Raw genomic sequence first — 57,671 nt, forward strand, 5'->3', positions numbered from 1 at the left:
CTGCCATCAATCGTATTCGATGCTGGGTAAGAGCTATGCGCTCCGCCCCAGTCTGATGCGGATTGAATGTTCAGTGTTTCAGCCGATACGCCATAAGTAGCCATCGCTAAAAGAACCGCACACGACAATTGTTTGTAAGGTTTAAATTGGTGAGTTCGAGGTTTGCAAGAAGTGAGTTTGCAAGGTTTAAAAGTCATACAAGTCTCCATGATATATTTCACGTATAATATTTATTCCATATTTTGTAGGGTGTTACCGAAGTAACGAGAAGCACTATAGGACAATATTTGTACGACAAGTTGAACAAACATCACGATTATGAATTATTATATTACAAATAAATAACTATGTGACATGAACCATTCTTATACCAAACACATCATCTAATAAGACAGCAATATAACGAGAAGCTTTAAACCAAATTACACTTGAGCTTCTCTTCCAACGCTTGGATACACAGCTTGATGGCGATAGGCGTATTAGAAGCGAATGGGTTTAGCGCATAAACCGTGTTAGTCGGTAGTTGGAAGCTTGGCATTATGTCGACCACTTCATTGGATAACTGAGAGAGGTAGAAGTCTGGAATCACACCGATACCAACGCCAGATTTGATCAAGGCAAGACAGCTGTGAAAAGAGTTAGTGGTGCAGCTTGCTTGTTGTTGGTAAACGAAGTCTGGTTCAGTTTGAGACGTAAAGTAATGAGAGATCTGCTTCCCCTGCCACGAGTTAGCGATATAAGGGATAGAATCAAGTTCGCGTTCACGCATGCTTTCAACGCCACACAACACATCTTTAAATTCACCCAAGCGTTTCTGTTTAAGGTTACTGTCACGAGAACTGCCCACTCGTACCGCGAGATCAATATCGTGCTCCATGAAGTCTAAATGCTGATCGTCGCTTATCAGTTCTGGCTTTAACTTCGGATATTGTTTCATCAGATCGGCAATAACAGGCGCAACCAATAAATCCATCAACGCATTCGGAGCTGTGATACGAATCCGGCCTTGTGGCTGTTCTAGCTCGGCTTTTGCCATATCCCAAGCCGATTCAGCGAGCACATTGATGTCTTTGCAACTCAAATAAAAGCGCTCACCCATGCTTGTCAGAGTTTGTCTTCGTGTTGTGCGTTTAAGGAGAGAGGCGCCTAACTCTTGTTCTAGAATTTTGAGATGTTGACTGACGACAGATTTAGACAACTCTAACTTTTCAGCCGCAGCCGAGACTGAACCCTGCTCTACGATATGAGCGAAAATCGACATCTGCTTTAGCTTACTCATCTTATTGTTCTCTTTTTACAAACAGTATTTTCTATTATCTCTGTTTTTCAAATCAATTTCCAAGACTAAACTCAATTCAACTTATCGAGATACCAAATCAAAAAGACAGTGCTTGAAACAAAACTGTTATGGAGAGAGACAATGTTAAATAACCAAATTTTAGAAGCATGTAAGCAAGGCATTAACGCGTGGCAGAAAGCATTCAACAGCCAAGATGCAAAAGGTTGTGCCGATCAATATACTGAAAGCTGTGTAATGGAAGCGCGTCCATTTGGTACTTTTGAAGGTCGTGAAGCGATTCAAGCATTTTGGCAAAACATCATCGACCAAGGCTTCAAAGACGTTGATTACACCGATGTAAAATGGGAAGAGCACCCAGAAGGCGGTTACATTCTTACCGCTAGCTGGACAATGAACAAAGCGTTTGGTGTTGTTCATCGTGAACACTGGGCACTTGAAGCCGATGGCTGCGCTCGCTTAGTCAGCGACGACTTCGAAGTTCAAGGCGAACGCTAGGAGCTATAATTAGAAGCTAGAAGCTCACAGCTCACAGCTCAAAAATAGAAACAGAAAACAAAAAGCCAGCAATCCAAATGGACTGCTGGCTTTTTAATGTTTGACTCTGTCGCCTAATCACTTGATTTGAAGGTGATTCAGTGACTCTATACAATCACTCAACACGCTCATCATTTCAAATCAAAATGCCTGGTAAGACAGAGCACATACAAGTCAAAGTTACAGTGCTGCTTTCTTCGCTTCTGTAATCCAACCATCGAACGTGCTTTGGTTCGCTTTGATCCAACCATTTACGTGCGCTTCGATATCCGCAGAGCTGTTCTTGCCTTTACTCATCATCATGTTCTGAGCACTTACATCATTGATGTTAAGTTTGATGATCTCGAAAAGCTTCGCTGCTGATGGGTTGTTCTTAGCAAACTCTTTATTCGCGATAATGCGCATTGAGTTCATTTGGAAGCCGTAGTTCTTGCCATTAGACAAAGTAGTATCAACATTCGCACGCTCACCAGGTAATGAAGAGAATGGCACTTCTAGCCATACTACGTCTTCGTTAGGAACCAATACGCCACTCACCCAGTATGGTGTCCACGTGTAGTAAAGGATTGATTCACCCTTTTGGTAACGTGAAATTGTGTCGGCAATGATAGCCGCATAGTTACCTTGATTATGAGTTACCGTATCGCCCAGTTTGAATGCCGACAGTTGGTGTTCGATAACCATTTCACAGCCCCAACCTGGGTTACAGCCTGTTAGATCTGCTTTGCCATCACCGTCTGCATCAAACAACTTCGCGATTTTTGGATCAGTTAACTGGCCAATATTAGTGATGTTGTATTTCTCAGCCGTTTTCTTATCAATTAGGTAACCTTGAGCGGCACCACTTACATATTGGCCTTCGCGGTAGAATTTCTCATCACCACCAGCCATTGTGTATTTGTCAGCATGAAGCGGGAACCAACCTACTGTTAGGAACGTTGCATCACCCTTTGCAATTGAAGTGTAACCTACGTTGTAATCCACTTCTTGAGTTGATTTCACGTCATAACCCAGTTCTTCTAGAGCACGGTTAACGATCAATGTTTGGAACGTCTCTTCCGCTACAGACGATTGAACCGGCTGAACTGATACGCCCTCACCCGGTAGGCTTGCTGCCCACACGTTAGTCGATACCGCTAATGTAGAAACAATGCTTACTGCGAGTTTACTCTTCCATGAATTATTCATTGGTGTTTTTCCTTAATTGAAGTTCTGATTTGTTACCGCGATTAAGTACATTCAGTACAAGGGAAACAGGTCCCATGCGATACCAGCGTAATTTTGTATTACCAGCGTTGACACCCAGTACTTGGGTGATGCGATCTAATAAGATGGCTAAGATAACGATGCCCAAACCACCAACAGCGGCCAACCCCATATCTAAACGGCCAATACCTCTCAGTACCATTTGACCTAAACCACCTACCGCAATCATTGATGCGATAACCACCATCGACAACGACAACATCAGTGTTTGGTTCACGCCGGCCATGATGGTTGGCAATGCAAGTGGCAGTTGAATTCGGTAAAGCATCTGTTTTTTGCTTGCACCGAATGAGTGACCCGCTTCGATCAATTCTTCCGGAACTTGCTGAATACCTAAGATGGTCAAACGTACAACAGGAGGAAGTGCGAATATGATGGTCACCACGACACCCGGAACGTTACCGATACCAAACAGCATTACGATCGGTACTAAATAAACGAAGGCTGGTGTGGTTTGCATGGCATCCAAAATTGGGCGCACGAATTTAGCCGCCGTGTTACTTCGGGCGAGCCATATCCCCATGGGTAAGCCAATCAACAGACAGAAGAATACGGATGTCATGACCAGTGACAATGTGGTCATTGCTTCAGACCAAGCGCCAATCAAGCCGATGAAAGTCAAAGACACGGCCGTTGCAACGCCAAGCTTCAAGTTTGAAAACTGCCACGCCACAAGAAACAAGATGATCAACATGAAGGGGGCTGGTGTAGACACTAACGCCGTTTCAAATGAACTTAGAATAAAATCGATAGGCACACGGATCGCTTGGAATAATGGGCGACCGTGCTCAACTAACCAATTCAGTCCAGACTCTACCCAAGTGTCCACAGGCAAAACGGCCTCTGCAAAAGGGTTTAGTGGATCAAAAGGTGTCGTTTCAACGGTTTCGCTGCTTAACCAATCCGCTGATGGTGAGGTATCAGTGGCTTGACCCCAAGGATCACTTGCAGGTTGAGCTGCAGGAGCCGATTGAGACCATGGGTCATTATTTGTTTGTTCAGACGACATGATCTACCCCTTATCCAATGTTTGTAACAGTCGTGACTTAGTCACCACGCCAAAGTAATTACCTTGCTCATCCACAACAGGCACTGAGTAAGGAACACCACCAACTAGGCCAAGCACATCATTGATTGGTAAATCAGGGTTCAGCGTTAATCCATCATCGAGCTGCGCGCTGACGAGTGATTTGTTCTCTTTGTGAGCTTTACGAAGCGAGTCGATAGAGACAATGCCGGAGTAACGGCTGCTCTTCTCAACTACGATGCCGTACTCGCGGTCGTTATCCATCAAAATTTGTAGAGCGGACGCTGGGCCATCGTGTTCTGATTTTTTAAATACCGCAGCTGGCTTCTTACGCGCAATGTCTTTCACAGTAAGCACGCTTGCCACGTTCACACCGCGGAAGAAAGCTTCGACATAATCGTTGGCTGGGTTATTAAGAATATCGTCTGGAGTACCGACTTGAACCACTTCGCCATTTTGCATAATCGCAATTCGGTCACCGATACGCATCGCTTCATCCAAATCATGCGAGATAAAAACAATGGTTCGTTTATCGTCATTTTGAAGGCGAATAAGCTCATCTTGCATTTCAGTACGAATCAAAGGATCGAGCGCCGAGAACGCTTCATCCATCAACAAGATATCTGGGTCACATGCTAGTGCACGAGCCAATCCAACACGCTGCTTCATACCACCAGATAGTTCATCTGGGTAAGATTCTGAATATGCGCCAAGGCCAACACGTTCAAGTGCTTCTAGTGCTGACTGCTTTCGTTGTTCAACTTCAACACCCGCAAGCTCTAGACCAAACGCGGCATTCTCGATGACCGTCATATGCGGCATCAAAGCGAAATTTTGAAAAACCATGGAGATGTTGTTGCGGCGGACTTCGCGGAGTTCATCTTCTGAGATGTGGGCAATATCTTTGCCTCGAAGAAGCACATTGCCTTTGGTAGGTTCGATCAAGCGGTTAAGAAGGCGTACTAGGGTTGATTTGCCAGATCCTGACAGTCCCATTATGACGAAAATCTCGCCTTCTTGAATACTAAGAGAAACATCGTTAACGCCGATCGTTAGCCCTGTTTCTTCGAAAACTTTATCTTTGTTCGCGCCTTCATTAATCATTGTAAAAGCACGATCGGTGTCTTCACCAAACACCTTGTACAGTCCCTTAACTTCCAGTATGGGATCCATGTAATCTAATCCTTTCTCAGTTATTTAAACTTAAAAATGGTTATTTAAACCCGAAAAACAATTAGCACTCTAAGTAATTGACACGTGTAAATCAAGGTTCTTCGTTTGGTAAAAAAAGGCAGAAGACCGAAATCAGACCAGCAACAACAAGACCAAAAAATAAGAAAAAACAAAGCAAGCCACTGATAATAAAAGGGATAAATTGGACAAGCGTACGGCCAATATTATGTATTACGCAGTCGTAGATTATTGAATATTAATTTTACATTAGAGCAATTAATAGGCTGAATGAACCAACAAAAGCCACAATTAGTTCGTGCACAAATAATTCGAATACGAACTATTTATTAAGCTTTCATGATGTTTCAAAGGCGAAAACGTGCTCGGTAAAAAAATAAGATCAACTCTCAATCTCTACCTAAAAACCAAAGGTCAACCGGCTAAAGCCAGCGAGTCTAAATCAACTTTTTCAACCAAGAATTTTAATACACCACACCAACTGTGATACTTGCTGCAAACTCTCAATTGGTGATTACCTAAGCTGGACATCAACTTGTAGAGTGCTCATTGCTGAGCCATTCTTTATACAAGAAATAAACATTTTTCCGTGACGAAATAGAGAAAAGACAAGGAATTCGAATGATAAAAATGTTGGTGTGTGACTTTGACGGTACGCTTGATGGTGGTTCATCTCACGGTGTTAACCAGTTGTTTGATTACCTCTCAGAGCAACCTGATATCCGCTTTATCATCGCGACGGGAAGAACATTACCTTCGATTCGAGTGGGTTTAGAATCGAATAACTACCCGAAACCACACAGTATTATTAGCGATGTGGGCACGAAAATTCATCATGTTCATTCCCAAAAACCAGACCATATTTGGCATAACCAACTGGAAGCTTCTTGGAACAAATCAAAGGTAGAGACGGCTCTCGCACCCCTTGATTTTATGGGTGAGCGCATAGAAAATCATCAAGGCGATTACAAGATCACCTTTGAAGGGAAGCTATCGGAGCCTCAACACGAACTGATTGAATCTAGCTTGGAGATGCACGGTTTAGATGTTCACCTTACTTACTCTCATGATTGGTACTTAGATATCACACCAAAAGGCGTTAACAAGGCGACTGCGATTCACCACCTACTCGAACAACACGATTTGAGCGTTGCGGAAGTGTGCGTCGCAGGTGATTCAGCTAACGACACCTCAATGCTCACCATTGAGGGCGTAAACTCGATACTGGTCGCTAACCATTACCCAGAGGTTGCTCACCTATCGGATAGAGACAACGTATACACGAGTAGAGCAACACATGCTGAAGGTGTGTTAGAAGGCCTTAAATACTGGCAAGGGCGTGCAGCAGCGGGTAATTAGAAATAAGTAGAGGTGACCGACTGCTCCCTACTTCCTATCCTTATTTCCAACCGGGAAGCCAATGATCCTTGTCGGTGAGATCCCGCCAGTTGATGTCTTCCTCTCTTTTTGTCATCACCGCTTCGATCAAACAACGAATAACCTCCCCTTCTTCAAACTCGACCTCTGTGACCATAAAGTGTTTTTCTTTCTTTACAGGGCTAACGGCCGTCCATTTACTGCGAAGTAGTTTTTTTGGATTGATTCGATTCATGAGCTTATTTCTCGCTTAGATGTCATTGATTATTATGGGTTGTCTAGCCGACATTGAGTAATAGTCTTCATCGCAAGAAAAGGATCAAAAAAAGCCAGCGATTAGGCTGGCTTCATTCAGTTAGCTATTTCTTGTTAAAGATTAGCCGTTTTTAGGTGGATCAAATGCCGTGAGTTCTAATACTGGACCTGTGTATTTTTCAATCTTCACAAGCGCAGAGTTTGCAGCACAGCCATTCGCCAAACGAGAAGTCGGGATATCCAACGTAAGCACGTTACAGCCACCGTTTTTACATAGACCTGTATCTTTATCTAAATCAGGCCAACCGCCTTCATGGATACATACAGCGCCTTGTTTGATGCCATCAGTCACTAATGCACCAGCCAGTACTTGTCCACGATCGTTGTATGCACGAACCAAGTCACCCGTTTTGATGCCTCGAGCTTTCGCATCTTCAGGGTGAATTGAAATCGGCTCACGGTCTGCAATCGCATACTCTTCGCGGATCTTCGCGTAGTTAAATTGACTGTGTAGACGGTGCGCAGCGTGCGCTGTCATCAACTGAAGTTCATCACTTTTCGCTTTACCGAAGAACTCAGTCGGCTCAATCCACGTTGGGTGAGCTGGACAATCATCAAGCTTGTAGCCTTCGATGGTTTTAGAGAAGATCTCAATCTTACCACTTGGCGTACCTAGCGGGTTCATCACAGGGTCTTTACGGAAATCAGCATGACGAACGAACTGCGCTGCCTTCTTGTTGTACTTCATTTCAATAAGCTGATTATCATCCCAGAACTTACCAAACTTAGGCATACGTACACGTGCAGATTTTCCCGCTTTTTGTGCTGCATCGTAGAAGCCTTTCAACCAAGCCATTTCGTCTTTGCCTTCGGTAAAGACATCACGACCACCCGCTTTGATCATCTCAGACATATCTGCGAATACATCGAAATCGTTACGAGCTTCACCTTGAGGCTCAACCGCTTTCTTCATCGGCACTAAGTGTTGGTTACTGTAATCACCTGTCATCGTCATATCATTACGTTCAAACGATGTAGTAATTGGCAGAACAATATCCGCGTGCTTAGCCGCAGCAGTCCAATAGATTTCAGAGATAACCACAAGTTCCGGTTTCTGCCACGCTTTGATCAAACGGTTGGTGTCTTGGTGGTGAGTGAAGTTACCACCGCCCGCCCACCAAATCATTTTCAGATCTGGGAATGTCAGTTCATGGCCGTTATGCATGTATTTTTTGCCTGGATTTTCCAATGCTTCTGTAATGCGAGCAACAGGGAAGCTATTCACCGCGCCCGAAACTGCCCAGTCATTACCAGCTGAAGAACCGCCGCCAATTGAAGCTGAAATCGCAGGTAACACACCAGCATCGCGTGTTGGGTTACCACCATTAGAGTAGTGATAAGACAAACCAAAACCACCACCAGGCAAGCCGATTTGACCTAGCATTGCCGCTAGCGTTACTACCATCCAGTGACGTTGCTCACCGTATTGTTGACGCTGAATGCCCCAACCCGCCATAAGCATAGTGCGGTTCTGGCTAAAGATATCTGCTAGAAGCTCAAGTTGTTTCGCAGGTACGCCTGTGATCTCTTCAGCCCATGCAGGAGTCTTTTCAACACCGTCTTCTTTACCCATTAGGTACGCTTCAAACTTATCGTAACCACTGGTGTACTTATTTAGGAACTCTACGTCATGCTTACCCTTCTTAACTAAAGAGTGCGCGATACCCATCATCATTGCGACGTCGGTCATTGGGCGCGGTGCAATCCACTGAACTGCGTCACCAAAGAAGTCGATAGTTTCAGAGCGCATTGGGTCGATAGCGATGATTGTCTTGCCTGACTTCTTAAGTTTGTGGAAGAACTCTAGGCCTGAACAGTCGGTTGAACTCCATGCAATCTTAAGCGTGTTCATTGGGTTCATACCCCACAACACAACAACGTCTGAGCTCTCTAGCACCACAGGGTGAGTGGTTTGCTGTTCATAAACTTCGATAGATCCCATTACGTGCGGCATGATCACTTGAGCAGCACCGGTTGAGTAGTCACCTAAGTGACCTGAGTAACCACCAGCCAAGCTCATGTAACGTTGTAGTAGCGTTTGTGCTTTGTGCAATACACCACTTGAACGCCAACCGTAAGAACCCGCGAATACAGATTCAGGGCCACTCTCTTTACGGATACGCATGTGTTGTTCGTGGATCAGCTTATAAGCTTCATCCCAAGACACTCGAACGTATTCATCTGAGCCACGAGTTCCTGTTGGATCGGATGGGTTATCTAAGAATCCTTTACGTACCATTGGGTATTTAATACGAGCTTTGGTATGAACCTGATCAGGACCTGTCGTTTGTAAACTATTTGGCACTGTTTGTGCGAGAGCATTCGTCGTTGAAACTAGCTTGCCATCTTTCACTTCACATAACATCGGCCCCATACGACCTGCTGTTAATATACCTTTACCACGCTTATTCGCAGCCGATGCTGTCATTGGCGTCAATGATGTGAATGCCAGCGCACCAGCAGCCATGCTTGTTCCTTTGAGGAATCCGCGACGAGTAATATCTGTCATAATTATTTCCCTTTTGTTTCTTAGTGGCCAACCACATCTTTTGCGTGGTTCTGGAAGTATTTAGTAAGAAGTTCTAAATCTTGGTCTGAAATGTCAGTTCTTTCGCCCATGCCCTTCGCAACGGGGCCCCAAGCATTAACGGTGAAGTGGTTCGCGCCAATTTTTGCATGACACGTTGAGCAGTAAACGTTGTCGAGTTCTTCAGCGTAATCCCAGATTGGCTCGAGTGAATCCAGTACAGGCGCATCAACGTTCGCGGTTAGCACCGCCGTTCGCCATTCATTGCCGTACGCATCCGTTTTAAAATCACCAACTTCAAGGCTCTGTTGCCCTTGATCTGTCAGCATCGCAACGATTGAGCGTTGACCTTCGCCGTAGTAAAGCACCTGTTCTGCACCCTTCATTTGGTAAGCATGCAACTCGATTTTGCGCTCAGTACCTTCAACACTTTTCACATCTAGGCGTGCCGTTGGATTGATAGTGCCAAGGTCACCAATACTGATGGTTTCTGCTGAGTAAACGACTTTCGCATTCGGGTCTGTTTTCTCAGTGAATGCCATCAAGTTGTCGAAAGCTTCGCTGTCCATTTCTGGCTCAGGAGCAAAGTGAGCAACACCTTTGTGGCAGTCGATACAAGTCTGATTATTCTCTTGCCCGTATTCATGCATTTTCGCCGCATCTTCAGATTGCTCGTAGCTATCCATCGCGTCGAAAGTATGGCAAGAACGACAAGTAGCAGAATCACTTTCACGTAGTTGAGCCCAAACGGTTTCGGCCATCGCCATACGGTGCTCTTCGTATTTGTCTTCGGTATCAATTTTGCCAGTCACAAACTCGTGATAAATGTCTTTAGACGCACGAATCTTGGTGATTACGTAGTCAATTGGGTCGGAAGGAATATGACAGTCAGAACACTCAGCTCGAATGCCTTTTGCATTGCTGAAGTGGATTGAACCTTCATATTCTTCATAAGGAATTTGCATTGTGTGGCAAGAAGTACAGAACTCAGTACTCGATGTGTAGTGCATAACGGCAGCAGTACCGCCCAGCGTTAACCAGCCAATACCTATACCGACAGCAGCAATAAGAGCGATATATCGTTTTTTAATAGACATATTTAGAAATCATCTTCAACAATTAGTAACAATTGCGATCAGAATAATACTTTAGGGTTAGTCACTATTGATTCACGTCATAAATTGTCTTTATTGATAATAAAGAAAGTGAGCAATGAGACTTCATACAACTCACTTATAACCATGACTGCGCAGTCAATTGATTTAATATTCAGAAAACAAATAAAGACAATCTCATTTATAAAATTTAACTAAGAATAACTACACGCCTTTCTACTTAAATCGCACTAAAATCAAGATAAGGAGTAATGAACACGCCTATAATATTTGCAAACTTACGGCATTGAATTAGGTATGAACCAAACAGAATTCCAACAAAAAATGGCGAGTTTCACCTCGATTGAACAAGCGCTTGATTACTTTGAAATTGGGTTTGATAGTAAGTTCATCGAGCAAAACAGAATCGAACTCGTTAAACGATTTAATGGTTATCTGATTCTTGCTAAACCCGATGATTGGTTCTCAGGAAGAAGAGCGCTGAAAAATGCTTATTGTAAGGTTCAACGCAGCAAGTTAGATCGCCACACGCGTTCTGCCTGTCGTGGGTGTACAACTTGCCAACGTCGATAGGTTGGAAGTACTGTTCAAAATAGAGAACTAAAAAGTAGATAGTTGAAATAACATCTCATTACGATTTAGTTAGTGGTTTGCTCGAAAAAAAGTGTGCTAGTCTTACGGCAACTCAACTACGAGATAAAAACTACAATGAAAATTTTCAGCAATTTCGAAAGCGGCAACATTCACGTCGTTTCAGCAGATTCACCACAAAACATTCAACTGACTATCCCAGCAGACAACCATACTGAAATCTCTCAGTGGTTTCACTTCCGCTTAGAAAGTGAAACCCAACAAGCTCACCACTTTGAAATCGGTCAATTGACAACATCTGCCTACCCTGAAGGCTGGAAAGACTACGATGTGGTTGCATCGTATGACCGTGAAGAGTGGTTCCGTATCCCATCTCAGTTCGATGGCGATACATTAAGCTTTGATATCATCCCTGAACACGATTCAATGTACTTCGCGTACTTCGCACCATACTCATACGATCGTCACCAAGATCTTTTGCATAGTGCTCAAACGCACCCGGCTTGTAAGCTTGAAACTCTGGGTCATACGCTAGACAACAACGACATCACTTTGCTAACTATCGGTGAGCCAAGTGAAGAGAAGAAAAATATCTGGGTTATTGGTCGCCAACACCCAGGCGAGACTATGGCTGAATGGCTAATCGAAGGCCTACTACAACGCCTGCTTGATGAAACAGATACGGTCGGTCGCTCTCTTCTAGACAGCGTTGTGTTCCGCGTTGTACCTAACATGAACCCAGACGGCAGCATCCGCGGTCACCTGCGTACTAACGCGATTGGCGTTAACCTGAACCGCGAATGGCAATCACCTTCTATGGAACGCAGTCCTGAAGTTTTCCTAGTTCGCGAGCGCATGCTACAAACGGGTGTTGATATGTGCCTTGATATTCACGGCGACGAAGCGATTCCATATAACTTTGTTGCTGGTAGCGAAGGCACACCTTCATACAATGAGCGTATTGCTAAATTAGAGAGCCACTTCAAGCAAGCGCTACTGACGATCACGCCAGAGTTCCAAGATGAGTTTGGTTACGACAAAGACGAACCAGGCAAAGCAAACATGACAGTTGGCACAAACTGGATTGGTGAGCAGTTCAAGTGTTTGGCTTACACGGTTGAGATGCCATTTAAAGATCACATCAGTCACGCTGACGAACTTTACGGCTGGTCTCCAGAGCGAAGTGTCGCGTTTGGTCACGACATGCTAGCCGCGGTTTGGGCTACAGTAGACGAGTTATAGAGTCACTAAGCTCTTTAGTTTATCCCTGTATCGCCTTTGGTTTATAAGAATCTGGGCTATAGATAGAACAAAGCCCAGCACTTGTGAAAGTGCTGGGCTTTTTAATCTCTGCGTAGAATAAGCTATTTGCGCCTTAAGGAACCTAACGTCAGTCGCTTTTAAGCCACTCTCAGGCTTGCAAAAAATACTGGGTATCTTTGCCTAATATGCCTTTGTTCAGACACCATATCTTTGAAGCTTGGGCCTTGTGATAACTGAACGATCACTTCATCCCCCTCTTGGCGTAGCACGGCACCACTAATATCGATACTGTTATTGTCATGCAACCTCAAGGTACCAGCCATTGAAAAGCCACGATAAACCGGAATGATGTTGCGCATCATTAGGCGTACACCTTTTTCAGACACTTCACTGACATGAAAAAGCTCATCCTTAATTCGCATCACCGGACGTGCCTTTTGAGGGTACTTTAAGCGGTAATATTTGCGTTTCTGGGTGAATGAATCTTCACGCATTAGTGACTCCCTGTCTCTGTTATTCGGTCAAGCAATAGACTTTAGCTTCAATTGGTTTTAAACGAACACATTCACCAAATTGATAGCTGATTATTATATCGACTTTCCGAGCTAATGCTTTAGAGATTTATACAGAGAAACAAGGATTGCTTAGCATTCAGTTAAAAATGAGAACTGAGTCGTATATGAAAACGGAGACGGAAATGAGAACTAAGCCGGAAATGAACTGAACTAAACTAATAGCTAAATACCCAATTCTTCACGTCGCCCCTAAAGCTGAAACAACGCCAACTGGATGCTGAAGCCAACAAATAAAACACCACAAACAATGTTCATCATTTGTGAGGTTCGCTTTTGAACCAACAAGCGCTTAAACGTATCCGCCATTAAGATCACAACCAAGAACCACATCGATACCACTGACGCCTGAATCCCACCAAGCATGAGACTGTCTGTCACAATCGCATCTTTTGAAACAAATTGAGGGAATATAGAAAGATAAAACAGGACGATTTTAGGATTCAGAAGATTAGTGAGGAGCCCTTTGAAAAATTGGTTATATAACTTACTTCCCGATGCACTTACCACAGAAAGTACGCCCTCTTGAGCGCGCAGTGCCGCACGAAAATGGTTATACCCAAGCCAGACAAGATACAAAACCCCTGCCCATTTTAGCCCTTCAAAGGCCATGGGTGTGTTCGACAGTAACAGACTTATGCCGTTAGCCGAGATAAAGGCATGAAAAAAGAAACCACATGACACGCCCAACACGTTCACAAATGCGAACAGCTTCCTTTGAGTTAAGGCTGTGCTTAATACCAATAAAGCATTAGGCCCCGGAATAATGGCAATAAAAAACACGATAACAATAAACAGCCAGATACTGTCCCAACTCATTTCGATCTCATTTCATGAATATTTTTAGGGCGAACATTGTACGTCCATTCATTGCCATTACAATATGATAAACGCTTAATTATCACGTATGGCTAACATATATAATTCGCGCGTATAATGAATACGTTTATCGTGTAACGTACAAAACTGATTCTCTAACATTTGCAGCCCTGTTAGACTCCACATCCCTTTTGATACTTGGTTCATTTATGTCATTTGATAGCCTAACCCTTAACGCAAAAACCGTCTCCGCGCTCCCATCTCAATTCAATAAGCCGACAGAGATACAGCAAGCGGTAATTCCTACAATTATTACGGGGAAAGACGTACTTGCATTGGCTCAAACGGGTAGCGGTAAAACATTGGCCTTCGGCTTACCTTTGCTGAACAACATCAATCATGATGTAAATGAACTGCAAGCACTGATCATCGTTCCAACGCGTGAGCTCGCATCTCAAGTGACAGAATCTTTAGAACCGATCGCGACGGCGCTCAATATCAAATGCGTAACGCTAACGGGCGGTGTGAATAGTGATGATCAACTGCAACAATTATCCACTAAACCACAATTAGCCGTCGCCACACCAGGCCGTCTACTTGCTTTAATTAAAAGTGGTGAACTGGATGTAACTCAGTGTCAATCATTGGTTCTTGATGAAGCCGATCGATTAATCGACATGGGCTTTTGGCCGGATATTCAAGCGATTACCGCAGCTCTGCCAGCGAAACGACAATCACTGCTATTCTCTGCGACACTTCCTCCAGAATTGGTTAATCAGGCTGAAACGCTTTTATCAAACCCAGAAAAGATCACGACTCATCAAGAAAACAGCGTTGTCGCAACTATCGAAGAAACTCTGTACTTAGTGAACAAAGGCAGTAAAGCTCAAGCGCTCATTGCCCTACTCAATCAATACACATGGCCGCAAGTATTGGTATTTATTGGCGCAAAAGACAATGCCGATGCATTAACCAAGCGATTGAACAAAGTCAAAATCAGTGTGAGTGCGCTGCACGGAAATAAGAACCAAGAAGAACGAGAGCAAGCATTAGAGAGTTTCAAAAATGGTGAAACTCGTGTGCTTATCGCAACCGACGTGATGGCTCGAGGCATCCATATTGATCAGTTACCTGTCGTGATTAACTTCGAGTTGCCTTCTCACTCAGCAACTTACGTACACCGCGTTGGTCGAACAGCAAGAGCAGGAAGTACTGGCTGCGCGATCTCTCTGGTTAGCCACAGCGAAACTGACTACCTCAATGCGATTCGCACCCTGACCAATAAGCCGTTAGTGCTGCAACCATTAGAAGGTTTTCCTGTTACAGACAAACCTGCATCTGAAACGACAGCTCGTAAACGTCCGCCTAAAGACAAAATGGCTAATAGAAGAACAGCCAAAAAGAAGAGCATTAAGCAATTTAAAGGCAAGCCAAGTTCTTCGAAATAAGCAAAGAAAGTCGATTAGCCCAGTTTTTACTGGGCTTTTTCATATGCAACAAAACATAAATTCACACCCAAAAACCTCCCTAAAGATGCCAACTTAAATGACACTTTTGTGAATTATGATGCCAACGTATTGATTCTTGGTTGCTCAAAAAAAATACTCTTAAATCACGTTGACGCCCCTATATCTGGCAACTAGATTTTTCTATTAGTGTCTACAACAGGAGGTCATTGAAATGAAACGTGCTAGCTCTACATATCGATTACAACTGATTAAGGAAGTGGCAACCCGCCGAGATCGTCAACGTTCCAATGACCCGATGGCAAACTACATACAAACCCTAATAGATAATAAAGATGATTGTGATACCTCGGTGGAACGCAACCAGAGGTTCAGTGGCAGTCATTTTGATGAACACATAGGTGGTTGGGTAAGCGACCACTGGGGTAATAAGTAGAACAACGAGAGTAATCCAACCAGCATAGCCGCTGTAGTATTTATCTCCGCATTAACCTATCATCTGCAACAATTCCCTATCCTAGAGTAAGCAGAAAGTGTCTGAGTTAAAAAGAGAAAAAGAAGTGATGGTTGCCTTCCAAGTAATACCTCGCGTTAAAGAAGGCAACAACTTCGAAGTGGTTGATAAAGCCATTGAAGTTGTGAAAGCATCCGATGTGCCGTTCCAGGTTGGAGCAATGGAAACCACGATGAAAGGTGAACTCAACCAATTACTCGATATCGTTAAAAAAGCAGAGCAAGCTTGCTACGATGCAGGGGCTGTAGAAGTAATCACAAACATTAAGATTCACAGTAAAACCACCGAAGCCGATGATACATTTTGCACGTATCATCGTGGTGTAACGAAAGCGAATCACATGTTTGTTTAATCATATGTTTATTTCAGAAAGCTGAGCTTTAAGAAAGACTCTGAAGAACCAGTGGTGTTATTGAAAAGGCATGTCTGAAAGGTGAGAAAGGATTTCCATTCGTTCTTCTTCTGACATCGAATACCAATCACGCGGAACCTCTTCAGGGTCATCTTTCGCCCCGATCGGTTTACGATCCAGTGCTTTGACTGGCTCTTTTTTGAGTTTTACGTTCTTTTTATTCATACCGACACCACTCCTTCAGGTACAAAGGTACCTATGTTAATATTACACCCCAACCATTATGTAAAGTAATAGTTACATCGGAGTTAAATAAAATCTTAATACATCCTCTTTAGCCAAAAAGATCTCTTTGGGGACTTGTATTTCCCTCTTCGTCGACCGACTTACCAACTAAGTTTTTTTGCTTCATTATTTTTCGTCTATAGCGCTGACGACACAGCTTTATCACGTGCAATTGTTCTGACGGTGTCATCGACATCCAATTAAAGCGCTCTTCTCTTTTGCGCATACAACCATTGCAATAGCCTTTGTCATCGCTTGAACAAACCCCAACGCAAGGGCTTGGAACTTGGAAAAACTCTAACTGCTCCACCATCCCTCCTTACACATTCAAAATTACGCTTACTCTCTCAAAAATAAGCGATTAATTTGTCGCCTAGCTCATGAAATCCATACTAAACTATGACCTTATACTGACACATATAGTGTTTTGTAAACTATACTTTGAACCCATCAAGTTACACTTATTCGGTAACTTCGTTCTTTCCTTTGGAGCCTTATAATATGAAGTTTAGTTCAAAAAAATTACTAGCAGTAGCCGCTTTACCTATGATGCTAGCAGCATGCACAACAACAGGTGACAACGCGATGCAAGTAACGCCAACCGATCTACAGCACCATAATTGGGAACTTGCGCAAATTGATGGCAAGGACATTGTGAAAAGCGAAGACCAAGCAGCTCCTCGTCTAGAGATCGGCGAAAAGATGACTGCAAACGGCATGGCTGGTTGTAACAACTTCTTCGGTCAAGGCGAGCTGAAAGACGGTCAATTCCGTATCAAGCAAATGGGCATGACAATGAAAATGTGTCACGGCTCTGCGATGGAAATTGAACAATCGGTTTCTGCTACTCTAAGCGAGTGGAGCGACGTAACACTAACAAACGATACGCTAGTACTGAAAAACGATGTACACACGCTAACGTACACAATTCGTGACTGGGTAAACTAATCCGTCATCGAAACCAAATATTGATTAAAGGAGCCTGATGGCTCCTTTTTTATTGCCAGCTTGCCCTCACTACTTCTTCAAAATTGACGCTCATCGCCGACTTTTCGTACCAACCTCCAATAAACCTCAAAAATCTCTCATTTAGATGCAATAAATTCAACGGTTCAGCGGTCTGTTGCTAGGATGGCAAAAGCCTAGAGTCTGTCGAGTTTTCGAGATGATTACATTTCGAACAAAACTCAACCGGCAACTCCCTGCTTGTTCTCAAGTAATTGATTGAATTTACTGTTGAATTAGAATTTATTTCAGAAACAGATAGAATAACTATTAGGGCATGTTGATCTTTCGTTAACCGCGAAAGGTCAATACGCCCTAGGGAGTTTGAAAATACAATGCTCTTGCCCGTTCACTACCAAATGGAAAAGTTTATGAACAAGATAGTAAGTACGTTAGGAATCATGGCAACCGTTGCATACAGCGCAACCATTTATGCTGATGAAGCAACATCCACCGACAGCTGGAACCAAATAGAACAGCAGGCAGAGGGAGAAACTGTCTACTTTCACGCTTGGGGCGGAAGCCAAGAGATCAATCGTTACCTACAGTGGGCAGGCAAGAAATTACAAAGTGACTACGGTGTCACGTTGAAGCATGTGAAAGTGACCGATATAGCGGAAACCACCACTCGACTGCTTGCTGAAAAAGCGGCAGGAAAGAACAGTGAAGGCAGCGTCGATATCGTCTGGATCAATGGCGAGAACTTTCGCTCGATGAAAGACAACGCGCTGTTGTTTGGGCCATTTACAGAATCACTGCCAAATTGGCAGTATGTCGATAAGTCTCTGCCAATTGATGTCGATTTTTCGGAGCCGACAGAAGGCTTAGAAGCACCTTGGGGCGTGGGACAACTTGTGTTCATTCACGACCAAGAGACGCTGCATAATCCACCGCAATCATTCTCTGAGATGTTGAGCTACGCTCAGGCTTTCCCGAACCGCTTAAGCTACCCTCGCCCACCAGAATTTCATGGCACGAGCTTCATTAAGTCTCTACTGATTGAACTAACAAACAATAACCCTGCGCTGGCTCAGCCGGTTTCAGAAGACAACTTCCAAGAAGTGACGGCACCACTGTGGGTTTACTTAGATAAATTCCATAAAGTGGCTTGGCGCGGTGGCAAACAATTCCCAGCAGGCACATCGGAAAGCATCCAACTTCTGGATGACGGACAGATAGATCTCGCGATTACGTTCAATCCAAACTCTGTTTATTCAGCACAAGCAAGTGGTCGCCTAGCCGAAACCACTAAGGCTTATGCTCTAGAAAGCGGCGCTCTATCTAACATTCATTTCCTGGCGATTCCTTGGAATGCCAATGCAACCGCAGGTGCTCAAGTGACCATTAACTTCTTACTGAGCCCAGAAGCACAGTCTCGCAAAGGTGACCTCAATGTTTGGGGCGATCCTTCGGTTCTGAGCAGCAAGTACCTCACTGGCAGCGCTAAAAACACCCAGCAATTTAAATCGGTTGATGAACCACACCCTAGCTGGCAAAACGCGCTCGAGAAAGAGTGGCTTAAGCGATACGGTAACTAGTCTTCATGCTACGCGCTCTATATTTTGTTGTTATAGCTGTATGCATTATCCCAACCATTCCTGGGGTAGCGGGAGTCGTGACTTCGTCACTGAGTTTCATCCCGCCTCTAGGTTTAGAGGAGCCGACACTCAACGGTTTTAGCCAAGTCTTTCGATGGGAAGGGGCTTGGCACTCTATTGGCTTAAGCCTAGGTTCAGCAATTGCAAGCAGCTATATCGCCTGCTTCCTGACCTTTTGTATTCTTCAAGCCTCTTGGGGAAACAAGTTTTGGAGAAAGATTGAGTTAACGCTATCACCAATGCTTGCCATTCCACATGTGGCTTTCGCTATCGGCTTTGCTTTTCTGTTTAGTCCAACGGGGCTTGGCGCAAGAGCGGTACATCACTTGCTCGGCGAATCGGCTACGAGCTCTGAATTGGCGTTATTGGTAAAAGACCCATACGCGTTCGGCTTAATCATTATGCTCGCACTCAAAGAAGTACCCTTCTTGTTGCTGATGAGTATATCGATACTTCAACAAATCGATGTAGAACGTATCACTAAGGTCAGTGCATCACTCGGTTACAGCCGCGCTCAGATCTGGTGGAAATGTATTTTCCCACAATGGTTTACTAAGCTTCGTTTCCCAATGCTGGCGGTACTCGCTTACAGTGTCTCGGTTGTCGATATTGCTCTGATCATTGGCCCAACCAACCCGCCGACCTTTGCCGTTTTGGTATGGCAATGGTTCAACGATCCTGATCTTAACCTACTTCCGCGAGCTGCTGCTGGTGCCATCGTTTTGTTTGGTTTAGCTTCGTTGATCATCGCCTTGGCGCGTTTAGTTGAATGGGCGGTTCTTAAGTACTTTCGAACTTGGCAGTATTCAGGACGAACAGGGGCTAACTTGCCGGGGAAAACAGTATTCACAGTGCTTGCTAGCCTTTCATTGCTGATCATTCCTTTAATGGTAATTTGGAGTGTTGCTCAGCGTTGGCGCTTCCCGGATTTACTGCCTAGCCGCTACAGCATGCGTTTCTGGGAGTTCGAATGGGATGGCATCATGAGTACTGTGGGTCAAAGCTTATGGATTGGTCTTATTGCTGCTTCAGTCGCTCTGTTACTTGCGCTGATTGCTCACGAATACAGAATCAAATACAAGTGGCAAGTGCCAGGCTTCATTATCGCTATTCCAATGTTGATACCACAGCTCTCCGTGTTATTTGGTATGCAGGTCACGACCCTCTACATCGGCAGTAGTGCCTATGAGTTCTGGGTGATTTGGGCGCATGTTTTCTTTGCTTTCCCGTTTGTGTATCTGTCTTTAGACGGCCCGTGGAAAAGCTTCAATGATGGGTTGATTAAAGCCTCGCTGAGCCTAGGTAAATCGCCATTTCAGAGTTGGTATTCAATCAAACTGCCAATCTTACTTCCAGCTATCGCCTTTGCTTGGGCGGTCGGGATCAGCGTGAGTTTGGCTCAGTACTTACCCACCTTGATGCTCGGCGCGGGCCGTATTAGCACGATCACCACAGAAGCCGTTGCCCTTACCAGTGGTTTCGACCGCAGGGTGACAGCAATCTATGCCATTTGGCAGGCCCTATTGCCTCTGTTCTTTTTCTCTTTAGCGATATTAGTCAGCCGACTTCAACTTAGATATCGCCGTCTTACTTTTAAAGGTTTCCTAAGTAATGAGTCTGTACCTCAACGACCTCGCCATCCGTAAAACCGATGGAGATTCGCTGTTCTCAGCGCTAAATGTAACATTAGAATCTGGCCAAATACTGGCTTTGATGGGACCGAGTGGCTGTGGAAAGTCGACCTTACTGGATGCGATTGCTGGTCACTTAAGTCAAGAGTTTTCGTATTCTGGCACCGTTGTGTTGAACGATATTCAGCTCGACGAGCTTCCATCACATCAGCGTGAAGTCGGTATTTTGTTTCAAGATGACTTGTTGTTTCCGCACCTCAAAGTATGGGAAAACTTGGCCTTTTCGTTACCGAACTCTGTTAAGGGTTCCGCTCGTCAACAGCAAGCAATGGCTGCACTAAAAGACATAGAGCTAACTCACTTGGCAGAGTCTTTCCCGGATCAAATATCTGGTGGTCAACGTGCAAGAATAAGCTTAACTCGTATGTTATTGGCGAAGCCGAAACTCGCCCTGCTCGACGAACCGTTCAGCAAACTGGACCAAGAGTTAAGAGCACAATTTCGAGATTGGGTGTTTGAACAATTGACCAAAGCGAATATCCCTACATTAATGGTCACGCACGACGAAGCCGATGTACCTCAAGGGGCAGAAGTACTGTCTTGGCCATGGAGAAGTAACCATGCTGGATAAGTACTCCATTAAGGTCATTAAGTGGCCATTAAATCAGTCGGCTAAGTTACTGAACCAATTGGGTATCACGGCCAATCAAACCACGTTATTCGGATTTCTGGTTGGGTGCTTGGCATTTCCAGCGTTAGCATTTCAGCAATACGAATGGGCGTTGGGGTTTATTGTATTTAACAGGGTTTGCGACGGGCTTGATGGAGCCTTGGCTCGAATCCAAGGCATTAGTGATGCGGGTGGTTTCCTCGATATCAGCCTAGATTTCCTATTCTACTCGCTGATCCCTTTTGGTTTTGTCATTGCCAACCCAGAACATAACGCCATTGCCGGTGCATTTTTGATCTTCTCTTTTATCGGCACAGGCAGCAGCTTTTTAGCGTTTGCGGTGATGGCAGGCAAGCGAGGCATCGAAAACCCAGTCTATAAGCATAAGTCTCTGTACTACATGTCGGGGTTAACCGAAGGCACTGAAACCATCGCTTGTTTCATTGCTTTCTGTATTTGGCCTCAACACTTTGCGGTTATCGCTTACACCTTTGGTGCAGCTTGCTGGCTAACTACGTTCATGCGTATTTATTTTGGTTTCCAGACACTCAAGAATCAAACCACCTAATGTTAGTGTCGTGATTCCTTTCAAACTAAAACGCCGCTCAACATGAGCGGCGTTTTTATATTCTAGCTAATACTTAAACCTAATTATAATTAGGCATCTGCAGAAGCGCTAATTTTAAACCTCAACACCTTCAAGCTTGAATCAAGGTCGACATCGACAAACTCAGGCGGGTTGTCCAGACGCTCAATGAACTCAACGCTTGGTGCTTCTTCTGCCATCGTCTCAATCAGGAAGTTTGGTGATACTGCTGGTGAGTTAACACAAGCAATCACTTCACCGCCTTCAGTTAGAAGTTCAGGCAAACGACGTAAGATCTTTTTGTAATCTTTGGTTAGAGCAAAGCTGCCTTTTTGGAACGAAGGTGGATCGATGATAACGAGCTCGTAAGGACCGCCTTTCTTGATTTTTCCCCACGACTTAAAGATATCGTAGCCAAGGAAGTTAACCGAGCGCATATCGTGTTCATTCAGACGGTGGTTATCGCGACCTTTGTTTAGCGAGCCACGTGACATGTCCACGTTCATGCATTGACGAGCGCCACCAGCGATAGCCGCGACAGAGAAGCCACAAGTGTATGCGAACAGGTTAAGAACGTTCTTATCCTTGGCATTATCTTGTACCCATTGACGACCATTGCGCATGTCTAGAAACAAACCGAAGTTCTGATTACGGCCAATATCTAATTGGTACTTAAGACCGTGCTCAACCACAACCGGGGAGTCATTCAACTCGCCCCATAGAACCTCTGAAGGCGCACCATCGGCATAACGGTGCTGAAGAACAATGCTTGTACCCTGCTTTGATTGCCAGATATCTTTATTAGTGAGTTCAACTAATCCAGCTTTAAGAGATGACAAAAATTCGTCGTCTACTTCTTTAAACACGTTAACCAGTAGCTGTCCATCAACCCAGTCACATGTCAGTTGTTCTAGACCAGGCCAAAACTTACCGCGGCCGTGGAAAATACGGCGTAGTTCGTTTGGTACTTCATTAAGTTGCTGTTCAATATGACTAAAAAACAGAGGTAAAGCTGATGCTTCCATTATTTCACTCACTTAGTGTTTAGCTTTGGCCAAGTTAATGACCAAGGTTCAAGCCAACTGTCCAAACCGTTCGACACGGTTTCCTGATGCCACTTCTCACCCAAGGAGTTTAGCCCTCTTGGATCGCAGACATATTCGTAGGCTTGTGATTGATAGGTAAATCGAATCGCGAAGGCATGCAGATAACCTCTGTCAGCCTCACTCGATGGATTATAAATAGGGTCACCAACAATGGCTGAGCCGATCGACTTCATCGCGACACGGATCTGGTGAGTTCGCCCCGTATAGGGTTTGCATAACAGCAAACGCTCACCAGGTTCAGCCGTTGCTGATAAAAACTGAGTAATCGCAGGATTCTCTTTGGATGTCAGAAGTTTCCAACTTGAGCGTCGTGAACGCTCCATGTCTCCTGAGATCAAACCTTGCTTTTTCTTTGGCTTCTTAGAACCGATCGCAAGGTAGTATTTCTCTACTTCACGCTTTGCAAATAGCTGTGAAAGCTCGCTCGCCGCCGACGCATTTTTTGCCAGCAGCAGAATGCCCGAAGTCATTTTATCTAGTCGATGAACGAGATACAGCTTAGGCTCATTGATTGCCTTAGCAACTTCTTGAAGCAACATGGTATCGCCATCGTCTTTGTGGACGCTGACTCCAGGATGCTTATTGATAAGTAAAAAATCAGAGTGGTTCAGAAGAATATCGAACATGTAAAGGCTAGCTCCATTGTAGAACGTGGAGTATACCGCGTCTGAACCCAGATTCCAGCTACGAAAAAGCCCAACTCACTCAATAAACATTGAATCATTGGGCTTCGTTTCAGCAACTAGCGATCAGTGCTTGGTCTTTACTCGATTACCACTCGATAAATAGAACCAAGCTACCGCTTTACGCCAGTTTAAACTTACCAACTAATGCTTCTAGCTCAGCAACCTTAGCGTTCAAGCCTGATGTGTTTTCAGAGCTACGAGTTGCCAATTGCAGAGATTGCTCTGAGATATCGCTAATCGCGGTAATGTCCGCTGCAATTTCTTTGGTCACCGCTGTCTGTTCTTCTGCCGCAGTCGCAATAGAGTTAACCATGCTTTGTACATTGCCCGCACCGCTCACAATCGCCTCTAGCGCAGAAACAGCACCTGAGCTTTGCTCGACACCAATCTCAACTAAACGACAGTTATCTTGAGTGTAAGTCACCGCTTCTTGAGTGCCCGATTGAATCGATTGAATGATGCCCGAGACTTCTTGTGTCGCTTTGGTTGTTCTTTCTGCTAGCGCTCGCACTTCATCGGCTACCACAGCAAAACCACGACCAAATTCGCCTGCACGTGCCGCTTCAATTGCAGCGTTAAGAGCTAACAGGTTAGTTTGCTCAGCAATGTCTTCGATTACCTTGATAACGCTACCAATCTGCTCACCATGAGAACCCAGCGTGTTCATCTGTAGCGACATGTCACTCATTTGAGTCGACACTTGTTGAATACTCGCCACCATCTCAACAATCACGTTGCGGCCATCTTCTGCAGACGTTTCAGAGCGACGCGCTTCTTCATAAGTAGAAGTACCTTGTTGAGCCACTTCAGAAATGGTCAAACTTAGCTCTTCAGCAGCAGTTGCAATCAAGTTAGCTTTGTCTGCTTGAGCTGATGCACCAGTAACGATGTCTTGGCTAATAGAAGAGAGCTCCCCTGTCACAGATTGAACTTGATGAGTCACAGACGAGATAGAACCTAGTAGGTCTACTAGCGATTTCTGCATCTGGTTAATCGACTTAGCAAGCTCAGCCAATTCATCACCAGAGTCATCAATAATATCGCCTGCCGTTAGGTCACCATTTGCAACACGTCGTGCTACTTGTTCAACACGAGTCAGGCGGTTGGTTATAGAGCTAGACAATACGTACGCAATCACACAACCAAAGACTATCGCAATAGCAGACAACACCATGATGGTGCGCTCGATGGTAGTAAACGTATCGGTTAGTGTCAGTAGTGACTGTTCTGTATCTGCGCGTTCACTTGCTGATGCTTGATCCAGCAAGTTCTCAATAGGGATAAGGTTGCTCTCATACAAAGATCGTAGCTGTTGAATGTTGGCTAGTAGCGCAGCTTCATCATTGATCTTTGGCACAAGCTTTGATTCAAACTCTTGAGTGAAACGCCCCATCAGGTCTTCAATTCGCTGAATACGGCGGTGGTCTTCCGAACCTCTACTCTCCAACCGCTTCGCCTGCTCGATTGCTTGGGCAAATTCGTTCTTATTGGTTCGATAATCGTTCAGCGCGTTATCAACCTGAATGATCGCACCCAACGCATCTCGGTAGACATCCCCAGCTTCATCTATCAAAACAAGATAGGTAACAGTGCCCGGTACATCGTCCATTCTGATCTCATCAGCACTTTTATGAGCGCCAATAACCTCTATCCATACAATACTGACTAACGTGACAAGCACCGCCAATATAGAGCCAAAACCGGCATACAGTTTCTTTCTCACCGATAATTTCATACAACACCTACCTAAATAAAATACGGCTTAGAAAACCTTTAATATTCAATATATCGGCTAGCGCACGGATAACTTGAGTGAATAGACGACATTTATTTTCCATCAATAATTAAGTTTTGGACATAAAAAAACGGGAGCCAATGGCTCCCGTTTCTTAACTTACTTTAACTCGCGATTCTAGCTTCTAAGAATTATGGTTTCTTAGAACTATAGCTTCTTAGAGATAAGCGCAGAACCAGCAATAATACCAATACCTAGTAGCATGATTGCACCTTTACCGCTGTCGAAGCCAGAAGAGATACCCATGAACGCTACGATAGCGATAGCTACTGGGATGATGTACTTAACTAGTGTGTACCATAGACCGAATAGAGGGAAAGATACTTCACCGTCGTTAGTGATTTCTTTCTCAAGGTCTGCACGGTTTAGTCTCCAACCAGCGAAGATACATACCAACATACCGCCAACGGCTAGGAAGATCTTATCAGTTAGTAGGTCGAAGATATCGAATGCGCCAGTACCGAACAGTGTAGGACCGAAGCCACCAAGTGATAGAGAAGCGAAGATACATAGAATCGCCATTACTACACTTGCAGACAGTACTGCAGTCACACGCTTCATGCCTTTCTCATCGATTAGGTAAGAAACCACAACTTCTAGTAGAGATACTGAAGAAGTCAGTGCCGCAACACTTAGACCAACGAAGAACATTAGAGCGAATAGAAGACCAACTACGCCGCCCATTTCAGCAAATAGCTGAGGAACAACAACGAATACTAGACCAGGACCAGCTGCAGGTTCCATACCGAATGCGAACATTGCAGGGAACATTGCAACACCAGCTAGGATAGCAACACCTGTATCCATAGCTGTAACCATAGCCGTAGTTTGAACTAGGTTCTCTTTCTTCTTAAGGTAAGAACCGTAAGTCAACATACAACCCATACCAAGAGATAGTGAGAAGAATGCTTGACCTAGTGCAGCTAGGATTACACCGCTGTCTACTTTAGAGAAATCAGGGCTGAATAGGAATTCAAGACCAGCCATCGCGCCCGGAAGCATGATGCCTTTGATTGATACCACGATAAGGATAATGAAAAGAAGTGGCATCAGGATCTTACCCGCTTTCTCAATACCACCAGAGATACCCTTCATAACAATAACAATGTTAAGTAATAGGTATAGGCCCATCCACATAAGTGGTTGAACTGGGTTTGAGATAAAGCCACCGAAGCTGTCACCGATTGCTTCAGGTGCATCTAGTAGACCACCAGCAATCTTACCGATGTATGCGATAGACCAGCCACCTACTACAGGGTAGAAACCCATGATAAGTAGACCACTGACTACGCCGATAACACCGGCGAACGTCCAACGACGGTCAGTTGTTTTGAATGCACCTACTGCTGATTTTTGCGTATGACGGCCAATCGCAAATTCAGTCAGCATTACACTGAAACCGATGAAGATTACAAAAAACAGGTAAATTGCAACGAATGCACCGCCGCCACTTTCGCCTGCTGTGTAAGGGAATTTCCAAATGTTACCTAGACCAACAGCAGAACCTGCTGCAGCCATTACGAATCCTAACTTCGAACCCCAGGTATCGCGGGGTGTTGTGGTTGTATTACTAGTAGCCACGTGTACTCCAAACTTTTGTGTTATGTGATGTTGTGTTTTGCTTTGGGTGGCGTCTTTAAAAGATAAGGCGTATAAAAAAATTTACACACCTAAAAGATTTGATTGACGCTCGTTATCTGGCAAGTAAACCAGTTTAAGAATAAAATTGGAAGCCCGAACCGTACATATTTCGTTACCAATGTAAATTTTTATGGTTAAATGCCGCCTTTTCATACAAAACAATCGTTTTCGTCTTAAGTTAACCAAAACTTAACAACTATAACCTGTTTACAGCTTTAGCTCTAATTTGTAAATAGTTGATTCCTTAAATTCCCATATCCGCAAAATAGCATTATTATCTAAGTGTCTCTTTTTTCGAGTATTCAATGTGGAAAAGCTCTACCATTTTTTAACTTTAGCCTCTGTCGCTTTGTACTGGGTGCTTGTAGCCGGTGTGACTTTCCGTGTCGTACTAAAACGACGCTCAGTCAGCGTTTCTCTCGCGTGGTTGATGGTTATCTACATTATCCCAATTGTAGGTGTCGCTTGTTACTTCCTTTTTGGAGAGCTAAACCTAGGTAGAAAGAGGGCTGAGCGCGCTCACCGCATGTTTACTCCATTTGGTGATTGGTTTCGAAAACTCGATGATTGCCAGCTCCATCTGCCAGGAAAGGTCGGTTCCCCAATCCACAAGATCGATGAACTTTGTAATAATCGAATGGGCATTCCTGCACTCAGCGGAAACACACTTTCACTGCAAGCGTCTCCCAATGAGATCTTACACGCAATTATTGAAGATATAGAAAACGCCCAAACCAGTATCAAGATGGTTTTCTATATTTGGCACCCTGGAGGCTTAACGGATTCGGTTGCTTCCGCACTCATTCGAGCCGCGAAACGTGGCGTGGATGTTAAAGTCTTACTCGATTCTGCAGGTAGCCCACGCTTTTTCAAAAGCCACTGGCGTTCAATGATGAAAGGCGCCGGTGTGCAAGTTGTACAAGCACTAGAAGTTAGCCCTTGGCGTATTTTCTTACGCCGCCTAGATCTAAGGCAGCACCGTAAGATCATCGTGATTGATGAAACCATTGCTTATACCGGTTCAATGAACATGGTTGATCCTGCTCACTTCAAACAGAGTTCAGGTGTTGGTCAGTGGATTGACGTAATGGTTCGTGTAACTGGCCCTACCGTAAATGTACTGTCGGCCATTCATGGTTGGGATTGGGAAGTGGAAACAGGTGAACGCATCCTTCCTGATTTGCCAGAGTGTCCGGTTGAAGAGGTAATGACGCATCACCCTGTTCAGGTAGTACCATCAGGCCCGGGCATGCCGGAATATTTGATCCTACAAGTTCTGACCATTGCGATTAATCAGGCAAACCATTCAGTTCGTATCACAACACCCTACTTCGTACCGAGTGCCGATTTATTAGAAACACTCAAAATGACTGCGCAACGTGGTGTCAACGTAGAATTAATAATCCCACACAACAACGATTCATTGATGGTTAAGTGGGCTTCGCGCGCGTTTTATACTGAACTGCTTGAAGCTGGCGTGAAGATTTACGAATTTTACGGTGGGCTTCTTCACACCAAGTCAGTGGTGATTGATGAAGAGTTCTGTTTAATCGGAACGGTCAATATTGACATGCGCAGCTTATGGCTTAATTTCGAAGTGACGCTAGCCGTTGACGATGTGCATTTCACTCAGCAGCTATCTGAACTTCAGCAATCTTACATCAAGTCATCGCACCCAGTAGAACTCGAGCAGTGGGAGCAGAGAAATCTGCGTAACCGCTTCTTCGAAAGGTTGTTTTATCTGTTCAATCCACTGCTGTAATCCAACCCATGGGTCCATACCGACTCACCTCTCACTGCCTATCTGATTTTTAACCTTTCTCGATAAACGACGTGAAAGGTTAAAAAGAGAAAGAAAAGCATAAAAACTCCCGCTTCACTCTTGCTTTGAAGGCTATTGGCATGTTTTAAATAGGACATAACCGATTGATAAGGAATTCACAGCATGTCCGAGAACAAAACCACTAAGCTGATCACTGCAGGTCGTGATAAGAAGTGGACCAATGGTGTCGTTAACCCACCAGTACAGCGCGCTTCAACTGTCGTGTTCAACTCAGTAGAAGAAAAGCGCAAGGCTACGATTAATCGCGCTAAGAAAACGCTTTTTTACGGACGTCGTGGAACCAACACTCATTTCGCTTTCCAAGATGCCATGGTTGAAGTGGAAGGCGGCGCTGGCTGTGCGCTATACCCTTGTGGTACGGCAGCGATCTCTAATGCCATCCTCTCTTTTGTAGAAACTGGTGACCATATTCTGATGGTCGATACCTGCTACGAACCGACGCGTGATTTCTGTGACACCATCATGAAAAAGATGGGAGTAGAGACGACTTACTACGAACCAACGATTGGTGAAGGCATCCAAGAGCTTATTAAGCCAAACACTAAGGTTCTGTTTACCGAGTCTCCGGGTTCAGTCACCATGGAAGTTCAAGACATTCCAACGCTTGCGCGTATTGCTCATGAACATGACATCATCGTTATGTTAGACAACACATGGGCAGCCGGTGTTAACTTCTCACCGTTTGAATTCGGTGTTGATATCTCTATCCAAGCAGCGACTAAGTACATCGTTGGTCACTCTGATGTAATGTTAGGGACAGCGGTAGCCAATGAAAAATGTTGGGACCAGTTAAGAGAACAGAGCTACCTGATGGGCCAATGTGTTTCGCCAGATGACGCTTACCTCGGCCTACGTGGTATTCGTACTCTTGATGTTCGCCTACGCCAACACGCAGAGAGCAGCTTGAAAGTCGCAACATGGTTAGAGACTCGCCCGGAGGTTGACCATGTTCGTCACCCTGCGCTGGAATCTTGCCCAGGCCATGAGTTCTTTAAGCGAGATTTCACCGGCGGCAATGGCTTGTTCTCTTTCGTGCTGAAAAACTCAAATACAAAAGCAACCACAGCGCTGCTTGATGGTATGACGCACTTTAGTATGGGTTACTCATGGGGCGGCTTTGAGAGTTTGATTCTAGCAAACGAACCGAACAGCTTTGATAGCCTAAGAACAGTAGCGAATCCGAACTTCGAAGGTACCTTGATTCGCGTTCATATCGGCTTAGAAGACGTTGATGACCTGATTGCAGACCTAGAAGCAGGATTAGAGCGTTATAACGCCCTCGTTTGATTAAAGCGTTAACAGACTCAGACCAAAAAGGCAGGATATTCCTGCCTTTTCAGATTAGCGTATTAGACACATAGCTTTAAAAAGCTACTGAACGTTAAAACACGCCCAATTAAATATTTCCGTTCGATGTTCATTGAACATATACAAAGACTGATCCTTCACTGCAATAGCGTAGTCGATCGTCACCCCTTTATACTCACTGTAATCCTGATTAATAACAGGATCATGAAAAGGCCTTGCCGTTCTCACATCTAGAATGCTCATCGACAGATTGTTTCCATCCAGCCCGTAGTAGCCGGAATAAAGGTTTTCCATCGTACTCTCGTTACCGTCTTGTTCAGTAATCGTCACAAACTCTCTAATGCTAAAAGTATGGTCAGACTGAAAAGTAAGGCTTATGCGCTCGTACAGTGCTTGGTATGGTTGGAATGCCTGAGATAAGAAATCCGTTTTGATCGTTTTACAGTGCCATCGAGTGCCTGCTAATTCATTTTGCTCTAACAAGAAGCTCGAAGCGGCGATTGCACAAAGAATGAGTAAGCCAATTAGTCGCAAAAGTAACTCCTCTTTTCCATGTACTGAGCAAACGAATCAAAAGACGACGCTACATTGAAAATAGAAGCGCTGTAATTCAACGCATCGCCATTCTTCTTTTGAACCAACATGTATAACGTATCATTTTCAGGTTGGTCTACAGACGGATAGATGCGGACAAAAACATCAACGTTGCAGTGGCTAGGTATCGCATCCGTTAGCTTTTGAGTGATCGCAGGCAACGAATAGGATTCATTATGCGCAATATGGAAAAAGTAGTGGTTGGTATTATCTGTGTAGCTGTCGCGATATTCGGCTTTATCAATAAAATAAGGCAGTGGCGTATAATAGGTTTGGAAAAGGTTGAACGCCGTTACGACGACACAAATCAATGCGACTAAATAGCCCGCTTTAACGAGGTGCGTATTACTTTTTGAATTTGAAGGTTCTAATTCAGCTGAGTTCAGTTGTTGGTTGGAAGACGTCTTGAGATCGGAATCAGTGACCGTTGCAGTATTAACGTCTGTAGAGATTTCAGTCGCAGCCAACACTTCTTGCTCGACTGGCAAAGAGTTTGTTTTAGATACCTTGTCAGTCACTTGAGAAGGCACAATTTCAGTTTTGCTAGGCTTTATCGACTCATCGATTTCAAGTGAATAGCCCGTTTTACTGACCGTGCGAATCGTCGCACAGCCACAAGTCACTCGTGACAGCGTTTTTCTAATCTTAGATATCACGTTAGTGAGCGCTTGCTCTGAGACAATCACATTGCCCCAGCACCTATCAAATATCAGGCCTCGTTCAACACACTCACCAACATTTTCAAGTAAGAACAGAAACACCTTACCTTCTATCGGCGCGATAGTTTCTACGTGGCCATCTTCACGCACAAACTGCCTAAGCAAGGGATCATAAAGAGCATCACAGATTTGGTAGCTTTGTTGTTTCACTATCGTCTTCTAGGTTTGAATTTGGTCGCATATGATATTGAATAGTTTATAAATGACCAGTAAATTTTCCTATATTAACGCAATTATTTTTCGACGATAAATAACACTTTTATTTGTGCGGACAACCTACGATATGGTCATTAACCATGCCTGTCGCTTGCATGAACGCGTAACAGATTGTTTCCCCTACAAACTTAAAGCCTCTCTTCTTCAAAAACTTACTCATCGCTTTAGATTGCTCGGTAGAAGCGGGAACTTGAGACATCTCAGTCCATTGATTCACGATCACTTCATTATCGACAAATTGCCATAAGGCATTTGAAAGAGAGCCGAACTCTTTCTGTAATTCAAGCGTTGCTCGCGCATTATTGTATACCGAAGCAATCTTGCCCTTGTGTTTAACCACATCGAAGTTTTCAATGATGTGCGGCACGTTGTCTTCATTCAGCTCAGCTAGCTTGTTTAGATCGTAATTATCGAACGCGGCACGATACCCTTCACGCTTTTTCAGGATCGTAATCCAACTCAGCCCCGCCTGAGCACCTTCTAAAGTAATGAACTCAAACAGAACTTGGTCATCATAAACAGGCACGCCCCACTCTGCATCGTGGTACTCCCTTTCAAGCTCATGTTTAAGCGCCCATGCACACGTTCTATCTGATGTATTTACGTCCATTTTTGTATTCTCTTTTTAACAATCGGTATATAAAAATAATGCCCCAATTAGGGGCATTATTTCAAAGGTCAGTTGACGTTAAGCCACTTCAATTTTATGGAACAGACGATACAGCACAGGTACTACGATTAGCGTGAGTACAGTCGCAAAGCCTAAACCAAACATAATGGTTACTGCCATTGGTTTAAAGAAGATATCTGGTAGTAGAGGGATCATACCAAGAATGGTAGTGATCGCCGCCATACATACCGGGCGAACACGACTCAGTGCCGCATCAACAACCGCGACATACGGGTCTTTACCGGACTTCATCTCAATCTCAATTTGATCAAGCAGTACGATACCGTTCTTCAGAAGCATCCCTGAGAGACTCAAGAAGCCCAACAGCGCCATAAAGCCGAATGGTGTATTCAAGGCTAACAAGCCTGTCGTCACCCCTATTAAGGCGAGTGGCACCGTTAACCAAACAATCAGAGGCTCTTTGACCGAGTTAAACAAGAACACAGTGATTAAGAACATGAACAAGTAACCCAGAGGCATAGTTGTGAACAGTGACGCCTGTGCATCTGCTGACGACTCATATTCCCCCCCCCATTCCAATGAGTAACCCGGAGGCATCTCAATCGCTTCAATCTGTGGTTGTAAGCGTTTCTGTAGAGTTGAGGCAGTCTCTTCACCCAATAGATCAGGATCCGCCATTACCGTTAGCATACGCTTACGGTTCTTACGGATGATCAGTGGATCTTCCCATTCTAGCTCGTAACCTAACGTTACTTGTTGAAGCGGGATGTACTCACTTAATGCCGGGCTCCAGATCTTCATGCCTTCGATGTTACGAATATCGACACGCTCATCTTCAGGCAAACGAGCCACAATCGGCATCAACGTTGTACCATCACGATACACACCAATCGACTTACCAGAGAAAGACATTGCTAGGAAATCATCAACGTCAGATTTGGTAATACCATAACGACGCGCTTGGCTTTCATTGAACTGAGGCTCTAATACCTTAGTTCTTTCACGCCAATCGTGACGAACGTTAAATGCGCCTTCATCAGCACGCATGATGTCCATAACTTGAGCAGCGATTGAACGTAACACTGTTGGATCAGAACCCACAATTCGCGCTTCAATTTTCGCACCGCCACCAGGACCTAATTCAATCTGTTTAAGCTTGTAATCAATCTCAGGGAACTGGCTACCCACATGCTCACGGAAACGTTTCATTAGCCCTTCAAGCACTTCATAGCTCTTCACTCGAACCGTTATCTCGCCGTAAGCGCTATAACTTTTCTCAGGTGAGTAAGTCAGCATGAAACGTTGCAGGCCTTTACCCGCTGTTGTCGTGATATGTTCAACTTCGTCCTGCTCTGCTAGCCAACCCTCAAGCACTTTAAGCTTGGTATTGGTCGCTCGAATATCGGTACCTTCCGGCATCCACACATCCACTTGGAACATAGGTGTGGTTGATGACGGGAAGAAGGCTTGCTTAACGAAACCAAAACCGTACACACTCGCGCCTAAACCAATAATCAGAACAAACATGGTCAACCAAGCACGCTTCATACAGAACTCAAGGAAATTTTTGTAGATGACAAAAACCATCCCGTTGTATGGGTCCTTACCTTCGTTATCTGGATCGACCTTCTGACCTTTAAAGAACATGTCGGCAAAGAACGGCGTGAGCGAGATGGCAGTAAACCAACTCAGCATCAAGGAGATCAGTAGCACCGTGAACAAGGTGCCACAGTATTCGCCTGTTGAATCTTCAGATAAACCAATTGGAGCAAACGCAGTCACCGCAATAACCGTCGCACCAAGCAGTGGCCATTTCGTTTGGGTTACGATATCGGTGGCGGCCTGCATCCGGGTTCGCCCCTTCTGCGTGCCGATCAATATCCCTTCCACCACTACAATGGCATTATCCACCAGCATCCCCAAGGCGATAACCAACGCGCCCAGTGAAATACGTTGTAGGTCGATCTTGAAGTACTGCATGAAAATGAAGGTACCGAAAACGGTCAACAACAATATCAAGCCGATCAACAGTCCCGAGCGCAGCCCCATGAAGAACAGTAACACCACGATTACGATCGCAACCGCCTGCCCTAAGCTCACCACAAATCCGCTTACCGACTTGTCTACCTCTTTGGGTTGGTTATAAACCTCAGATATGTCGATACCGACAGGTTGCTGATACTTTAGCTCGGCCAGTCTTCGGTCAAACGCTTCACCAACCGCTACTACGTTCACGCCTTGTGCAAAAGAGACACCAAGGTTAAGTGCGAGCTTGCCGTTATAGCCAATGATGTTACTTGGCACTTCAACATAACCACGAGTTACATTCGCCACATCTTTTAGATAGATAAGCCCTTGAGCACCACCTTCTGTCAGAATCAAATCACCAAGTTGTTCAACATTCTGGAACTCACCCGTTGGATGGATTCGAATGTATTCGTCGCCAATTCTGACCGCGCCAGCACTTGATACAATATTTTGAGTCGATAAAAGGTTGAATACTGTGCTTGGAGACAGACCCAGAGAGCTTATTCGTTTCATCGATATCTCAATGAACACTTGCTCTTGTTGTTGGCCGGATACCGAGACCTTACTGACTCCATCGACCAACTCGAGCTCTCGCCTTAGGTAATCAATGTAATCGAGCAACTCTTTATAGCTGTAGCCGTCCCCCGTCACCGCCAGCAAAATCCCGTAAACGTCACCGAAGTCATCAATGACTTGAGGATCATTGACCCCAGGTGGCAATTCAACCTTAAGATCATTCACTTTTCGGCGAAGTTCATCCCAAATTTGCGGAAGATCGTCTGGGCCGTAGTTATTCTTCATCGTCACCGTTACCTGAGACAGGCCACGGCTTGAAATAGAGTTCACTTCGTCTACATAGGTAAGCTGTTGAATCGCTTTCTCTAGTGGGTAAGTAACTTCTTCTTCCACCTGCTGAGGCGTTGCCCCTGGGTATGAAGTCACGACCATTGCATCTTTGATGGTAAAGGCAGGATCTTCTAAACGACCCAGACCGAAGAACGCAGAAACACCACCAATAAGAAAGATCAGAGATAGCATCCAGCTAATGACTTTGTTACGTATAAAGTAAGAAGCAACACCTGTGATCTGATCATCACCCTGTTGATCGTCATTTTGAGGCTTGTTATTTACTTCACTCATTGTTCGTCTCCTGAGACAATACTTCCACTGTCATCCCATCTCGCAATCGCGATACGCCTGCAACAACGACATGCTGCCCCATTTCCAGTCCTTTCATGACCTGCAATGTTTTCTGATTTGCTTTTCCTAATACGACTTGCTGTTTCGAAACGGTATTGTCGTCATTAAGCACCCATACATAAGAGTTTTGACGCGTTAAATCATCACCATCGGCATTAAATACCGCTTCAATTGGAATCAACACACCGGCTTTTAGCTCTAAGCCGATTTCTCGCCCATTTGAAGTCACCTCAACCGCCATACCGTCCAGAATTAAATCATCTTCAGGCATAGGCAAAGCAAGCGTCACCGTAAATGTGCCCGTACTTGGATCCGGTTCTGTTGTGAACTCCTTAATACCTGCCGTGTATTCATTGCCACTTGGCACTCTAACCACAGCCTCAACGTTTGATAGCAGTTGTTCACTCGGTTGGTTGACGTAGATTTGGTCAGGCAGTTGAATAACGACTTCAACATCTTCGACACTGTGGATGTTCACCACTTGTTGGCCAACTTGAATGTTTTCATATTGGTCGACACTGACACGAGAAATGATCCCATCAACAGGTGCACGAAGCATGGTGAACGATAAGCGCAGTTTCGCCAATTCCAACTCGGCATAAGCAATCTGGCGTTGAGCGGCAATTTCATCGAATTGCGACTTAGCCAATAAGCCTTTCTTCACTAGCGGACTCGAACGTCGGTATTGGCTATTGATTACCGTGTAACGCGCTTGAGCATTGTCCACATCCAATTGATAATCGGTTGGGTCAAGCTCAGCAATGATGTCCCCTTTGGAAACACGCTCACCTTCTTTCACATCTAGCTTGAAGATTTCACCGGCCACTCGGAAACTAAGGTGAGCTTTCTCAGCAGCGTTTGCTACCGCAGGGAAATAGAGTTTGTCGCTAAAATCGATGACTGAAATCTCGATAGCTTTAACCAAGGGCGTGTTATTCACTTCTACAGCTTGCTTATCTTCACAAGCCGTCAATAAGGCTAAACACGACAGGCCAGCGGCCACTTTAAGTGTTTTCATGTTATAGCCCCCTTTCCTTGATCCACTCTCGAACTTTAATGCCCGATTCAAGACCATTGACGCCAGAAGTCACAATGCGATCGCCATCGTTCAATCCAGAGACGATATGACGTTTTTCATCGATGACAATGGCAACATTTTCAACAATGCCGTCGCTATTCACACGCCACACAGAGACATCATCTCCGTCGGTCATCATTGCTGACGTTGGAATTTTGGTGGCTGCAGCTAACGATGAAACGAGATTTACCGTGCCAGACATACCGGGCAAAATACCCACATCGGTTGGTCTTTCCATTACCATGGTGACTTTGTACGAACCTGTTTTCGGGTCAGCTTCGGTATCCACTTCTTGGAAGGTTAGAACATAAGAGTTTTCAGGAAATGCATCAAAAACCATGGTTGCATCTGTCTCGAACCCTGAAGAAAAGCGCGTAATAAGTTGGTCGGGTAATAAAAAGACGACTTTAAGAATCTGATTGGTTTGAATATTCATCACGCCTTGTTTAGCTGCAATGTATTCATGATTTTCAGCTGGAATAATGGAAATCGTTCCATCGTAAGGCGCAACAAGAGTGGTATAGCGAAGGTTTGCTTTGGCTTGATTTAGCATCGCTTTAGCAGAATTGTGATTGGCTTTCGCTTGATCGAAATCTTGCTCAGATACGACTCGATCTTTACGTAGCTTAATCGAACGTTGGTATTGAACGTCAGCAAGCTTAAAGTTGGCTCTTGCTTGCTTCTCTAACAGTTGATATTCGTCAGGATTGAGCGTTGCAAGCCCTTCACCTTTACTGACCTTTTGACCAGATGTGACATCGATAGTCTGAAGTAGCCCTGGAACGCGAAATGCCAGTACAGCTCTGTCGCCCGCTTCAGTAGTGGCTGGAAAGCTACGTTCAAAGGCATTACTACCGACGGAGACAGTGAAGAGTTTGGCGGGTCTAGAATCAGGTTCAGGTACGGGAGGAAGCTCCTTACCACACCCAGACAACCCAGCTAAGGCTGTCAATAGGACAACGGAGGCTCTATACATTGGTGATCATCCATATCTATAAATATTTTTATAACATAGATTAATCACATGTAACTTACCAGTTATCGTAAGATTTATTTAGACAAAATTATTAAAAAAAATAACGGCTTGGAATAAATTTTCCTAAACCGTTATCTAATCTTTTTTAAACTTATCGTTACATGTTCTTAAATGCGCGGTCGACTTTAAACGTGTCGGAGGTCACATAAGCTTCCATGTTGCGGACACTGGTCTCTAACTTCTGGAAATCACCCTCTAAAGTGCCCAGTAACGACTCTGCCGTTTGCCCTTTTTCCCAAGGCTTTTGTTTGAGTGTGTGCTCTTGCTTGGCTTTCATCTCATCAACATAATGAGGTGGTTGTTTTTCAAGCATAAATGTCAAAGCTAAATACGCTAATAAAACCAGAAAGCTACCACCAAGCAGTGCCGCAGAGATAACTAAGATACGAACCAACCACACTTCAAGGCTAAAGTAGTTCGCTAACCCTGCACACACACCAGACAATTTGCCGTTAATCGTGTCGCGATACAGTTCTCTACTCATAGTTTCGTCTCCAGTTAGGCGACTCCGCATCCAGTATTTTTTCTAGCGTTTTTACTCGGTTTTGCATGGATTCGGCTTGCGCAGAAAGCTTGTGCAGACGTTGTAGATCCGTTTCAGAAAGACCATTGCTGGATTTCTTCTTGCTGCGGTAATGTAAGAATAACCATAGCGGTGCCACGAAGATTAAAAAGACAATCAGTGGACCTGCAATTAGAAATGTTGACATAGACAACTCCTAAATTATTTATCGCGGTTTTCAACTTGTTGCTTCAGTTTCGCTAGCTCTTTTTCGATTTCATCTTGAGCTTGTAGCTCGGCAAATTCTTGGTCTAAAGATTTTGCGTTGCCAGTCTTAGCGTAAACGTCCGCTTCAGCTTCTAATTCATCCACTTTACGCGAGAATTGCTCAAACTTCGCCATTGCTTCGTTGGTTTTGCTTGAATGCAGATGTTTTTGAACATCACGACGATTGCTCGCCGCATTATTACGAATCATTAATGCTTGTTGCTTTGCGCGAGTTTCTGCAATTTTGGTTTCAAGCTTGCCGATCTCACTGGTTAGCTTTTCGATGGTTTCATGAACCAAAGTTTGCTCGGTGTGAAGGCTCTTGATGATGTCTTCCAGTTTTTGCTTTTCGATCAGCGCCGCTCTAGCCAGATCTTCACGTTGCTTAGTCAGTGCGAGTGTCGCTTTGTTTTGCCAATCTAGAATCTGAGTTTCGATAGCTTCAACTTTACGTGCTAGCTCTTTCTTGTCTGCGATTGCTTTTGCTGAGTTAGTACGAACCTCAACCAGCGTGTCTTCCATTTCTTGGATAATCAGGCGAATCATCTTTTCAGGATCTTCGGCCTTATCTAATAGTGCACTGATGTTTGAATTTACAATGTCTGCAAAGCGAGAAAAAATACCCATGAGGAACTCCTTAATTACAATGATGGCAAATGCGTTTCAAATCGTTGTGCGACTTTATCAATCCACTTGCTCAAAAATTTACGTTTGTTGTTAAACCTACCATAAGTAATCCAAGTAGCGTGCCAACTTTTAAGCCATTTATTATCAGTTACTTACAATAAAATGGTGATTAACCCGAACCATGCTATGATGAATTTAGCCAAGTATTGGTATTTTTCACCACTACGACTCTTACATGACTATCTCCAACGATTAATTCATACAAGGACGCGCTATGCAGCAGAACCTCATTGGTGAATCACCTAGCTTTCTCTCTGTGTTAGATAAAGTATCCCAGCTCGCACCAATAGAAAGACCCATTCTGATCATTGGTGAGCGTGGTACGGGTAAAGAACTGATCGCACAAAGGCTGCATTACCTTTCAAGACGCTGGGATCAACCTTTGATCTCATTGAACTGCTCAACCCTCAGTGAAGGTTTGATTGATTCAGAACTGTTTGGTCATGAATCGGGATCCTTTACGGGTTCGAAAGGTCGTCATCAAGGTCGCTTTGAAAGAGCAGAAGGAGGAACGCTGTTTCTGGATGAGTTAGCGACCACTCCCCTTGCGGTTCAAGAGAAGCTATTGCGCGTTATTGAATACGGGCAATATGAACGTGTCGGTGGGCAAAAGGCGCTAAGTGCCAATGTAAGACTGGTGTGTGCAACCAATGCCGACTTACCAGACATGGCATTAAAGGGCGAATTCAGGGCTGACCTATTAGATAGACTGGCGTTTGACGTCATTACTATCCCTCCTTTGCGTGAGCGAAAAGAAGACATCATGCTACTCGCAGAATACTACGCCATTAAGATGTGTCGTGAATTGGAATTGGAGTTGTTTGTTGGCTTTGCCCCTTCTGCCGTTGAATCGCTTTTAGATTATTCTTGGCCAGGGAATGTACGAGAGCTCAAAAACGTCATTGAGCGAGCTATCTATCAGCATGGAAAAGACCCATATCCTATTGAATATTTAGTGTTTAACCCATTTAAACCCGCATGGAAAACAGAGCAAGATTCCTCTCCGGAAACTGGCAATGAGCCGTCTAACAGCCATACTTCATCAGAGAGCTTGTTTTCTTTGCCGCTTGATTACAAAGCATGGCAAGAACAACAAGACATCAAGCTACTCAACCAAGCCCTAAAACAGAGCAAATATAACCAGAAACAGGCCGCAGAATTACTTGGGTTAACCTACAACCAATTACGTGGAATGGTGAGGAAGTACGCGATTGTCGGACAAGCTAACGATAAATAGCTGTCCACACTTGATTATTATTTGGAGCCGAATAAATAAAATGTTAAATTGTCCGGATCTTGAGGCTCCTCTAACGCCTCGTTTCGAAAAGTATTTCTTTTTATGAAAGCACTAATAAGACTATCACTGAGCATCTGCACGCTGAGCTTTCTCGCTGGATGTGGTGAGAGTGTGAATCACGAGCAAATCCGTGAAAAAGGCTTCATTTATTGCGGCCAAGGTAATCCTAGTACCTTCAACCCACAGCTGGTTGATAGTGGCATTACCGCAGAATCGCTGAGTCCTCAAATCTTCGATACACTGCTCACTCTTGATCCGATGACGTACCGACCAAAACAGAACTTGGCGACAAGTTGGTCTGTTGATAAATCAGGTACAGAGTACACGTTCAAACTGCGCCCAAATGTTGCGTTCCAAACGACAGACTGGTTCACCCCTACTCGTAGCATGAATGCACAAGATGTGGTGTTTAGCTTTGAACGTGTCATTGATAGTTCAAACCCATTTCATTATGTGGGTGGTGGCCTATATCCGTGGTTTGCCGGAATCGACTTCAAAAACCTGATTGTCGATATCACCGCAGTTGATGACCTAACGGTGAAATTCCAATTAAGTCGCCCAGACAATTCGTTTCTCAACAATATCGCCACCAGCTATGCAGTCATTCACTCTAAGGAGTATGCCAATCAGCTCATTGCAGCGGATGAGAAAAATCGAATCGATTCCAATCCAGTCGGCACTGGCCCTTTCTACTTAGATGAATACCAAATCAACGACCTAGTGCGCTTGAAAAAGAACAAGCACTACTGGAAAGGTGAAGTACAAATGGACCAAGTTGTGTTCGATACTTCACAACGTGGAACGGGCACACTTGCCAAGCTTCTTCGCAGTGAGTGTGACGTGCTCAACTCTCCGATCTCTAGCCAGATCCCTATTATTCAGGCTCATGAAGAGTTGAAGATTTCTGCCACACCGGCGGTTAATGTCTCTTTCATCGCGCTGAATACTGAGCACCCTGCACTGCGTGACTCTCGAGTTCGTAAAGCGCTCAACTTAGCCATCAATCGTCAGAACATTCTCGATTCTGTGTATTACGGTACAGGAACCAAAGCCTACACCTTGCTTCCTCCTACTTCTTGGGCTCACCAAAAAGACAGCGTTCAAGTTCGCTACGACCGAAACTATGCGGTTGCGCTTCTCAAAGAAGCTGGCGTTGAACCTGGGTTAGAGCTTTCAATGTGGGTACCACTAGAGCCACGCGCATACAATCCAAGTCCAAGAAAAACGGCAGAACTGATCCAAGCAAACTTCGCTGATATTGGTATTGAATTGAAACTCTATACCGACGACCGATTTGACCGCACCCAGTTGTCCTCTATTTCCTCGACAGACTTGTTGCTTACAGGCTGGATAGGCAATACCGGTGATCCAGACAACTTCTTGCGCCCGCTGCTCTCATGCAGCTCCGAGCGTGCAGGGTTAAACGTCTCGATGTGGTGTAATTCAGACTTTGATTTCCTTCTCGACTTAGCATTAGAGATAAATCAACAAAGGCACCGTGTGAACTTGTACCGACAAGCCCAAAATATTCTTAATGAAGAAGTTCCTGTGATTCCTCTGGCTCATGGCGTGCAATTTCGCGTGCACGATCGTTCGCTAACAGGCTTTAAAGCAAGTCCTTTCAATGCCCAACCTTTTGATCAAGTCAGAAGAGAGGTGCAGTAATGTTTTGGTATACATTAAGACGTGTAAACTTATTCGTTATTACGCTAGGGATTCTAACCTTAGTGGGTTTTTCTCTGCTTCGATTAGACCAAACCTCCCCATGGGCAATTCAAGATTTCTGGCCTGGATGGATTAGCTATATCACTGAATTATCGACGCTAAACTTTGGCCTAAGCAAACACGGTGTGCCTATCATCGATGAGTTGGTCCAGGTGTTCCCTGCAACGCTAGAACTGTGCTTCTTTGCCTTTGTGTTGGCACTCATCATCGGTATCCCTTTCGGCACCATTGCTGGTATGAGACAGGGTAAGTTTGTTGATACCACCATATCGTTTACCTCTATGGCTGGTTACTCTGCACCTATCTTTTGGGTCGCATTGCTGATGATCATGGTGTTTTCACTGCACTTTGAAATGTTCCCAGTTGGTGGCCGATACGACCTACTTTACGAGATTGAACACGTGACTGGATTCGCGATGATTGACGCCTTTTTTGCCGAAGGTCGCTACCGCGCGCACGCACTACAAAGTGTTATCGAGCATATGGCGTTGCCTTGTCTTGTTTTAGCACTGGCGCCAACGACTCAGGTCATCCGATTGATGAGAGCGTCAGTGGCTGAAGTAATGACACAAAACTACATCCGCGCTGCGCGAATTAAAGGTCTTTCCACCAGAGAGATCATCACGCAGCACGTGCTAAGAAACGCGATACCTCCGATTATTCCTAAGGTCGGTGTTCAGCTATCGAGTATGTTAACGCTTGCTATTGTTACCGAGTCTATCTTTAACTGGCCGGGCATTGGTCGTTGGTTGTTGGATGCCTTATCGAATCAAGATTACGTTTCAATTCAAGCAGGCGTAATTGTGGTAGCAACCTTGGTTTTGACCGCCAACATTCTGTCCGATCTACTGGGCGCGATGATCAATCCACTGGTAAGGAAGGAATGGTATGCTAACAAATAACGTCTACCAAGAAGAACAGATTCCAACCCAGTTCGAACGTTTCTGGCGCAGCTTCCGCAGCAATAATCTAGCTATGTTTGGCTTGTGGTGTTTGGTGCTTATCATTCTGGTCACCGTCACTTCACCTTGGTTAGCCCCGCATGATGCACAAGAACAAACCGGTCACCTATTAACGCCGCCCTCTTGGGATCCGGCGGGAACGGTTGAATACTTTCTAGGCACTGATGACTTGGGCCGAGACATTCTTTCTCGCTTGATCATTGGCTCTCAGCTGACGTTTGGCGCCGCAGTAGTGATTACCTTCATCGCAGCCGTCATTGGTTGTCTGATTGGCGTACTTGCTGGTATGACTCGTGGATTGCTATCAAGTACGCTAAACCACCTGCTTGATACCGTTATGTCGATTCCATCTCTTCTGCTGGCGATTATCTTCGTGGCATTCCTTGGCTTTGGTGAGTTTAATATCTTGCTCGCCTTGTGTTTGGCACTGATTCCGCGCTTTATACGCTCGGTGTACATTGCCGTGCATGCTGAAGTAGAAAAAGACTATATTCTGGCTTCTCGTCTTGATGGTGCGAACGATTTTTACCTGCTTTGGAATTCAATCCTTCCGAACATTCTTACCGTGATCGCGCTTGAAGTTACGCTGGCACTGTCAGTTGCAATTCTTGATATCACTGCTTTAGGTTTCCTAGGGCTTGGCGCTCAAGCACCGAGTACCGAATGGGGTTCAATCTTGGGTGATTCGGTCGAGTTGATTTACCTTGCGCCATGGACAGTAACCCTACCCGGCTTAGCTATTATGTTTACAGTTATCGTGATTAACCTCGTCGGTGAAGGTGTTCGCCAAGCGCTAAATGCAGGAATCGAATAATGCCATTACTTGATATTCGACATCTAACCATCGAGATTGAGACCCCTCAAGGGATGGTTAAAGCGGTAGATCGAATGAGTATTACCCTCAATGAAGGGGAAATTCGTGGCTTAGTAGGTGAATCAGGCTCAGGTAAGAGCTTGGTTGCAAAAGCGATCGTCGGGGTTTGTAAAGAGAACTGGAAAGTTTCCGCAGACCGAATGCGCTTAGGTAATATCGACCTACTGCAACTAACGCCGAAAGAAAGGCGCCGAGTGATTGCCCGCGATATCGCAATGATCTTCCAAGAGCCATCGACCTGTCTTGACCCTTCTGAAAAAGTAGGCAACCAGCTCGTTGAAGCGATCCCTTCCCATTCGTTTGAAGGTCGTTGGTGGCAACGATTTAAGTGGCGTAAGAAGCAAGCGATCGCGTTACTGCACAAAGTCGGCATCAAAGATCACTCTCGCCTAATGGATAGTTACTCTTATGAGCTGACCGATGGTGAGTGTCAGAAAGTCATGATCGCAATGGCGATCGCTGCCAAGCCAAAAGTCTTGATTGCTGATGAGCCGACTAACGATTTAGATCCGATTACACAGTCTCAAATATTACGTCTGTTGAGTCGTATGAACCAGATCAATAACACCACCATCGTGTTGATCGGCCATGACTTAACCACCATTACCCAATGGGCAACCCGCATTACTGTGATGTACTGTGGTCAATCTGTGGAATCCGCTGATACGCCGAAGCTGTTGGATGCACCTAAGCACCCATATACTGTTGCTCTGCTAAAAGCGATGCCAGACTTTAACGATTGGATTCCCCATAAAGAGAAGCTCCAGTCTTTGCCGGGGTCAATTCCACCGCTGCAACATCTTCCTATTGGTTGTCGATTAGGGCCTCGCTGTCCATACGCACAAAGGCAGTGTGTCGAGATCCCACACACTAAACGCATCAAGAACCACAAGTTTAACTGTCACTTCCCTCTGAATATGGAGAAGAAAAAGAAATCATGAGTGCATTATTAGAAGTCAGTGATTTGTCTAAAGACTTTACGACTCGCTCTGGTCTTTTCCGTAAAAAGATTCATCAGGCGGTGAAGCCGGTAAGCTTTTCCCTTGAAGCAGGCCAGACAATTGGATTTATCGGTCAGAATGGTTCTGGTAAATCAACATTAGCCAGAATGCTCGCAGGCATGGTTGAGCCAACCGCAGGCGAGATCCGCGTGAATGGTGAAAAGCTAGAACACAAAGACTACTCGACTCGCTGCAAACTGATTCGAATGATCTTCCAAGATCCGAATACGTCACTTAACCCGCGCATTCAGATCGGTCGAATTCTTGAAGGTCCATTAAAGCGAAACACTAACATGCCACCAGAAGCCCGTATGCGTCGTGTGAAAGACACACTATTGCGCGTAGGCCTTCTACCGGAACATGCTTACTTCTACCCTCAGATGCTTGCTGCGGGCCAGAAACAAAGGGTTTGTTTGGCTCGTGCCTTGATACTTCAGCCATCCATCATTGTCGCTGATGAAGCGTTAAATGGTTTAGACATGGCAATGCGCTCGCAAATCATCAATCTGTTCTTAGAACTTCAAGAAGAGATGGGCGTATCGTTCGTTTATGTATCTCAACACCTCGGTATTGTTAAGCACATTACCGACAAGATTATTGTCATGCACGAAGGCAATGTGGTTGAGAGTGGGGAAACGGATCAAGTACTGACCAACCCAACTCACCAAATCACGCAAAGACTGGTTGAGAGCCATTTCTCCAAAGCGCCCAACCACTAGGTTGGTTTCGCTTTTTCATTCGCCACTAGGGGGGTAACGCATGCTAACAAAAGCTTCAATGCTTCCCCTCTTGCTTGCAACTCTCTCCTTTAACGCCGTAAGCACTCCTCTTACTTGGTTAGATAGAACCTTCGTTGAAACCGCGTTTTATAACGTCGCGCTGCAACACGAATATTCCCAAGGCAATAAACCACTGGCCAAATGGAAACAACCGATCAAGATTTGGATTGATCATCGAGTGGGCGATGAAAAACTGCATCAAGAACTTACCGAGCTTCATATCCAACATTTATCCGAAGTCACTCAACATCCTATAACAATCGTCAGCAAGGAATCTGAAGCGAACGTTAAATGGATATACACGAGGCAGAGCCAGTGGTTGTCAGAGGCGAAATCGGTACTGAAACTCAAATCGACTCAGCATTTAAATAACGCTATCTGCACGGCGGGTTATCGAACCAATTCTAAAAGTGAGATTGTTTACGCTGGGATTGTGATTCCCGTAGATCAGGCAAGATCGCGAGGTAAGCTGGTCGCCTGTATCGTGGAAGAGATCACACAAGTTCTAGGCCTGCCGAATGATTCAGATAAAGCCTACCCTTCTATTTTCAACGACCACACGCCTGAAGACTTATTATCGCCGTTAGACGTAGTGCTACTGCAATTGCTGTATGAACCAGAATTGAAAGCTGGAATGACAAAATCTGAAGTAAAACCTATCGTTCGAAAGATACTCAAGAGATACAGCAAAACAGGTGTGCTTCAGCAAGCTTCTAAAGCCGCACAGCAAGCGCCTTTGTATCAGTTGATTGGGTATTGACGAATATACGTTGGAAGCAGCTTAGATGGGATAATTGAATAATAGCGCTGCCTAAGAAAGGCAGCGCTGACTTACGATGTTACTGTATTACGAAAGAATTAGCGCTTAGCTGCCTGCTTTTTCAATTCGAAATCGAACTCATCAGGGAACAAGATAACGCCTTCTTCTTGCTCGTTCGGGAATACTACAACAGCAAGTTCGTCGTCTTCTAGACCGTTCGTCCAGCGACTGTGCCATTTATTCAACGAAATAGACTCAGCTTTACACTCAGACCAATCACCCGTTGCCCATGATTCTGCGAACTCTTGGTTTGGCCATACTGGAACACAATCTTCATCTTCTGTGTTCAGCATTACACAACCGTGTTCATCGGTTAAGATCCATACTTCACGGTTTGCTACGATTTCTTTCACACAGTATTTCAGGCGTTGCTCGCCCGTATACTTGTTGATTTCAGCGATTTTTTTATCGTCTAGCTGTGTAGTCATCTTAATTTCCTACTTTAGTCAGTAACTTTGCTCTTAAAGCTATTTTATGCCGAGTGTTTTTAACTTCAAACATTATCGATGAAGAAGAAAGTCTACTTCAAAGAAAAACGCCTGCTAAATAAGCAGGCGTTTAATATTAAGCGACTTGATTAAACAAGCTCACCTTGTAGCCAAGGCCAGCCTTGCTTCTTACGGCTTAGTGTATTTTCCATCATCAATACGCCGTCTTTCTCGTGCTTAACCAATTTCTCAGCCCACTCACCTTTGTATAGAAGACGAGTTTGAGCAGTAGTGATATCTGTTAGCATTACCGCAGCGAACGCTAGACCGTCTTTCTCACAACGCTCTTCAAGATCAGCTTCTAGTGCTTCGATCATGCCATCTACTTGCTCAAGAGTCGCAAGTTCAACTTGACCAACAACAACATCACGACCGTTGAATGGGTAGCCTTTAAGGTCTTTTTCTACTAGCTGTGCAGCAGATAGGCCTTCGATGTTTGTCTTAGCGATTAGAAGCGCTTTGATGAATGCATCAACGTCAGTTACGCCAGCGATTTCAGCAAGCTCAGCAACGGCGTCTTTGTCTTTTTGAGTACATGTTGGAGAAGCGAAACCCACTGTGTCTGAAAGAATTGCAGACATCATTAGTTTAGCGATTTGTTGAGAGATTGCGTGACCTTCAATCTTGAACATGTTGAAAAGTACAGTGTTTGTACAACCAACAGGCCAGATCCAAGCTTCCATTGGGTTTACTGTCATCACGTCACCTAGACGGTGGTGATCGACAATACCTACGATCTCTGCATCAGCAACATCATCTGGTGCTTGTGCTAGATCTGAGTAGTCTACTAGCCAGATTTTCTCACCAGCAACAGAAGTACGAAGCTCTGGCTTTTCAGCACCAGCGACTTCTAGAATGTGTTGAGTTTCGCGGTTGATCTCGCCTTGGCGAATTGGTGTCGCTTCCTCGCCACGAGCTTTAAGAAGCTCTGTTGCAACTAACGCACTACAAATACTGTCACTATCAGGGTTTTTGTGACCAACAACTAAAATCATGTTTCTTCCTATTACACTAACAATTATGACTCTACCTTTAGAGCCTCTCTTTATTAGCCATACTTTACCTCATTTTTTTAGATTGGTCATGTTTCGTGGGTTTAGCCAATAGTAACAATAGATAAAAAAACAACAAATGCAATTGATAATTATTATCATTCGTATATATTTATCTTAAGCCATTAATTTTGAGTAACACCTATGGATCGACTAATCTCTTTTTTACCAAGCAGTAGCGCTGCGAAAACAACTCAGTTTTCACTGTCATTTAAGCGCCTGCTTTTGCCTATCTCACTTGCAGCATTGGTTGCAGCCCCAGCTACACGAGAGCTGACGGTGACTACTTTATCAGACGCGTTTTGGGCAGTGTCTTGTTATGTTGCTTTAACCTTGGCTATTTACCATTGGTTAAGCCTGTACATCAACAAAGATAACGTCTTCAATAAGCTCATCCATCAATCTCGTTCAAACCAAGTGGTGTTCGCGGCTCTCATGGGAGCGCTACCCGGCTGTGGCGGTGCGATAGTGGTGACCACGCAATTTATCTCGGGAAAACTCGGATTTGGTGCGGTAGTTGCGGTGCTCGTCTCAACCATGGGTGACGCGGCGTTCCTACTCATAGCGAGCGAGCCTAAAACAGGTTTAGCCATGATGGCGATGGGCGTGATTGTGGGCACTGCGTCAGGCCGAATCATTAACTTATTTCATGCAGACGACTTCTTACGCCCGAAACAAACAGAGAAAAATGACGCCACTAACAGCTGCACTGCTCAATCTCAAGACAAAGAATCGGTCTCTAAAAAAGCGATAAACCTGCAAGGTTACCTTTGGTCTGTACTGATTGTTCCTGGTGCTGCCGTTGCCCTACTTGGATCTTTTCAAGTCGATGTGAACGAGCTGCTCGCTTTGCCTGAAATGTCGATGGAATGGGCGGGGACAATTTTGCTGATCAGCTCGATGTTTCTGTGGGGGCTGACCCGTGAAATTGAGGATTACAAATCGGCGGTGAGTGAGGACGAAAAGTGTGTGGGCTCTCATCCACTGCAAAAGACCGCTCAAGATACAAACTTTGTCACCGCTTGGGTGGTGGTTGCCTTTCTTTTCTTTGAATTTGGTTCTGTGATAGCAAATGTCGATTTTGCGGCGCTATTCTCAAGCTGGGGCATCATGCTCCCCCTGGCTGGCGTGTTGATGGGTTTGCTACCGGGCTGTGGACCACAATTATTGGTCACTAGCTTATACCTTTCAGGCGCACTACCACTTTCGGCTCAGGTAGGTAACGCAATCTCAAATGATGGTGACGCGCTATTCCCTGCGATTGCGATGGCTCCCAAAGCGGCGCTGGTCGCGACCTTGTACTCTAGTGTGCCCGCACTAATCTGTGCTTATGGATACTGGTTTATGTTTGAGATCTAACTTGAGCACAGTTAACTCCATAGGCTTCTGTAAGGTCGGTACTTTGTATCGGCCTTTTTGTTTCCGTCAGCCTAGCCTTTCCACAGTTTTTTTTGACCTTCCCTTCCTGAACCACTGTTTCTACTACTGCTCTCAAACAGCACGTTACAGCCTGTCTCAAAAACGCCCTCTATTAGCCCTGTATAATGCTTATTTAGAAACACCAACACTGATATCAAAAATACAAAAAGCCCCTGTAAGAGTGCTTACAGGGGCTTTAATTCAAGCTTTAATCTTGGTTCTTAAGACAAGACTTAAGAAACTTCGATTGGACCACCGAATGAAGTTACTGGAGGCAGTTTGCCTTGGAACTTCTCGAAGTCTACCAAACATGTGTTTGCTGACGTTGCTTGAGCAAGTTCAGACGTACCGATATCTTGAGTCAGTGTGTTTGGATCGCCGTATGTATCTAGCGCGCCCACTTTCTCGTTGATCGGACCGTACCAAGCACCTTCTTCGATACGAACAACACCAGGAGCATAGCTATCCATTAGAACAGCACCCGCTAGTAGTTGACCACGGTCGTTGAACACACGTACTACGTCGCCATCTTTGATGCCTTTCTTCTTAGCATCTACTGGGTTGATGTAGATTGGCTCACGACCTTGTACCGCGTAAGTCGCACGCCACTCTTCAGATTCACACATCTGAGAGTGAAGACGCTTGTCTGGGTGACAAGATTGTAGCCAGTACGGGTGTTTGTCAGAACCTGGACCACCGTGTGAACGTTCAGATTTCTCGAACCACATTGGGTGTTCTTGACAGTGCTCGTAACCCATGTTGCCTACAGTACGGCTTGTAATTTCGATGAAACCAGAAGGTGTACCTAGAGCATTGATCTCTGGGTCTTCACGGAATGAAGCGTGACGAGTCCATGGCTTACCTTTACCGAAGTCTAGGAAACCTTTTTCCCAGAACTCAGCAAACTCAGGCATTTCGAAGCTACCTTCGTTTGAAGCGCGACATTCGTCGTACAGAGATTTAACCCACTGCATTTCATCCATACCACGCGTGTAATCGTCGTAACGACCCCAACGCTTAGTTAGGCTAGACATGATCTCGAAGTCAGTCTTAGACTGGAACAGAGGATCAACTAGTTTGTGCATCGCGATCAAACCACGGCCAGAGTATGCACCGTAACCATCGATATCGTTACGCTCCCACTGAGTACAAGCTGGAAGAACAATATCAGAGTGACGACAAGTTGCAGTCCAAGCGAAATCAACAGCCACTACAGTTTGTAGGCTCTTGAATGCTTTACGCATCTTGTTGCGATCTTGGTGGTGGTGCCACGGATTGTTACCACTGAATACCATCATTTTGATATCAGGTAGTGTTACCGTTGAACCGTTCGCTTTGATCTTCTTACCTGGCTCTAGCAGGCTATCTACCCAACGAGCAACAGGGATTACGCGGCTGTAACCGTTGTAATCAGTGTTAGTGTGCTTAGGCGTTTGACCTTGGTCGATGTTCAGCGGGAATGAACCCGGAGCAGCGAAGCCAGTTGAAGATACACCGATACCAGAGTAGTGGTGACCGTAAGAGATACCACCGCCCGGAAGACCAATTTGGCCAACCATTGCTGCGATAACTGCACACATCCAGTAAGGCTGTTCACCATGCTCTTGACGTTGGATACTCCAACCAACAAGAATCTGTGTACGACCGTTAACCAGCATCTTAGCGAAGTCACGAATAGAGTCCGCGCTTGCGCCACAGATAGCAGAAGCCCATTCTGGCGTCTTCTCAACTCTGTCTTTCGTTTCACCTTGAACGTACTTGATGAAATCTTCAAAACCTAGACAGTAAGTTTCGATGAACTTCTTGTCGTATAGGCCTTCGTTGTAAAGAACGTGAGCAACACCAAGCATGAACGCCACATCAGTTTGTGGGTTGATGTACATTTGCTCGTTTTCTAGGTAACGACCTGTTTTGTTTTTAACAGGGTCAACAGAAACAACGTTGATCTCTTTCTTAGCAACTTTTTCTTTCAGCTGTTCTAGGTATGCGAACGACTCGTGAGTCTCACATGTCCAACCTACTTGCAGGTTTTTAACTGGATCGTTACCCCAAAGAACAATGTTGTCACTGTTTTCTAGGATAAGTTCCCAAGATGTACCTTGCGCGTAAACTTCAGTCGAACCTAGCACGTAAGGCATGATCGTTTGACCAGCACCTGTTGAGTAGTCACCGATTTTCTTCACAGAGTAACCGTGAAGTGCCATTGCACGTTGCATGTGGTTAGTACAGCTGTGGAACTGACCAGTTTGTCTCCAACCAGTTTGACCGGTGTGAAGCGCCCATGGACCGTAATCTTTCTGTACGCGCTCTAGTTCACGGTAAACAAGGTCTAGTGCCTCATCCCAAGTCACACGAATAAAGCGGTTGTTACCACGCGTATCTGCGCTGTATTTATGCTTCTTCAACCAATCTAGGCGAACCATTGGGTAACGCACACGTGATGGGCTGTAGATAATACCTTTAATACCTTTCAACATCTCAGTTGGGTGTTGATCGATTTCTAGAGGTTTAATTTCTTGTACTTTACCCGCATAAACACGAGCTCGGAATGCACCCCAGTGAGAACCAGAGACTTTCCACGCGCCGTCTGTTTCTGCAGCAGACGCTGATGCCGACGCCAATAAGCTTGGACCGATAACCGATGCCGCACTTGTAGTAGCGACACCTTTCAGAAAACTTCTTCTTGTAATTGCCATTGTGTTACTCCAATTGACGTCTTATTAGTGATGGCCTTCAGAAAAATCTGATGAGTGCTTCTGTAGATACTTAAGAACAAGTGCTTCTGTATCTGTATCGAAGTTAACGAACGCAATCATACCATCTAGCATGCCTACCCAACCGTTAGCGCTGAAGTGAGCTTCATCTGGCTGTGAGTGACACGTTGAACAGTTAGATTGGTACGCTTGACCAGCTGCGTTCCAGATTGGATCGAAGTTATCAACCATAGACTCTTTCTTCATCCAAAGTGCTAGGTTAACTTCTTCCCAAGGAAGACCAGTTAGCTCATCTTCTTTCTTCTCACCAACAGTGATTACGTCACTTTGAGATACTTCTTTCGTCAAGATTGCAGTCGAGATGTTCATACCGAAGTCTTCTTGGATTACACGTCCGAAGCCTTTCGCTTTACGCCAACCGTCGATTTGAATCTTAATCATGTCGCCTTTTTCGTCGATCACTGCAACTTTACTTGCAGGGCTTAATAGACCCGCTTCAACTGTTGCTGTCTCATCCGTATACATTGGTAGGTGACGAATAGAGATTACGTCTGAACCATTTGCGTAAGATGTGCTGCTTGCTACATTTTCTAGCTCGCCAACAATACCGCTTGCTGATGCCATATCTAATGGAAGGTTGTGAGCAATACCTTTGTGACAGTCAACACAGCTTTGATCACGCTCTGCCGCGTTTTTCATCTGGATACGCGCTGTTGGGCGCATGTTTTCGAAATCCATTGAATCGTAGTTGTGGCAGTTTTTACACTCTAGAGATTTGTTCGAAGAGAAACGATCCCATTCATGTTTAGCCAATTCGATACGACGAGCTTCGAATTTCTCAGGTGTATCTAGGTCACCAAATACTTGAGCGAATACTTCTTTAGATGCTTGCATCTTACGAGCGATTTTTGCTGTCCATTCATGTGGAACGTGACAGTCAGGACAAGTCGCGCGTACACCAGAAGTGTTTTTCCAGTGAACCGTTTCTTGTAGTTCTACGTACACGTTGTCACGCATGGTGTGACAGCTTACACAGAATTCTTCTGTATTTGTGTGCTCTAGAGCTGTGTTAAAACCGCCCCAGAAAATAACACCGGCGATAAAGCCACCCATAGTTAGTACACCAAGACTGATGTGTACCGCAGGGCGAGTCATTGTGCGCCATAATTTAACTAAAAATGATTTCATGTTTAGCTCTCTTAAATATTGATTTTAAAAAATGTTGTTACTAGAGGGCATTACATGCCGCCGTGAGCACCTGGAGGTCCGAATACAAACACTTGCAGTGCCCAAACTAGGAAGCCGTAGCCGCCTACAAAAGCCACACTTAATATTGGAAAGAGAACCACCGCGATGAAGAGGAAAGACTTCCACTCCAACGAGCGTTTTTCGCCAGTTTCAATTTTATTAACATCACTCATACATTTTGCCTATTTTGTATTTAGTAATTTCGAGTAACCCATTCTATGGGGCTAAAGTTCTTAAGTATCTAACAACAAATTTTAGACCATACTCAAAGTAGGGTTCAATCAAATCTCCTGTTATAACCCTTGCTAATCAATACTTTTTTGAGCTCATCCAAAGTTGTTTTTAGTTAAACAAAGTTATTAAAAAGTATTAACAAATGTGAAAAATTAAGTATATTTCACAAATGTTAAATTCCAACAATCACGCAACCTTATTGTAACCAATTTTAACGTTTTACCTACTAAGTAGTAGCTAAAAATGCCTTAAACAACCAATATTTTGTACTTTGGTTGTTAAATAATTGAGCACTTTTTGAATCGACGGGTTTGAAGCTGAAATGCATCATTTGGCACTTTCAGATATGATGGGGACCTACTTAAAAGGAAGCTCTATGCAAGACGTTATTGATATATCTTGGTGGCAGTTGTTGCTCTTCGGTTCACTTCTCTTTCTGCCCATTGCCATCAACCACAAGCTGAAACTCGGCCTTGGAAAAGAAGCCTCTATTAGCATCATTCGCATGGTTATTCAGCTGTTTCTTGTGGGTCTTTACCTAGAATATTTATTTACTTTGAATAGTTTGTGGGTCAATTTGTTGTGGTTATTTGCCATGATAATTGTCGGTGCGAGCTCGATTGTTGAGAAGTCTAGGCTACCGAGACAGCTATTATTAGCGCCTGTTGCCGTAAGCCTTGCCGTAACCTGTGTACCCATCGTCTTGTTTATCTGCTTTTTCATCATTAAACCGACACCGCTTTTTAACGCGCAGTACCTTATCCCGATCGCAGGAATGTTATTGGGTAATAGCTTAAGCAGTAATATAGTGGCATTGCAGAACCTGTTTGGTGCTTTTGAAACACAGAAATCAGAATATGAAGCAGCAATCGCGTTAGGCGCGTCTCCCTCCTACGCTGCAGCACCGTTTGTACGCAATGCAATACAGAAAGCGATGTCCCCTATCATGGCCTCTATGGCAACCACAGGCTTAGTAACGCTGCCAGGAATGATGACAGGACAAATTCTTGGGGGGGCGTCACCGATGATCGCGATTAAGTATCAACTGATGATCATGCTGGCGATTTTCGTGATGATGAGTTGCTCTTTGGCGCTTGTGCTTCACCTCTCATTGAAGACTTCCCTGACCAAAGAAGGTCGAGTCCTCGCTCAAATACAACCTTCAAAATAACCTCCCCACTCCCTTTAGATCTGGTTACTCACTGAATTTGAGACAGGTTATCCACAGAAATTGTGGATAACCAAATCAAGATAGATCCTTTTTTGTCCACTTTCACCCGAGAAAAGATCATTACCGTTGATCCTTCGGTGTTTTCAAAGACATATACACATATGGTGAGCAGCGCTGTTGAGTGTTCAGATGATCATTAGAGGGGTGAAGAAGTAGGTTTTCCACAAATAAAAAACGGCCTGCAATGCAGACCGTCTTGTAAATGTCATAAGTCAGTTCAGTGTTTCCACTGAGCTTTAGCGCATCTCGTCAACTGAGTTAGGTACGCCACTTTTGTTGATAGAGCCACCTTTATTAGTCACGCAGGTAGATCAACCAATACCACATGCCGACAAAGATACCACCGCCAATGATGTTACCGATAGTAACGGGCAGCAAGTTGTTCATCAAAAAGTCCACCATGTTCAGATCAACATAGTCCGCTGGGTTAGCGCCTGTCATTGTCCAGAATTCAGCAGGAGCAAATGTTTTAATGCCGATAGCTAAAGGGACTTGGAACATATTCGCAATACAGTGCTCGAAACCAGCTGATACGAACATCGCAACAGGTAAAATCATTACCGCGATTTTGTCGGTAAGTGTACGTCCACTAAACGTCATCCATACCGCGATACAAACCAATACATTACACATTATACCAAGCGCGATAGCTTGGATAAAATCATGGTGCATCTTGTGTTGGGAAATCGCCATTGCATTTAAACCAACCTGGCCATGGTCAAACATGTACTGTTTGGTCAGAAGCATACATGCCACCAGCAACAATGCGCCAATCAAGTTACCTACATAAACCGTAGCCCAGTTCTTGACGAGCGTGCGCCAAGTAATTTTGCCACTTGCGCGAGCAACCAGAGTAAGCACCGAACTGGTAAATAACTCACCACCGGTAACAACAACGAGAATTAAGCCCAAGCTAAATGCAAGGCCACCTAATAGGCGAGTAATACCCCAAGGCAAATCACCAGCACCGGTCGTTACGATGGTGTAGAACACAAACGCAATGCCGATATGGATGCCAGCTGAAATCGCTAGGAGAAAAGATTTGATTGGATCTTTAGTTGCTTTACCTACGCCAATATCTGCAGCGCGCTCAGCCATTTGTGGCGGTAATAATGAGTCAAATTGGTTTAGATTCATGATGATTTACATTTTGAAACATGTCGTCGGGAGCGCGATAATCCTCTCTTTCATTTCTGAATTCAAGAGCTATTTTAAGCTCGAATTTCCTTCAACAACTAAGAAAACGCCAAACCTTCAATGATATTGAAATTTCTTACGACTTTAGTAGTAAAAAGAAAACTCTGATGAATGAAAACCTACCAACGATAAAAACAACACATCTATAAATATCAACAAGTTACGTTAAAACCATAAGAATGGTGTACACTATATCCGTGTTTTGAGAGCTTTTCTTTTCAGATTTTGACATAGATCAACAGAACATAAAAAAGCGCCTAGAGGCGCTTTTAAGTCAGTCACAAATAAAGACATTAGTGATGCTAAACCGAAGGTTCAATCACTTCTGCTGATGATAGTTCTAGAGCCGGGTTCTCTAGATTTGTTTCAATACTCGGCGAGATCGCATCAGAATCACTTTCGTTGGCAACTTTACCACCTAAGCTTTTCAAACTATCGACTAGTTCTTCTAAGCTTTTTATGTGAGCATCGCTCTTCGTAATCTGCTCACCGAGCAACTCACTATGCTTGGTTGCTTCAGACAATTGCTGTGCTTGCTTCTGGTTTTCAGATTCCAGGTTAGCCAATTGCTCAGTCAAAGTTTCAATCTCTGACTTTAATAGCCCTGTCATGTCGGAGCTTTTTAACGCTTTAATACTCGCTACAATCTTTTGAGATTGCTGACGTAACCCAACATCACGGTAATCTTCATCATTGACGATTTGTGAAATACTCAGTAGTTGGTTCTCTGCATTCAAAACCGACTGTTCGAACTTGTCGCCTTTTACACTCGCCAGCACTTTGACTTCATGAGCGACACTGCGCACGTGGTTCAATTCAAACTCTGCAGCGTGAACCGCATCTTCAATGATCGACTTTTCACGAGGGCTGGCTTTCACTTGGCTTTCGGCCAACGCAATTTGAGATGCTGCCTTAGCAAAGGTCAGCGGAGCAACATCATCAAAATCTTCATCTTCCAAGAACTCTAATTCGTTCTTCAAAGGTTCGATGTATTTCTTATGCGCCACTTTAACTTCTAGTAAGCGAGCATTGTTAAGAAATTCCACCTGCGCTTCTTGAGCTTCTTCAAGCTCATCGACCAGCACATATTCGAACAACTCGCTGTATTCTGAATACAAACGTTTGTAGCTCGAAGTAAAGATGGTATCTGCGCCAAGAAACTTCAGGTAATCCATTTGGACAATCGAATCAGCGAGTACTCGGTCAGCCTTCTTCTTTAACACTAAGATCGAGTCATAATTTGATTTGATCAACGCTATTTTTTCATCAAAGGCTTCAGCGTAAGTCAG

The 57,671-nt window shown here is 44.6% G+C and carries 55 protein-coding genes (2 of these 55 running past the window's edge); 23 read left to right on the forward strand and 32 right to left on the reverse strand.

Annotation, left to right across the window (positions count from 1 at the left end):
* Positions 1 to 197 carry the 5' portion of a polysaccharide lyase family 7 protein gene (locus tag MSG36_RS13150; protein WP_248368247.1) on the reverse strand. 1,198 nt of this gene lie to the left of the window's left edge, so the window shows 197 of its 1,395 coding nt (coding positions 1-197); the start codon lies at positions 195 to 197; its stop codon lies beyond the left edge, outside the window.
* A 215-nt stretch (positions 198 to 412) separates the two neighbouring features.
* Entirely contained in the window at positions 413 to 1,279 is an 867-nt protein-coding gene (locus tag MSG36_RS13155) for a LysR family transcriptional regulator (protein ID WP_248368248.1), read from the reverse strand.
* Between the two features lie 141 nt (positions 1,280 to 1,420).
* On the opposite strand from MSG36_RS13155, the gene MSG36_RS13160 reads away from it, so the two are divergent.
* Positions 1,421 to 1,795 carry a nuclear transport factor 2 family protein gene (locus MSG36_RS13160; RefSeq protein ID WP_172380198.1) on the forward strand — a complete coding sequence of 125 codons (375 nt, stop codon included), beginning with the start codon at positions 1,421 to 1,423 and terminating at the stop codon, positions 1,793 to 1,795.
* 219 nt (positions 1,796 to 2,014) lie between these two features.
* On the opposite strand, the gene proX is transcribed toward MSG36_RS13160, so the two are convergent.
* Genes proX through proV form a run of 3 tightly spaced genes read right to left on the reverse strand, consistent with a single transcriptional unit; the run spans position 2,015 to position 5,300 of the window.
* A complete protein-coding gene (proX, locus tag MSG36_RS13165) occupies positions 2,015 to 3,022 on the reverse strand; it encodes a glycine betaine/L-proline ABC transporter substrate-binding protein ProX (RefSeq protein WP_248368249.1) in 1,008 nt (335 codons plus the stop codon).
* Positions 3,015 to 4,109: a glycine betaine/L-proline ABC transporter permease ProW gene (gene proW / locus MSG36_RS13170; RefSeq protein ID WP_048617625.1), complete on the reverse strand. Its 1,095-nt coding sequence runs from the start codon at positions 4,107 to 4,109 to the stop codon at positions 3,015 to 3,017. The genes proX and proW overlap by 8 nt, the downstream gene beginning before the upstream one ends.
* A gap of 3 nt (positions 4,110 to 4,112) precedes the next feature.
* Positions 4,113 to 5,300, reverse strand: a complete 1,188-nt coding sequence (gene proV, locus MSG36_RS13175) for a glycine betaine/L-proline ABC transporter ATP-binding protein ProV (protein ID WP_048614446.1) — start codon at positions 5,298 to 5,300, stop codon at positions 4,113 to 4,115.
* 639 nt (positions 5,301 to 5,939) lie between these two features.
* On the opposite strand from proV, the gene MSG36_RS13180 reads away from it, so the two are divergent.
* The gene (locus MSG36_RS13180; protein ID WP_248368251.1) at positions 5,940 to 6,677 is read left to right on the forward strand and encodes an HAD-IIB family hydrolase; all 738 of its coding nucleotides are present in this window, start codon (positions 5,940 to 5,942) and stop codon (positions 6,675 to 6,677) included.
* A gap of 40 nt (positions 6,678 to 6,717) precedes the next feature.
* On the opposite strand, the gene MSG36_RS13185 is transcribed toward MSG36_RS13180, so the two are convergent.
* The 3 genes from MSG36_RS13185 to MSG36_RS13195 form a co-directional block, all read right to left on the reverse strand.
* The gene (locus tag MSG36_RS13185; protein WP_017068050.1) at positions 6,718 to 6,930 is read right to left on the reverse strand and encodes a TIGR02450 family Trp-rich protein; all 213 of its coding nucleotides are present in this window, start codon (positions 6,928 to 6,930) and stop codon (positions 6,718 to 6,720) included.
* A 141-nt stretch (positions 6,931 to 7,071) separates the two neighbouring features.
* The gene (locus MSG36_RS13190) at positions 7,072 to 9,519 is read right to left on the reverse strand and encodes a trimethylamine-N-oxide reductase 2 (RefSeq protein WP_248368253.1); all 2,448 of its coding nucleotides are present in this window, start codon (positions 9,517 to 9,519) and stop codon (positions 7,072 to 7,074) included.
* Positions 9,520 to 9,539: 20 nt separating this feature from the next.
* A complete protein-coding gene (locus tag MSG36_RS13195; protein WP_017098644.1) occupies positions 9,540 to 10,634 on the reverse strand; it encodes a NapC/NirT family cytochrome c in 1,095 nt (364 codons plus the stop codon).
* 315 nt (positions 10,635 to 10,949) lie between these two features.
* Between MSG36_RS13195 and MSG36_RS13200 the strand changes: the two genes are divergently transcribed.
* Both MSG36_RS13200 and MSG36_RS13205 read left to right on the forward strand, forming a co-directional pair.
* Positions 10,950 to 11,225, forward strand: a complete 276-nt coding sequence (locus MSG36_RS13200) for a nitrogenase-stabilizing/protective protein NifW (protein WP_193840644.1) — start codon at positions 10,950 to 10,952, stop codon at positions 11,223 to 11,225.
* A gap of 135 nt (positions 11,226 to 11,360) precedes the next feature.
* The gene (locus tag MSG36_RS13205) at positions 11,361 to 12,485 is read left to right on the forward strand and encodes a M14-type cytosolic carboxypeptidase (protein ID WP_248368255.1); all 1,125 of its coding nucleotides are present in this window, start codon (positions 11,361 to 11,363) and stop codon (positions 12,483 to 12,485) included.
* Positions 12,486 to 12,643: 158 nt separating this feature from the next.
* Here the strand turns inward: MSG36_RS13205 and MSG36_RS13210 are convergent, their stop codons facing one another.
* Together MSG36_RS13210 and MSG36_RS13215 are read right to left on the reverse strand one after the other, a co-directional pair.
* Complete coding sequence (locus MSG36_RS13210) at positions 12,644 to 13,000, reverse strand: hypothetical protein (RefSeq protein WP_017060329.1); 357 nt, start codon at positions 12,998 to 13,000, stop codon at positions 12,644 to 12,646.
* Positions 13,001 to 13,270: 270 nt separating this feature from the next.
* On the reverse strand, positions 13,271 to 13,897 hold the full coding sequence (locus MSG36_RS13215; RefSeq protein WP_060982788.1) for a LysE family translocator: 627 nt from the start codon (positions 13,895 to 13,897) through the stop codon (positions 13,271 to 13,273).
* A gap of 209 nt (positions 13,898 to 14,106) precedes the next feature.
* Here MSG36_RS13215 and MSG36_RS13220 point away from each other — a divergent pair, with 209 nt between their 5' ends.
* The 3 genes from MSG36_RS13220 (at position 14,107) to MSG36_RS13230 (ending at position 16,229) form a co-directional block, all read left to right on the forward strand.
* On the forward strand, positions 14,107 to 15,345 hold the full coding sequence (locus MSG36_RS13220; protein WP_248368257.1) for a DEAD/DEAH box helicase: 1,239 nt from the start codon (positions 14,107 to 14,109) through the stop codon (positions 15,343 to 15,345).
* A gap of 232 nt (positions 15,346 to 15,577) precedes the next feature.
* Positions 15,578 to 15,799 (forward strand): hypothetical protein, encoded by a 222-nt coding sequence (locus MSG36_RS13225; protein WP_017057116.1) that lies wholly within the window; start codon positions 15,578 to 15,580, stop codon positions 15,797 to 15,799.
* 127 nt (positions 15,800 to 15,926) lie between these two features.
* Positions 15,927 to 16,229 (forward strand): thiamine-binding protein, encoded by a 303-nt coding sequence (locus MSG36_RS13230; protein WP_061018985.1) that lies wholly within the window; start codon positions 15,927 to 15,929, stop codon positions 16,227 to 16,229.
* 57 nt (positions 16,230 to 16,286) lie between these two features.
* Here MSG36_RS13230 and MSG36_RS13235 read toward each other — a convergent pair whose 3' ends face one another.
* Both MSG36_RS13235 and MSG36_RS13240 read right to left on the reverse strand, forming a co-directional pair.
* Entirely contained in the window at positions 16,287 to 16,454 is a 168-nt protein-coding gene (locus tag MSG36_RS13235; RefSeq protein ID WP_248368259.1) for a hypothetical protein, read from the reverse strand.
* Positions 16,455 to 16,563: 109 nt separating this feature from the next.
* Positions 16,564 to 16,827, reverse strand: coding sequence for a DUF1289 domain-containing protein (locus MSG36_RS13240; protein WP_017079017.1), 264 nt, complete (start codon positions 16,825 to 16,827; stop codon positions 16,564 to 16,566).
* 188 nt (positions 16,828 to 17,015) lie between these two features.
* Here MSG36_RS13240 and MSG36_RS13245 point away from each other — a divergent pair, with 188 nt between their 5' ends.
* The 5 genes from MSG36_RS13245 (at position 17,016) to MSG36_RS13265 (ending at position 21,986) form a co-directional block, all read left to right on the forward strand.
* Complete coding sequence (locus MSG36_RS13245; protein WP_004734625.1) at positions 17,016 to 17,462, forward strand: META domain-containing protein; 447 nt, start codon at positions 17,016 to 17,018, stop codon at positions 17,460 to 17,462.
* 428 nt (positions 17,463 to 17,890) lie between these two features.
* On the forward strand, positions 17,891 to 19,057 hold the full coding sequence (locus tag MSG36_RS13250) for an ABC transporter substrate-binding protein (protein WP_248368262.1): 1,167 nt from the start codon (positions 17,891 to 17,893) through the stop codon (positions 19,055 to 19,057).
* Positions 19,058 to 19,062: 5 nt separating this feature from the next.
* Positions 19,063 to 20,763 (forward strand): thiamine ABC transporter permease, encoded by a 1,701-nt coding sequence (locus MSG36_RS13255; protein WP_248368264.1) that lies wholly within the window; start codon positions 19,063 to 19,065, stop codon positions 20,761 to 20,763.
* Positions 20,729 to 21,379, forward strand: a complete 651-nt coding sequence (locus MSG36_RS13260) for an ATP-binding cassette domain-containing protein (RefSeq protein WP_248368266.1) — start codon at positions 20,729 to 20,731, stop codon at positions 21,377 to 21,379. Before MSG36_RS13255 ends, MSG36_RS13260 begins: the two co-directional genes overlap by 35 nt.
* Positions 21,369 to 21,986: a CDP-alcohol phosphatidyltransferase family protein gene (locus MSG36_RS13265; protein WP_048617663.1), complete on the forward strand. Its 618-nt coding sequence runs from the start codon at positions 21,369 to 21,371 to the stop codon at positions 21,984 to 21,986. The genes MSG36_RS13260 and MSG36_RS13265 overlap by 11 nt, the downstream gene beginning before the upstream one ends.
* Positions 21,987 to 22,075: 89 nt before the next feature.
* Here the strand turns inward: MSG36_RS13265 and MSG36_RS13270 are convergent, their stop codons facing one another.
* The 4 genes from MSG36_RS13270 to MSG36_RS13285 form a co-directional block, all read right to left on the reverse strand.
* The gene (locus tag MSG36_RS13270) at positions 22,076 to 23,029 is read right to left on the reverse strand and encodes a class I SAM-dependent methyltransferase (RefSeq protein ID WP_050634664.1); all 954 of its coding nucleotides are present in this window, start codon (positions 23,027 to 23,029) and stop codon (positions 22,076 to 22,078) included.
* A gap of 8 nt (positions 23,030 to 23,037) precedes the next feature.
* Positions 23,038 to 23,736, reverse strand: a complete 699-nt coding sequence (locus MSG36_RS13275) for a TIGR01621 family pseudouridine synthase (protein WP_050648811.1) — start codon at positions 23,734 to 23,736, stop codon at positions 23,038 to 23,040.
* A gap of 178 nt (positions 23,737 to 23,914) precedes the next feature.
* A complete protein-coding gene (locus tag MSG36_RS13280) occupies positions 23,915 to 25,531 on the reverse strand; it encodes a methyl-accepting chemotaxis protein (RefSeq protein WP_248368267.1) in 1,617 nt (538 codons plus the stop codon).
* A gap of 207 nt (positions 25,532 to 25,738) precedes the next feature.
* Positions 25,739 to 27,172 (reverse strand): sodium-dependent transporter, encoded by a 1,434-nt coding sequence (locus MSG36_RS13285; RefSeq protein ID WP_081090249.1) that lies wholly within the window; start codon positions 27,170 to 27,172, stop codon positions 25,739 to 25,741.
* Between the two features lie 367 nt (positions 27,173 to 27,539).
* Here MSG36_RS13285 and cls point away from each other — a divergent pair, with 367 nt between their 5' ends.
* Both cls and MSG36_RS13295 read left to right on the forward strand, forming a co-directional pair.
* Entirely contained in the window at positions 27,540 to 28,994 is a 1,455-nt protein-coding gene (gene cls, locus MSG36_RS13290) for a cardiolipin synthase (RefSeq protein ID WP_248368268.1), read from the forward strand.
* Between the two features lie 183 nt (positions 28,995 to 29,177).
* A complete protein-coding gene (locus MSG36_RS13295) occupies positions 29,178 to 30,362 on the forward strand; it encodes a cystathionine beta-lyase (RefSeq protein ID WP_248368269.1) in 1,185 nt (394 codons plus the stop codon).
* Positions 30,363 to 30,446: 84 nt separating this feature from the next.
* On the opposite strand, the gene MSG36_RS13300 is transcribed toward MSG36_RS13295, so the two are convergent.
* The 9 genes from MSG36_RS13300 to pspA form a co-directional block, all read right to left on the reverse strand.
* Positions 30,447 to 30,917, reverse strand: a complete 471-nt coding sequence (locus MSG36_RS13300) for a hypothetical protein (RefSeq protein ID WP_248368270.1) — start codon at positions 30,915 to 30,917, stop codon at positions 30,447 to 30,449.
* The gene (locus MSG36_RS13305) at positions 30,908 to 31,846 is read right to left on the reverse strand and encodes a winged helix-turn-helix domain-containing protein (RefSeq protein ID WP_248368272.1); all 939 of its coding nucleotides are present in this window, start codon (positions 31,844 to 31,846) and stop codon (positions 30,908 to 30,910) included. Before MSG36_RS13305 ends, MSG36_RS13300 begins: the two co-directional genes overlap by 10 nt.
* Before the next feature lie 109 nt (positions 31,847 to 31,955).
* A complete protein-coding gene (locus MSG36_RS13310) occupies positions 31,956 to 32,522 on the reverse strand; it encodes a DNA-3-methyladenine glycosylase I (RefSeq protein WP_048609413.1) in 567 nt (188 codons plus the stop codon).
* A gap of 78 nt (positions 32,523 to 32,600) precedes the next feature.
* Positions 32,601 to 35,711, reverse strand: coding sequence for an efflux RND transporter permease subunit (locus MSG36_RS13315; protein ID WP_248368274.1), 3,111 nt, complete (start codon positions 35,709 to 35,711; stop codon positions 32,601 to 32,603).
* Positions 35,704 to 36,789, reverse strand: coding sequence for an efflux RND transporter periplasmic adaptor subunit (locus MSG36_RS13320; RefSeq protein ID WP_048614477.1), 1,086 nt, complete (start codon positions 36,787 to 36,789; stop codon positions 35,704 to 35,706). The genes MSG36_RS13315 and MSG36_RS13320 overlap by 8 nt, the downstream gene beginning before the upstream one ends.
* Position 36,790: 1 nt before the next feature.
* Entirely contained in the window at positions 36,791 to 37,825 is a 1,035-nt protein-coding gene (locus tag MSG36_RS13325) for an efflux RND transporter periplasmic adaptor subunit (RefSeq protein ID WP_052879885.1), read from the reverse strand.
* Positions 37,826 to 37,982: 157 nt separating this feature from the next.
* A complete protein-coding gene (gene pspC / locus MSG36_RS13330; RefSeq protein WP_248368277.1) occupies positions 37,983 to 38,369 on the reverse strand; it encodes an envelope stress response membrane protein PspC in 387 nt (128 codons plus the stop codon).
* Entirely contained in the window at positions 38,362 to 38,595 is a 234-nt protein-coding gene (gene pspB, locus MSG36_RS13335) for an envelope stress response membrane protein PspB (protein WP_248368280.1), read from the reverse strand. The genes pspC and pspB overlap by 8 nt, the downstream gene beginning before the upstream one ends.
* A 14-nt stretch (positions 38,596 to 38,609) precedes the next feature.
* Positions 38,610 to 39,281 carry a phage shock protein PspA gene (gene pspA, locus MSG36_RS13340; RefSeq protein WP_010440091.1) on the reverse strand — a complete coding sequence of 224 codons (672 nt, stop codon included), beginning with the start codon at positions 39,279 to 39,281 and terminating at the stop codon, positions 38,610 to 38,612.
* A 274-nt stretch (positions 39,282 to 39,555) separates the two neighbouring features.
* On the opposite strand from pspA, the gene pspF reads away from it, so the two are divergent.
* The 7 genes from pspF to MSG36_RS13375 all read left to right on the forward strand — a co-directional run bounded on the left by pspF (position 39,556) and on the right by MSG36_RS13375 (position 46,739).
* Positions 39,556 to 40,578 carry a phage shock protein operon transcriptional activator gene (pspF, locus tag MSG36_RS13345; RefSeq protein WP_017060309.1) on the forward strand — a complete coding sequence of 341 codons (1,023 nt, stop codon included), beginning with the start codon at positions 39,556 to 39,558 and terminating at the stop codon, positions 40,576 to 40,578.
* Positions 40,579 to 40,680: 102 nt separating this feature from the next.
* A complete protein-coding gene (gene sapA / locus MSG36_RS13350; RefSeq protein ID WP_048609409.1) occupies positions 40,681 to 42,303 on the forward strand; it encodes an ABC transporter substrate-binding protein SapA in 1,623 nt (540 codons plus the stop codon).
* Positions 42,303 to 43,265, forward strand: a complete 963-nt coding sequence (locus MSG36_RS13355) for an ABC transporter permease subunit (protein WP_248368282.1) — start codon at positions 42,303 to 42,305, stop codon at positions 43,263 to 43,265. Before sapA ends, MSG36_RS13355 begins: the two co-directional genes overlap by 1 nt.
* Complete coding sequence (gene sapC, locus MSG36_RS13360) at positions 43,252 to 44,139, forward strand: putrescine export ABC transporter permease SapC (RefSeq protein ID WP_017065331.1); 888 nt, start codon at positions 43,252 to 43,254, stop codon at positions 44,137 to 44,139. The genes MSG36_RS13355 and sapC overlap by 14 nt, the downstream gene beginning before the upstream one ends.
* Positions 44,139 to 45,140, forward strand: coding sequence for an oligopeptide/dipeptide ABC transporter ATP-binding protein (locus tag MSG36_RS13365; RefSeq protein ID WP_017060305.1), 1,002 nt, complete (start codon positions 44,139 to 44,141; stop codon positions 45,138 to 45,140). The genes sapC and MSG36_RS13365 overlap by 1 nt, the downstream gene beginning before the upstream one ends.
* Positions 45,137 to 45,919 (forward strand): ATP-binding cassette domain-containing protein, encoded by a 783-nt coding sequence (locus tag MSG36_RS13370; RefSeq protein WP_017060304.1) that lies wholly within the window; start codon positions 45,137 to 45,139, stop codon positions 45,917 to 45,919. Before MSG36_RS13365 ends, MSG36_RS13370 begins: the two co-directional genes overlap by 4 nt.
* A 40-nt stretch (positions 45,920 to 45,959) precedes the next feature.
* Positions 45,960 to 46,739: a DUF2927 domain-containing protein gene (locus MSG36_RS13375; RefSeq protein ID WP_248368285.1), complete on the forward strand. Its 780-nt coding sequence runs from the start codon at positions 45,960 to 45,962 to the stop codon at positions 46,737 to 46,739.
* A gap of 98 nt (positions 46,740 to 46,837) precedes the next feature.
* Here the strand turns inward: MSG36_RS13375 and MSG36_RS13380 are convergent, their stop codons facing one another.
* Complete coding sequence (locus MSG36_RS13380) at positions 46,838 to 47,227, reverse strand: DUF2750 domain-containing protein (protein WP_004734596.1); 390 nt, start codon at positions 47,225 to 47,227, stop codon at positions 46,838 to 46,840.
* A gap of 149 nt (positions 47,228 to 47,376) precedes the next feature.
* The gene (locus MSG36_RS13385; RefSeq protein WP_017060302.1) at positions 47,377 to 48,282 is read right to left on the reverse strand and encodes a manganese-dependent inorganic pyrophosphatase; all 906 of its coding nucleotides are present in this window, start codon (positions 48,280 to 48,282) and stop codon (positions 47,377 to 47,379) included.
* Between the two features lie 201 nt (positions 48,283 to 48,483).
* On the opposite strand from MSG36_RS13385, the gene MSG36_RS13390 reads away from it, so the two are divergent.
* Positions 48,484 to 49,698 carry a putative manganese transporter gene (locus MSG36_RS13390; protein WP_065675738.1) on the forward strand — a complete coding sequence of 405 codons (1,215 nt, stop codon included), beginning with the start codon at positions 48,484 to 48,486 and terminating at the stop codon, positions 49,696 to 49,698.
* A gap of 293 nt (positions 49,699 to 49,991) precedes the next feature.
* On the opposite strand, the gene torA is transcribed toward MSG36_RS13390, so the two are convergent.
* Genes torA through torE form a run of 3 tightly spaced genes read right to left on the reverse strand, consistent with a single transcriptional unit; the run spans position 49,992 to position 53,893 of the window.
* Positions 49,992 to 52,454 (reverse strand): trimethylamine-N-oxide reductase TorA, encoded by a 2,463-nt coding sequence (torA, locus tag MSG36_RS13395; protein ID WP_248368287.1) that lies wholly within the window; start codon positions 52,452 to 52,454, stop codon positions 49,992 to 49,994.
* Between the two features lie 24 nt (positions 52,455 to 52,478).
* The gene (gene torC, locus MSG36_RS13400) at positions 52,479 to 53,660 is read right to left on the reverse strand and encodes a pentaheme c-type cytochrome TorC (RefSeq protein WP_004734592.1); all 1,182 of its coding nucleotides are present in this window, start codon (positions 53,658 to 53,660) and stop codon (positions 52,479 to 52,481) included.
* A 50-nt stretch (positions 53,661 to 53,710) separates the two neighbouring features.
* The gene (gene torE, locus MSG36_RS13405; protein ID WP_008222628.1) at positions 53,711 to 53,893 is read right to left on the reverse strand and encodes a trimethylamine N-oxide reductase system protein TorE; all 183 of its coding nucleotides are present in this window, start codon (positions 53,891 to 53,893) and stop codon (positions 53,711 to 53,713) included.
* 437 nt (positions 53,894 to 54,330) lie between these two features.
* On the opposite strand from torE, the gene MSG36_RS13410 reads away from it, so the two are divergent.
* On the forward strand, positions 54,331 to 55,125 hold the full coding sequence (locus MSG36_RS13410; RefSeq protein WP_248368289.1) for an ABC transporter permease: 795 nt from the start codon (positions 54,331 to 54,333) through the stop codon (positions 55,123 to 55,125).
* Between the two features lie 354 nt (positions 55,126 to 55,479).
* On the opposite strand, the gene focA is transcribed toward MSG36_RS13410, so the two are convergent.
* Together focA and MSG36_RS13420 are read right to left on the reverse strand one after the other, a co-directional pair.
* Entirely contained in the window at positions 55,480 to 56,322 is an 843-nt protein-coding gene (focA, locus tag MSG36_RS13415; protein ID WP_048658323.1) for a formate transporter FocA, read from the reverse strand.
* A 362-nt stretch (positions 56,323 to 56,684) separates the two neighbouring features.
* Positions 56,685 to 57,671 carry the 3' portion of an ATPase gene (locus MSG36_RS13420; protein WP_248368292.1) on the reverse strand. It continues 321 nt past the right edge of the window, so only the last 987 of its 1,308 coding nucleotides appear in the window; its start codon lies off the right edge, out of view; its stop codon occupies positions 56,685 to 56,687.

The sequence above is a fragment of the Vibrio sp. 1CM8B genome (genome assembly GCF_023161685.1).
GTDB classification, from domain to species: domain Bacteria; phylum Pseudomonadota; class Gammaproteobacteria; order Enterobacterales; family Vibrionaceae; genus Vibrio; species Vibrio coralliirubri.

Excerpts from the sequence above, each read along its gene's own strand:
- MSG36_RS13155 (WP_248368248.1), bottom strand. The coding sequence starts at position 1,279 with ATGAGTAAGCTAAAGCAGATGTCGATTTTCGCTCATATCGTAGAGCAG.
- MSG36_RS13160 (WP_172380198.1), top strand. The coding sequence starts at position 1,421 with ATGTTAAATAACCAAATTTTAGAAGCATGTAAGCAAGGCATTAACGCG.
- proX (WP_248368249.1), bottom strand. The coding sequence starts at position 3,022 with ATGAATAATTCATGGAAGAGTAAACTCGCAGTAAGCATTGTTTCTACA.
- proW (WP_048617625.1), bottom strand. The coding sequence starts at position 4,109 with ATGTCGTCTGAACAAACAAATAATGACCCATGGTCTCAATCGGCTCCT.
- proV (WP_048614446.1), bottom strand. The coding sequence starts at position 5,300 with ATGGATCCCATACTGGAAGTTAAGGGACTGTACAAGGTGTTTGGTGAA.
- MSG36_RS13180 (WP_248368251.1), top strand. The coding sequence starts at position 5,940 with ATGATAAAAATGTTGGTGTGTGACTTTGACGGTACGCTTGATGGTGGT.
- MSG36_RS13185 (WP_017068050.1), bottom strand. The coding sequence starts at position 6,930 with ATGAATCGAATCAATCCAAAAAAACTACTTCGCAGTAAATGGACGGCC.
- MSG36_RS13190 (WP_248368253.1), bottom strand. The coding sequence starts at position 9,519 with ATGACAGATATTACTCGTCGCGGATTCCTCAAAGGAACAAGCATGGCT.
- MSG36_RS13195 (WP_017098644.1), bottom strand. The coding sequence starts at position 10,634 with ATGTCTATTAAAAAACGATATATCGCTCTTATTGCTGCTGTCGGTATA.
- MSG36_RS13200 (WP_193840644.1), top strand. The coding sequence starts at position 10,950 with ATGAACCAAACAGAATTCCAACAAAAAATGGCGAGTTTCACCTCGATT.
- MSG36_RS13205 (WP_248368255.1), top strand. The coding sequence starts at position 11,361 with ATGAAAATTTTCAGCAATTTCGAAAGCGGCAACATTCACGTCGTTTCA.
- MSG36_RS13210 (WP_017060329.1), bottom strand. The coding sequence starts at position 13,000 with ATGCGTGAAGATTCATTCACCCAGAAACGCAAATATTACCGCTTAAAG.
- MSG36_RS13215 (WP_060982788.1), bottom strand. The coding sequence starts at position 13,897 with ATGAGTTGGGACAGTATCTGGCTGTTTATTGTTATCGTGTTTTTTATT.
- MSG36_RS13220 (WP_248368257.1), top strand. The coding sequence starts at position 14,107 with ATGTCATTTGATAGCCTAACCCTTAACGCAAAAACCGTCTCCGCGCTC.
- MSG36_RS13225 (WP_017057116.1), top strand. The coding sequence starts at position 15,578 with ATGAAACGTGCTAGCTCTACATATCGATTACAACTGATTAAGGAAGTG.
- MSG36_RS13230 (WP_061018985.1), top strand. The coding sequence starts at position 15,927 with ATGGTTGCCTTCCAAGTAATACCTCGCGTTAAAGAAGGCAACAACTTC.
- MSG36_RS13235 (WP_248368259.1), bottom strand. The coding sequence starts at position 16,454 with ATGAATAAAAAGAACGTAAAACTCAAAAAAGAGCCAGTCAAAGCACTG.
- MSG36_RS13240 (WP_017079017.1), bottom strand. The coding sequence starts at position 16,827 with ATGGTGGAGCAGTTAGAGTTTTTCCAAGTTCCAAGCCCTTGCGTTGGG.
- MSG36_RS13245 (WP_004734625.1), top strand. The coding sequence starts at position 17,016 with ATGAAGTTTAGTTCAAAAAAATTACTAGCAGTAGCCGCTTTACCTATG.
- MSG36_RS13250 (WP_248368262.1), top strand. The coding sequence starts at position 17,891 with ATGAACAAGATAGTAAGTACGTTAGGAATCATGGCAACCGTTGCATAC.
- MSG36_RS13255 (WP_248368264.1), top strand. The coding sequence starts at position 19,063 with ATGCTACGCGCTCTATATTTTGTTGTTATAGCTGTATGCATTATCCCA.
- MSG36_RS13260 (WP_248368266.1), top strand. The coding sequence starts at position 20,729 with ATGAGTCTGTACCTCAACGACCTCGCCATCCGTAAAACCGATGGAGAT.
- MSG36_RS13265 (WP_048617663.1), top strand. The coding sequence starts at position 21,369 with ATGCTGGATAAGTACTCCATTAAGGTCATTAAGTGGCCATTAAATCAG.
- MSG36_RS13270 (WP_050634664.1), bottom strand. The coding sequence starts at position 23,029 with ATGGAAGCATCAGCTTTACCTCTGTTTTTTAGTCATATTGAACAGCAA.
- MSG36_RS13275 (WP_050648811.1), bottom strand. The coding sequence starts at position 23,736 with ATGTTCGATATTCTTCTGAACCACTCTGATTTTTTACTTATCAATAAG.
- MSG36_RS13280 (WP_248368267.1), bottom strand. The coding sequence starts at position 25,531 with ATGAAATTATCGGTGAGAAAGAAACTGTATGCCGGTTTTGGCTCTATA.
- MSG36_RS13295 (WP_248368269.1), top strand. The coding sequence starts at position 29,178 with ATGTCCGAGAACAAAACCACTAAGCTGATCACTGCAGGTCGTGATAAG.
- MSG36_RS13310 (WP_048609413.1), bottom strand. The coding sequence starts at position 32,522 with ATGGACGTAAATACATCAGATAGAACGTGTGCATGGGCGCTTAAACAT.
- MSG36_RS13315 (WP_248368274.1), bottom strand. The coding sequence starts at position 35,711 with ATGAGTGAAGTAAATAACAAGCCTCAAAATGACGATCAACAGGGTGAT.
- MSG36_RS13320 (WP_048614477.1), bottom strand. The coding sequence starts at position 36,789 with ATGAAAACACTTAAAGTGGCCGCTGGCCTGTCGTGTTTAGCCTTATTG.
- MSG36_RS13325 (WP_052879885.1), bottom strand. The coding sequence starts at position 37,825 with ATGTATAGAGCCTCCGTTGTCCTATTGACAGCCTTAGCTGGGTTGTCT.
- pspC (WP_248368277.1), bottom strand. The coding sequence starts at position 38,369 with ATGAGTAGAGAACTGTATCGCGACACGATTAACGGCAAATTGTCTGGT.
- pspB (WP_248368280.1), bottom strand. The coding sequence starts at position 38,595 with ATGTCAACATTTCTAATTGCAGGTCCACTGATTGTCTTTTTAATCTTC.
- pspA (WP_010440091.1), bottom strand. The coding sequence starts at position 39,281 with ATGGGTATTTTTTCTCGCTTTGCAGACATTGTAAATTCAAACATCAGT.
- pspF (WP_017060309.1), top strand. The coding sequence starts at position 39,556 with ATGCAGCAGAACCTCATTGGTGAATCACCTAGCTTTCTCTCTGTGTTA.
- sapA (WP_048609409.1), top strand. The coding sequence starts at position 40,681 with ATGAAAGCACTAATAAGACTATCACTGAGCATCTGCACGCTGAGCTTT.
- MSG36_RS13355 (WP_248368282.1), top strand. The coding sequence starts at position 42,303 with ATGTTTTGGTATACATTAAGACGTGTAAACTTATTCGTTATTACGCTA.
- sapC (WP_017065331.1), top strand. The coding sequence starts at position 43,252 with ATGCTAACAAATAACGTCTACCAAGAAGAACAGATTCCAACCCAGTTC.
- MSG36_RS13365 (WP_017060305.1), top strand. The coding sequence starts at position 44,139 with ATGCCATTACTTGATATTCGACATCTAACCATCGAGATTGAGACCCCT.
- MSG36_RS13370 (WP_017060304.1), top strand. The coding sequence starts at position 45,137 with ATGAGTGCATTATTAGAAGTCAGTGATTTGTCTAAAGACTTTACGACT.
- MSG36_RS13375 (WP_248368285.1), top strand. The coding sequence starts at position 45,960 with ATGCTAACAAAAGCTTCAATGCTTCCCCTCTTGCTTGCAACTCTCTCC.
- MSG36_RS13380 (WP_004734596.1), bottom strand. The coding sequence starts at position 47,227 with ATGACTACACAGCTAGACGATAAAAAAATCGCTGAAATCAACAAGTAT.
- MSG36_RS13385 (WP_017060302.1), bottom strand. The coding sequence starts at position 48,282 with ATGATTTTAGTTGTTGGTCACAAAAACCCTGATAGTGACAGTATTTGT.
- MSG36_RS13390 (WP_065675738.1), top strand. The coding sequence starts at position 48,484 with ATGGATCGACTAATCTCTTTTTTACCAAGCAGTAGCGCTGCGAAAACA.
- torA (WP_248368287.1), bottom strand. The coding sequence starts at position 52,454 with ATGGCAATTACAAGAAGAAGTTTTCTGAAAGGTGTCGCTACTACAAGT.
- torC (WP_004734592.1), bottom strand. The coding sequence starts at position 53,660 with ATGAAATCATTTTTAGTTAAATTATGGCGCACAATGACTCGCCCTGCG.
- torE (WP_008222628.1), bottom strand. The coding sequence starts at position 53,893 with ATGAGTGATGTTAATAAAATTGAAACTGGCGAAAAACGCTCGTTGGAG.
- MSG36_RS13410 (WP_248368289.1), top strand. The coding sequence starts at position 54,331 with ATGCAAGACGTTATTGATATATCTTGGTGGCAGTTGTTGCTCTTCGGT.
- focA (WP_048658323.1), bottom strand. The coding sequence starts at position 56,322 with ATGAATCTAAACCAATTTGACTCATTATTACCGCCACAAATGGCTGAG.